The sequence below is a fragment of the Cohnella herbarum genome (assembly GCF_012849095.1).
GTDB classification, from domain to species: domain Bacteria; phylum Bacillota; class Bacilli; order Paenibacillales; family Paenibacillaceae; genus Cohnella; species Cohnella herbarum.
Genome location: NZ_CP051680.1, coordinates 8,021,029 through 8,078,699, shown reverse-complemented (window position 1 = coordinate 8,078,699; position 57,671 = coordinate 8,021,029). Strand labels below are relative to the sequence as shown.

The following is a 57,671-nucleotide window of genomic DNA, read 5'->3' as shown; positions in this document are numbered from 1 at the left end:
TGGCCTTCGAATCCCGTCATCAGGTCGCCGGAGCCGATGCCCGTAATCCCTTCGTCCGTGTGGACTTGCACGACGGTAGAGGCGAACTTCTTGCGCGGATTCGGATCCCACGCCGCTTTGAAAGGAGGATCCAACGGCAGTAAATAATGCTTGATTTCGATTGCGCTGATTTTCATCTCTTCACCTCGCTGTGAGCTTTACGATTCTCATTATGGGGTGCCGCAAGCGCCCTGCACAGACGGTCCATTGCGCAAAGATTAGGCAAAAAGGTGTAAAAAAATTGTGCATTCCACCCTCTTTACGAAAGCGCATACATCTGTATATGAAGTTGTTAAATTCGACTGGCCTATTACCGTGCAACGCACTCGGTGAGTGCACAGGAGGATACGTAAATGAATTACTCGAGATAATCGACTAGCTCTGGCGGGAACGTGGGACTTAGGAGGAATTGCTCGAAATAATCGACTAATTCTGGCGGGAACGTGGGAATGGGGAGGAATTACTCGAAATAATCGACTAATTCTGGCGGGAACCTGAGACTTAGGAGGAATTACTCGAAATAATCGACTAACTTTAATGGGATGGAATTACTCGAAGTAATCGACTAATTCTGGCGGGAACCTGAGACTTAGGAGGAATTACTCGAAATAATCGACTAATTCTGGCGGGAACGTGGGAATGGGGAGGAATATTCGAAATCATTCCGCCTCCAACGGTTGCAAGTCATACTTTGTCGTGAAATGGGTAGTGAATTGGTCTGCATAGTTGTAAATGGAAAAAATCCGCCAAAGGGAATTGGCGGATTACAGAAAAACAAATTTAAATTAAATCCGGATTTTCGGAGAAATGCTTCAAAAGCACGATCGGATCGGTCTTGGACGCGTTCGTGATCGTGATGCCTGATTTGGCGGCGGGCGCCGTCACGAAATACTCGTCGTGGGTAAGCTCTCCGTATCGGATCAACGCGGGCGTCTCGATGTCCCAGACTCCAAGCTTGCCGTGGCCTTGCAACATGTACAAACCGTAAGCGGCGCCGTCCCGTATCGTCACTGTCGCTCCCGGCAGCACCGTCAGGCGTTTCGCGGAGACGAGCTTGCTCTTGTAGCAGATCCACTCCTCCACGTAACCTTCCGCTTCCATTTCTTCGATCGGACGGACGGGCTTCGGAGACATGAAGAACCGTTGATAGAAATCCGGATCCGTATTCGTCTCCCAATCGAGAATATCCATCAAGTAATCGTAGTTGCCGACTTCTTCCGGCGGAGTATCTTTCCATAGCAACGATTCGGGCACCGCATGCTCGCCGTGCAACACCGACTGATACATCGCGTACACGTCCGAAGCGAATTGCGGTTCGTACGTGCACAAGCTGCCGGGCGCGTGAAGGATGCCGGGAGGAACGTCGAATCCGGTATCCAAAGTCAGCTTGTAAGCGCGCGATAGATTCGTGATCTGATTGTCGCCCTTAGTGAAGTTCATTAGCGTTTCCTTCACTTGTTCCTTGGTGACGCCCGGATTAAATCCGAAAAACGTATACGGGAATTCTCCGCCATGGTTGTTCAACTGCGACGGGTAGAAGTACATCTCGTGCTTGCCCTTCTGCCCGACGCGCGCCGCCGCTTCGTCGTCGTGATGCACGTGATGCGGCAACGGATTCAAGTTGTCGAACAGCTTCGAGTAGATCGGCCAGCCTTTGTATTTGCTCCAAATATCGTCTCCGATCGCCGCGCCCTTCAACTCGTTCACGACGTCCTTCAGCAACACTCGCTCTAAACCATCCGCGGAAACGACATAGCTCATTCCCTCGTCCTCCGGCGTCCCCGGTCCGTTCTCCGCGTGAGTCGTCGACGAGAACCAACGCTCGTCAATCCCTCCGCGAGCCAATCCTAGCACGAAATAATCTTGCGGATGCAGCTTGATCCGTTTGCCGGGGCGGCAGAACGATCTTGGAACCCATGCCGGAGCCAGTCTCAGTACGCCTTTGCCTTCTTCCAGCAGCTTCTCTATCAATGAATTCGAACTCATCGTAATCGCACCTCTCTTAGACCGGATAAGCCATCGTCGTCATTAGCGTGTTCTCCGCTTGCGTCGCATCCATACGGCTATACTGAACGACGATAGGAATGTCGCTTTCTACTTTCATCGCATAAGGAACGCCTTTCGGGATCTTCGAGCCTTGCTTCTCCAGCGTATCCGTGCGGACATGTTTCGTTCGCTGGCCCTCGACTACGAACTCTATATTTTCGATCGGATTCTCGTCTTCGAAATATACCGTCACGTTCACCGTTGCTCTGTTCGCCGTGCAATTGACGATGCAGATCGCTTCGTGGCTTTCCAGCAAGCCCGAGCTCCGCACGGGGGTAAACCCGTCGGGAATGATCCACGCCGTCGCGCCGATTTGTTTGCTCATACGCCCTATCTCCTCGCTTACCAAGAATCGACCTCGACGGTCGGATGGAATAAAATTTGTTTGTACAAAATGTTGTTCGGAGCTTTCAGGATGAACTCGATCAACGAGGCGATATCATGCGGCTTGATGAGCGCGTCCTTCTCGTGCAGCCAAGTCCAGCGATCCCACCAGCTTGTATCGATGCCGCCGGGGCATAAAGTCACGACATGAATGTTATCCTTCATTAAATATTTGGAGATGGCGTCGCCGAAGCCGTTCACGCCGAATTTCGTCGCGGTGTAGATGCCGTTGTTGTTATTTTTCGTGTTGAGCCCGCGCGTACCGGCAATGGACGAAATGTTGATAATATGGCCTTGTTGCTGCTTGATCATATAAGGAGCGACGTGTTTGGAGGCATAGATGACGCCTTTGAGATTAACGTCGATCGTCATATCGATGTCCTCTTTCGTAATCTCCTCGAACGAAGTATCTACTCCCGCTCCCGCGTTGTTGACGAGAACGTCGATAGACCCCCATGCCCGCTGAACCTCTTCCACCGCTTTGGCGATCCCGTCATAATCGGTGATGTTCAAAGCAAACGTCATGCATTCCGTGCCCATCCCGCTGATTTCTTCCCGCAAGTTCTTGAGCTCGTCTTCATTGCGGGCGATTGCGGCCACTTTCATGCCCAAGCTCGCGAAGTGGGTGCACACTACCCGTCCGAGCCCCCGGCTCGCGCCGGTGACGATCGCGGTTTTATTCCTTAACGTGTCTCTCATGTTGTCGTTTCCTCCCGAGTTTACAAAATGGTATAGCCGCCATCGATGACGAACACGCCTCCGGTCGCATAAGTCGAAGCATCGGACGCCAGAAATACGGCGATGCCCTGCAGTTCGTCGGGGGTTCCAGGCCGATGCATCGGGGTCAGCTTCATCCACTCTTGCACCATGGGGCCGTTCTCTTCGAAATAGGGAGCGGTCATTTCCGTCCTCATATAACCCGGCGCGATCGTATTCACTCTGATGTTGTATTTCGCCCATTCCGACGCCATGCTCTTCGTCAGCATGATGACGGCGGCTTTGGACGTGTTGTATGCCGCTTGATATTGGGGAACGTTGGACACGAGCCCCGACATGGACGAGATATTGACGATAACGCCGCTATTCTGGGCGATCATGACCTTGCCGACCTCTTGCGAGACAAGGAACACGCTGTTCAGGTTAACGTTCATGATTTTCTGCCAATCCTCGTAGCGCATCTCTTCTAAGGGAACGTGGATGCTGATACCCGCGTTATTGAATAGAACATCGATACGCCCGAAGCGGTCCATCGCCTTCGCGACCATCCGACGGACGTGACCCTGATCGGTCACATCCGCTTGGACGGCAATCGCCTCGACGCCTTCCCTCGTGAATTCCTCCGCGGTTCGGCGAGCTGCGTCCGAATCGATGTCGGCGATGACAAGGCGGGATCCCGCTTGGGCTAACCCCTGCGCCATCGCTTTGCCTAATCCGGCGCCGCCGCCGGTTACGAGAGATACCCGGCCGTCTAGACGGAACTTGTCGTTGATTCTCATGCGCCGTAATCCTTCCTTACTTCAAGTATTGATCTACGTTGTCTTTGGTCACGAGCTCGAACGGTACGAACACTTCTTTCTCGAACGTTTCTTTGTTGATGATTTTCAGAGCCGTCTCCAGCGCTCCGCCGCCTTGCGCCGCCGCGTTCTGGAATACCGTCGCGTCCAGTCGTCCGTCTTTCACCGCTTGCAGGGCATCCGCGATCGCGTCCACGCTGACGAGAACGATGTCTTTCTTAACGCCCGCGTCTTCCAGCGCCTTCAACGCGCCCATGCCCATCTCGTCGTTCTGAGCGAATACGCCTTGAATTTGACCGTCGTGCGCTTGAAGCCAGTTCTGCATCAAAGTCAGCGCCTTATCGCGGTTCCACTCGGCGGTCTGCTCCGCGATCAGCTTCATGTCGGGGTACGTTTTCAGAGATTCAACCGCGCCTTCCGTCCGATCGATTTCCGCCGATTGGCCTAGATGGCCGTGCATCATCACGATATTGCCTTTGGAACCGAGTCTCTCGGCGAGATAATCGATCGCCATTTTCGCGGACTCTTGGTCTCTGGATCCGACGAACGCGTCCGGCGCGGATTTCGTTACCGAGTTGACGTTAATGATCGGAATGCCCGCCTCTTTCGCCTTATCCACCGCCGGAGACGAAGCTTCGGCTTCGATCGGGTTAAAAATAATGGCATCTACCTTCTGCGCGATAAAAGTTTCCACTTGCTGAATTTGTTTGTTCGGATCTTTCTGTCCGTCATTGATGATAATCTTGACGCCCAATTCCTTTCCCTTCTCTTCGATTCCTTTAGCCAGCGTTGCCGTAAATTCGTTCGCCAAGTTCAGAATACTGACGCCGATGACGATTTTTTTGCCGTTGCCGCCTTCGTCAGCAGGGGAGCCGGACGCGTTACCGCCAGAATTGTCTTTATCGTTGCCGCAAGCCGCCAGCATGAATGCCAGCAATAATACCAACATCAAACTTAAACTCTTTTTCATTTTCATGACCTCCGATAAGTGGTTTGATTTAGGTTGAAACGATGAGACTCCGAGTCTGAAGCGACGACTCTGGATGCCTTACTCCGGCCAATGGACCGGCAAACTCCCGTCAACACCTCCCAAGCTTAATCAAGCGCCGATTCCTCAAGATTTCCGGTCGATCAGCAACGCTCCGACGATAATCAAACCTTTGATGATCTGTTGGTAATAGGAAGGAACGTTGAGCAAATCCAAGCCGTTGTTAATGACCCCTATAATGAGCGCGCCGATGATCGTGCCCGTGATTCTTCCCGAACCGCCCGACAAGCTCGTTCCGCCGATAACGACCGCCGCGATCGCGTCAAGCTCGTAACCGACGCCGATGTTCGGCTGGCCGGTCTCGATGCGAGCCGTTTGGATAATGCCGGCAACGCCTGCCAATGCCCCGCACAGAATGTACACGTATAGCTTGATTCGATGAACGCTGATGCCCGACGCCCTGGCCGCTTCTTCGTTGCCGCCAACCGCGTACACGTATCGGCCGAACACCGTCTTGTTCAAGACGAACAAGGAAATGAGGAAAATAACCAATACGATAAGAACCGGGATCTGAATGCCTAGGAATGTGCCGCCGATTGCGTTAAAAGACGGAGAAAGATTGGAAATCGGCCGGCCGTCGCTGACGACGAGCGCGCCTCCTCTCGCGATCGTCATCATGCCCAAGGTGACGATGAACGGGGCGAGTTTTCCTTTGGTTACCATAATTCCGTTCACGAACCCGATAAGCAGCCCACCCAGAATACCGAGCAGGATCGGGATGAACAAGCCGTCCCCCGAACTGGCGAATAAGGCGGCTAAACATCCGGTTAACGCGACGTAGGAGCCGAGACCGAGATCGATGCCCCCGATGAGAATGACGAAGGTTACGCCGATGGCTAGAATGGCATTAATGGAAACTTGGTTAAGCACGTTGAGCAGATTACGTTCGGTCATGAACACTGGAGACATGGAGGCGAATACGGCACATAAGAGCACCAATGCGAGCAATAACCCGTATTTTCTTAACAGATCGCCTGTGAAAGTTGCTTTAATCGTTTGGCCCATATGAACGACTCCCTTACTTTTGCTTCTCGGACGCGTTTACTTGCCGAAGGCGTGCGCCATGATTTTTTCTTCGCTTGCCTCTTCCCGCGTGAGTTCGCCCGTGATTTTCCCTTCGTGCAGAACGACGATTCTGTCGCTCAAGCCCATAATCTCCGGAAGCTCGGAAGAGACGACGATAATCGCTTTCCCTTGCTCCGCAAGCTGCGAGATCAGCTTATAAATTTCCGATTTCGCGCCGATGTCGATACCTCTCGTCGGTTCGTCGAGAATCAACAGCTCGGGATTGCCCAGCAGCACTTTGCCGATAACGATCTTCTGTTGGTTGCCACCGCTCAGATTGCCCGCTTTCTGATCGCGCGTCGGCGTCTTGATCGCAAGATCCTTAATGATGCCGTCGGCGATCGTCTTCTCTTTCGCGTCCGAGACAATCTGATAACGCGTGCACAGCCGAAAATTGGGAAGCATGATGTTCTCCTTCACCGATAACTGCAGCACTAGCCCGAGCGTCTTGCGATCCTCGCTGACAAGCCCGATCCCTTGCCGCATGCCGTCCTTCGGGTTACGGATCGTAGCGGCGGAATCGCGAATCCGAATCTCGCCGCTGTCGCTTCGGTCCAAACCGTAGATGCAGTTGACGACCTCCGTTCGACCCGAGCCCATCAAGCCTGCGATACCGAGAATTTCCCCTTTGCGGACCTCGAAGGAAATATTCTCGAATACGCCCCGTTTCGTCAGATTCCGAACGGCGAGGACGGCCGCACCGTACTCCGGCGTTCGCCGAGGGAACAAGTCGGTCAATCGCCGCCCGACCATCATCGCGATCATCTGGTCGATATTCGCGCCTTCGATCGGTTGCGTGCCTACGAATGTCCCGTCCCGCAAAACCGTAAATTCGTCGGCGATGCGGAAGATCTCGTCCATCTTATGGGAGATGTAAATAATCGCGACGCCCCTCATCTTCAGCCCTTCGATAATCTTGAAGAGGCGTTCGACCTCCCGGTCGGAGATCGCCGAAGTCGGCTCATCCATAATGATGACGTCCGACTTATAAGAGATCGCTTTGGCGATTTCGACCATCTGCCTCTCGGAGACGCTCAAATCCTTCATGAGCGTACCGGGATCGAGCTTAACCCCGATCAGATTCAAATAACTTTGCGTGTCTTCGCGAAGCTTCTTCCGGTCGACGACTCCCCACCTGTTTTTAGGTTCGTTGCCGAGGAACAAGTTCTCGGATACGGTCATGTTAGGCACGTAGGACAATTCTTGATGAATCATCGAGATGCCCGCGTCGATCGCGCTTTTGATATTGGAATGCGCCAGCCGTTCCCCTTTGAAAATGATCTCGCCGTCGTATTGCGTGTACATTCCGATCAATATTTTCATCAACGTGGACTTCCCGGCGCCGTTCTCCCCCATCAGAGCGTGAACGGTTCCTTTTTTAACCGCGAGGTTTACGTTTTTCAATGCATGAACGCCCGGAAAAGTTTTCGAGATATTGTTCATCTCCAACACGTTCAAGTCGGCACCCATGTTCGCATCACCCTGTCTGGAACGGATTCGGCATAGCCCGCTTGCTTGCCTAAACGAATCTTATATCCGGCGCCTCCCGATTACATTTCGATTTCTTCCGATTGTCGTTCTATTTTTGTCTGATGCGTTTTCCGTTCGGCTAACTCTATTTATCTTTTTGGACGTTGCTTTCGTTTTTGTCGGGATTCAAGGTTAGATACTGGCGCGCCCGTGAAAATGTGATACCCTATTCAAGTACGGCAACTATCGCGGAGGTGCGAGGAACATGCGGAAGGCATCTATTGTATGGACGATCATGAGCTTATTGCTGCTTCCCGCTTGCTTCGGCGGAACAAGGAACGATGCATCCACAGCCGGTCCGACGCCCGTAGCGAGCGTTCCCGCGGAGCAAGCGACGACTCGTCCGATCAGGCTAGGCTTTACGGTACTCGGCAGCTTCGAGTTTACGGATATGATTAAAGACAAATTAGAGGCGGAAGTCGCTTCGCGGGAAAATATCGTATTGTTCTCTTACGAGGGTCAAGCGAACGCGGAGCAGCAGCTTGCGGACGTCAAAGATATGATCGCCAAGGACGTCGACGTCATCATCCTGAATCCGGTTAACGCCGCGAAGTCCGACGTCGCGGTTAAGATGGCCGTGGACGCAGGTATCCCCGTCGTCGGAATCAACACGATTCCGGATACCGATCTTCTTACGACCTACGTAGGATCCAACGATATTCAAGCCGGGGAAATTCAAATGCAATTCATTGCGGAGAGCTTGGGCGGGGAAGGAAACATCGTCATTCTAAGGGGCTTGCCGGAGCAATCGTCCCAAATCCAGCGGGCCAGGGGGATTCTGAACGTCCTCGATAAATACCCGAATATCCGCGTACTCGAAGACGAAACGGCTAAATGGTCAAGGAACGACGCTTATGAACTCATGAAAAAGTGGCACGAACAATACGGTTCCAAGATCGACGCCGTCGTTTCCCATAACGACGGAATGGCGCTCGGCGCGCTGGATTACTTGAAGGAGGCCGGAATCCGGATACCTGTCATCGGCGTGGATGCGATACCCGACGCCTTGCAGGCGGTCAAAGACGGAGAGCTGACGGCAACCGTGTTCCAAGACGCTCTCGGGCAAGCCAAAATGGCCGTTAACCTGGCGATTAACATCGCGCAGAACGGCCAAGTGGCGAAAAGCTATTTTATCCCCTACCGGCTAGTGACCCAAGAAAACGTCGATTACTTCAGCGCCATCCGCTAATCCGGCTTTGGGCTTACTTTCCGGTCAGCCGCCTTTCGTCTTCTGGTATTCCCCCGGCGGCAGGCCCGTCATCTTCTTGAACAGCACCGTAAAATAAACGGGGTCCTTGATGCCGACCAGCTCGGCGACGACGGATGGGCGTAGTTCATGATCGACCAACAGTTTTTTCGCCTTCTCCGTGCGAATGTGATTCACGTATTTCTTGAACGTCCATCCGGTCTCGTTCTTGAACAACTCGCTGAAATAAGTACGGTTCAAGAAAAATTTCTTCGATATCGATTCCAGCGTAATGTCCTCGAAATAATACTGCTCGATATACTTCAGCGCCTGGGAAATCATCTGCCTCGATTCTCCCTGATTGCGTTTGGATGCGGCTTCTCCGATCTGCACCGCAAGAACGAGCATTTCCTTCCCAAGTCCGACCGAATCCGATACGCGCTCAAGCAGCCGGGAAAGTCCGGGCATTCTCTGCCTCATGGACTCGGGATCCACGAACAGCTTATCCAAGCTTTGTTCCAGCGCGTAATAAGCGACGGCCGCCGCTTGCCTCGGAGACTTCCATCTATCGAACAAGGCTTGAATGAGCCCCGTCAGCTCCTTGACGTTCCGATCCTCGATCGCCGTAACCAGCGAATCCAAGTCAAGTTCCGAAGCGACTTCCGTCACCCAGTCGTCATCCTCGTTATCTCCCATGTAATTTACTTGCGCCTTCGCTCCCGCAATGTCGGCTTGTTCCACCGCTTGCCGGTATACGAGTCCGACGGATCGTAGCGATTGAAACATTTGGGTCACGAGCAACTGAACTTGAATTTTACCGAATTGCCTCATATTGTCTAGCAGGCACTCCAAGAGAACTTTCAAGTCGGCGATCTCGCTTTGCGAATTTTCCGCCTCCGGCATGCCGATCAAGCAAACGTACTCCCCTTCCTTGTGCTCATGAGGGAAACAATGAATCGGCTTCGGCAACGTATCGCTAACGATATTCTCGAACACGAAGAAAACCAGCTCCGGCTCCTCCAAGAATCGGGATTTCGTCTTCGCGTAATCCAAGACGCGCACCAAGATCATCAAGTAACCGGGGTAATCAAGGGAAATTCCCAAATGACCTAATTTCTCCGCGGCCTGCAGAGCCGATTGCGGCTTCAACAGTCTGTTCATGAATTGATGTTTAAGCAAGGGAACCGCTTGGTTGAGCAGCATGCCGTTAGAGATGTTCCGGCTATTCTGTTCAAGCTCGTAACGAATCGATTGAATCGTCTTGCGAAGCGCCTTCTCCAGATCTTCCTTAATGACGGGCTTAAGCAAGTAATCTTCCGCTCCGTTCCGCAGAGATTGCAGAACGTATTCGAAATCGGAGTAGCCGCTTAGAATGATGACTCTAACTTTCGGAAATTGCTCGCTCAGGATCGGAAGAAAACGATACCCCCCCATTCCCGGCATTCTCATGTCCAATAGTACGATGTCGGGCATGTCCTTCTTCATCATCTCTAGCGCCTGCTCCGCGTTCTCCGCCTCTCCCGAGATTTCGATCGGGAGCTCGACGCCGCGCAGCTTCCCGATCAAGCTGCGCCTGACTCCGATTTCATCCTCTACTACCAATATCCTTACCGCGAAATGCTGTTGCATGTCTGAACCCTCCATCATTTTGCCGGTATAGCGGGAAAACGGATCGTAATAGCCGTCCCTTCTCCCTCAACGCTGCGAATGGCGAAATCCAACTGGTCTCCGAATAAAATTTTGAGCCTCATATATACGTTCTTTAATCCGACCTTCCTTCCGCCCGCAGGTTCATAGAAGGTCGTATCCGACTGATGCTTGAAACGCTCGAATTCCTCTAATGCTTCCGGATCGAATCCGGTGCCGTTGTCGACGATCCGAATGACGATCTCATCCTTCTCTTTCCTCACATCGAGACGCACGGTCGCTTGCCCCAGCTTCTTCTCGACTCCGTGTTTAACCGCGTTTTCTATGAGCGGCTGAAGCGTGATTTTTAATATTTTGAACGGGAGCGCCTCCCGGTCTATGTCCTGCTCGACTTGAAGCTTGTCCTCGAATCGGCTCTTCAAGATCAGGAAGAAGTTATTGCAGTTATCGATTTCCTCCGCAATGCGAACTTCTTCCGATTTCAAATCGATGTTGTAACGCAGCATTTTACTGAGCGATTGGGTAATGTCCGAGATTTGCGTCACCCGCTCGTAATCCGCGATGCCGCTAATGACCTCCAGCGTGTTGTACAGGAAATGAGGATTAATCTGCATCATAAGAGCCTTCAATTCGGCGTCTTTCTTATGCAGCTCCATCTCGTATTGCGTCTTCACCAGTTGTTTGATCCGGCCGAGCATGGACTCGAAGCTTTTGCTGAGCAGCCACGTTTCGAGATTCGATTCGCTGATCGGGATGTTCGTCGTCAATCGGCCTCGTTCTACCTGCTGCATCGCTTTGCTTAATTGCTTGATCGGCCGGGAAATGTAGAGCGACAGCACGAACGACAAGCCGAAAACAAGCAGGATCGATAGCAGCATAATCGAGATCGTAATATTGCGAATGGAATCGACTTGGCTATTGATGATCGATAGCGGAACGGAGCTAACCATATATGCGTCCTTGTTCGGCATCATGCTCGTCAATACCATATTATCTCGGTCGACCGTCTCTAAGTCTTCCTCCCCCGTGGAAGTCAGCGATGCCGTCGTCTTCGCGAGCCAAGCCGGACTCGCGATCTTTCCGATCTGGGCGCGGTCGGTATGGTACAGAATTTTACCTTCCTTCGAGATGAGCTGAATCGTGCTGCCGTCCCGCTTCTCGAACGGTTGGAACAAGGAAGCGAAGGATTCCAGCTCCTTATCGAAGCTGATGTAACCCATTCTTTTGCCGCTGAAAGGATTAATAACCGGTTTGGATGCGACTAGACTCATCAAGCCTTCGCGATTGATCGGATGGACGTCGAAGATTAGCTTGTCCTCCCGATTGTTCAGCATGGCGTTGCGCCAAATCAGATCGGCTTCGGAATTGTACGAATACACTTCGTAGGTTTCTTTGTTAAAAGCGCTGCTAATGAAATGCCCGTTATCCGAGAACACGCGAATGCTGAGAAAGTTTCCCGTCGCTTCGAACGTGCTGTGCAAATAATCGTTGATTTCCATGATGTTCTCCACGATGAACGTATCGAAGAAGTATACCTTTTCGTTCAATCGGATATTGTTGTTCACCATCTGCGAAGCGAACTTATTGGCATCGATCTCGATATTGTGGAAGTACAGCTCGTAGTTGCTGACGATTTCCTCCATCAATTGTTCGTTGCTGTTCTTGACCTCCTGCGCGATCGTCGCCGAGGATACCCGAAAGGTAATGTAACCGACGATGACGATCGGGATAAGCGTAATGATCATGAAGGTAAAGAACATCTGAAATTGAATGCTCTTCTTGTTAAGCGCGCGGTTTAACAGGCTGTGCACAATCTTAGGGATCACCGGGCATGCTCCTTCTGTATGGCTATGACGAATGTTAACCATTTCGTTGCCGCTCCGCTTAATCCTTTTAACTTTCTTCGGAACGCGATATGAATTATTACAATTCGTAAAATAAAGCAATCCCCGCTAGTTAATCCAGCGGGGATTGTTCTGTTCTCTGTTCGCCGTTTCTCCGCTAAGGAGCCAACAGCTTATTTTTCACAAGGAAATCCCGCGAAGTCTTCGTGATATCCTTCTGCAAAATATCGACCCGGTACATTAAGTCCAACATGTTGTCGTTCGTAATATACGGCGTCAAGCTTTCCAGCGTCTCGCGAATGTCGGGGTAACGTTGCATCGTTTGTTCCAAAATAACCGGAGCCGCATCGTAAGGAGGGAACACTTTCCGGTCATCCTCCAGAATAATAAGATCATTCTTCTTAATGCGCGGGTCCGAGCCCATACCTACCGCGACGTCTACGCGACCATCCTTGACCGTCTGGGACAATAAATCGGATTCGATCGCAACGACCTGATCGGTCGATAGCGAGAAATCGTAAATTTTTTTCAACCGCTCAAGCCCGTCTTCCCGTTGCAAATATTCGCTGTTCGTGGCGAACTTCATTTTGGTGTTACCGGTGCGAATATATTCGGCAAGATCGCTGATTCTGTAGATGTGGAGTTGCTCGGAAATATCCTTACGCATCAGAAGCGTCCAGCTGCTGTTGAATCGACTCTTCGAAAGCCATACGATCCCTTTCGCCGCATCGGTGCGGGAAACTTCGCGATAGGCTTGTTCCGGGTCGTATAGCGAAGACTTCTTGTGATAATAAATTCTCGCCGTCGTCGTGTATTCCCAGTACATATCGGCGACTCCCGCCTCCATGGCGGTTCGGACCGCCTGACTGTCGAGAAACACCATTTCGTTAACCTTATACCCTCTGTCCTTGAGAAGCAACGCGCTCATTTTCATCAGCAAATATTGTTCGGTAATCGATTTGGACCCGATCGTGACTTCCCCCCGGGAAGCCGGGGCAATCGGATCCTGCTCCCGCGAATCCTTCCCCGATTGGCAGGCGGAGAGGATAAACAATACGGTAATCACGAGCAGGAGCCGCCTCATCTCTCGATCCTCTTCATCTTGTAGATCAAGGCATTGCGGGATATTCCGAGCAGTTCGGCGGCTTTGCTCTGGTTTCCTCCGGTTTTTTCCAGCGCGCCCGTGATCATCCGACCTTCCACTTCTTCCAATACGTCGTACAGCTTTCCTTGAAGCTGCAGGTCATCGTTCGATTTCGCGTATTGACCGACCAACGACGAGGGGAGATCTTCCACGTCTAACGCTCCGTTCACTTTCAGCAGATGCATCCGTTCGATCAAATTCATCAGTTCGCTAATATTCCCTTGCCACGGCCAATCCACCATCAGTTGCATCAGTTCGTCGGAAACCGTGAGCGGCTTGCCGTACTTGGCATTCAGTCGATCCAGTTTCTGACCGACGAGCAGCGGAATATCCTCTTTCCGCTCCCTGAGCGGGGGAAGCTCCAACTCCACTAGATTCAGCAGGTAATACAGATCGTCGCGAAAACGGCTTTCCTTCACGAGCTGCTTCAACGGTTGCCCCGTCGACGTTACGAGCCGCACGTTCACCGTTATCCGCTGCTGCGTATCCGGGCAGATCATGCTTTTCTCTTCCATGAGACGGTACAAATGGGCCTGATTAAGCGGAGTCAAATTTCCGATCTCCTCCAGAAACAGCGTTCCCCCGTCGGCGGCGACCGCTTTGCCCGAGGCTCCGAACAGTTCCCGCTCCAACATCGCTTCCGGCATGGAGCTGCAATTGACGTAGAGAAACGGCTGCTCCTTCCTTCGGCTGCGATCGTGAATCCACTTGGCCAGCGTCGTCTTGCCCACGCCGCTTTCCCCGAAGAGCAGCACCGGGGCGTCCGTCATCGTGATTCGGTCCAGAATCCCTCTTACTTCCTGCATCTTCGGACTCTTAAAGACGACGTCGCCCGATAGCTCGTCGAACGAACGGTAAGCTTCCCTTACGATATCCGCCAACTGTTTCAAGTCGAACGGCTTATTCAAATAGTCGGAAGCTCCCCATTTGATCGCCAACACGGCATTCTCCACGTTGCCGTAAGCGGTCAGCATAAATACTTTCGTCTCGGGGGAAAGCTCCTTGATTTTCTTCAGCACCTCGAGCCCCGTCATGTCCGTAAGCATAAAGTCGAGGATCACGACCCGGATCGGCTGCTGTTGGATTTTACGAATCGCCGATTTGCCGTCATAGGCTTCGTAAGTGACATAACCTTCCCGCTTCAGCTTAAGCGCGATATTACGGCAAAGCTTGATCTCGTCGTCTACGATCAGTACGCCGGGCGTCGTCATTCGTTTACCTCCTCCATACGCAGGGAAAACCGGCATTTGACCGCCGTCCCTTTATTTCTAGCATTGTTCATTTCCAGGCTGCCGCCATGTTCCTTCATAATATCCTGCGCGATCGAGAGACCGAGACCGTTGCCCGTCTCTTTGGTCGAAAAGAAAGGATTAAACAGCCACTGCAGATGCTCCTCCGAGATCCCTTCGCCTTCGTCCGCGATCTCGACCCATACTTCATGCGGCAATACTCCGATTCGAATGTCGATCGTTCCTCCGTGCGGCATAGCCTCCATGCTATTGACGAGTAAATTCAGAAAGACCTGAATCAATTTGTTCGTCTTGCCGGGAATCGTCGGGACGTGCTCCGCGAAGTTTCGTTCCACCGTAATGCCGAGTTCATTAAACTTAATCCGCAGCAAATGGAGAACGCGATTGAGCAATTGATCCAGATGAACGGGAACCGTTGCTTCCTTCTTCGTCTTCGCCAAGGTGAGAAACTCGTTAACGATCGAAGTCATTCTGGCGATCTCGCTATCGATGTCTTGCACGAGAGTAGGTACCCATTCCGAGTCGGGATTCAGCTCGATCTCCTCCCTTAGCAACTCGGACGAGCTCGATAACACCGCGAGGGGATTTTTTAATTCGTGCGCGATTCCGGTCGTGATCTGCCCGATCAAAGCAAGCTGCTCGCTTTGTTTGACATGCGACTCCAGCATGCGAATTTGCGAAATATCCTGAACGACGGCAAGTACCCCCTCGGAGAAAGCGGCGGTCACTACTTTCAGTATACGGGAAACCCCATCTTCGTCCGCCCAAGTCACTTCCTTGTCTCCCGAGCTCGCGTCCATCGTCAAGAATCCATACTTCGGCAGCTCTTTCAACCTTTTTGCTTCCCATTCTTCTTCCGATAGACCGAACAGATCGACCCATTTCCGATTCACGCGGGTCACTTCGCCCGCCTCGTTCAATGTAATCAGCGCATACGGGATCCCTTCCACGATATCCTGAAGAAAACGATGGCTGCGAGCGACGCGGTCGTTCATGTCCTGAAGCGACCGGATCAACTCCCCGATCTCGTCCTTGCGCTTCATCATCGGTTCGGGAAGAGGCGAAGGCGCTTTCTGGCTCTGAATACGCTGCGCGAACTTGGTCAGCTTCAAGATCGGAACGAGAATTTGCCGGCCGCCGACCAGAATCAGACAGATAATAAGAGCAAAGAACCCTAAATAACTGTAAGTAAGCGCCTTCGAAAGCGTTTGCACGGACGTGAACGCGAATTTCTCCGGAACGCCGAGCGCCAACCCCCAATTTTCGCGCATCGTCTGATAAGTCATCACGCTTGGCGTTCCCCGGTAATCCTCCTGCACCGAGCCCGAATCGCCTTTCATCAACAATCGGACGATCGGCTCTTCCGAGAAATCCAAGTTCCAATCCTGATCGCGGGTAGACGCGATCACTTTGCCTTCGCTGTCGGTAATGAAGCTGAAGCCTTCGCGGGTTTCGCTCGTGCTACGTAGAATGTTGGATAGGAAGTTGCGGCTGAGTTCCGCTACTAATACGCCTAGAAACTTACGATCGTCGTAGAACACCGGAATCGCGACCGTTGCCGTCTTCTCGGTTCTCACGTTGGAAACGAGTCCGGATACGACATACGTGTAACTCCATTTGACGTGGTCGAATTTCGCGTAGTCATACGGAGTATCTTGTAAATTAGGCCGGAAAGGAGCCTCGAACTTCATATTGCGATCCGTATCCAGAAAATAAATCGACTGGATAATCGTGCTCTTCGAGATCGCCTGCTTCGCTCTCGCGTACATCGCCGGAAGGTTCAACTCGTGTTGATCCGATAAACCGGCAACGAGTTGCAGCTGGGAAACGACGTCGTTCATCTCGCTGTTCACCCGATTAACGATGAGCTCCGCCATAATTTCGTTATTTTCAATGATGTTCTTCTGCATGACCCGTTCCGAATACCGAATGATGCCTTGGTGGATAGCCACGGTCGGTAAAATAAGAATCAACACGAACACCAACAGGAACTTGCGCGTCATTTTCATAAATGAATTGTACACCCCGCGCCCGATAACCGACAATGGCAACTTCAGCCTGTTAGCTGTATCTTTTTTCAACACTGCTGTTTAATTTTTGCGCAATTTTCGTGACAAATTCGTTTTGTGTAATCTAATAGGACGAAAATAGCGGCGCAGACAAATCTCTGCACCGCCCTTTTGACGTTGGGAAATGATTATTTCGCTTAGCTTCGTCGTTTAACCGCGCACTTCCGCGACGGCATAGCGGTTTACGGGAATCGGCAAACCCAAATTTCCGCGCAGCGTGTCCGCCTCGTATTCCGTGCGATAGATTCCACGCTCCTGAAGGATCGGGACAACCTCCTCTACGAAATCGCGCAAGGCTTCAGGCGTTGAAGAATAGATGATAAATCCGTCGGCCGCCTCTTCTTCGTGCCATTGCTGGAGAAGATTCGCGATTTTCTCCGGCGTGCCGATGAATTCGCTGCGAGGGGTTGCCGTACGTATGGCTACTTGCCGAAGCGTCAAATTTTGCTCTTTCGCGGTTTGCTTGATTTTGTCCGTTCCGCTACGGAAGCTGTTGGAGCCTAAGTCGCCCAGTTCGGGGAACGGTTCGTCCAGAGGGTACTGTGAGAAATCATGATGTTCGAAAAAACGGCCTAAATATTCGAGCGCCTTGTCGATCGTAACCAGATTAGCGAATTCCAAATATTTGCGCTCCGCTTCCTCTTCCGTCTTCCCGACGATCGGACCGACTCCTGGAAGGATGGCGATATCGTCTCTCGAACGGCCGTTAGCAACCGCGCGATCCTTCACGTCCTTATAGAACCTCTTCGCCTCTTCGATATTCTCGTGCCCCGTAAAGACGGCATCCGCCCCTTTGGCCGCTAAGGCTTTGCCGCTTTCGGAAGAGCCGGCTTGGAATATAACCGGATGCCCCTGCTTGGAGCGCGCGATGTTGAGCGGGCCTTGTACCGAAAAATACTTCCCTTTATGGTTCAGCCTATGCAATTTCGAGGGATCGAAAAACACGCCGGATTCCTTGTCGCGGATGAATGCGTCATCCTCCCAAGAATCCCATAACCCGCGCGCGACATCCAGAAACTCTTCGGCGATTTTGTATCGCTCGTCGTGAGAAGGATGCTCCGGTTTGCCATAGTTCAGAGCGGAACCTTCGAGAGGGGAAGTGACGACGTTCCATCCCGCGCGCCCTCCGCTAATATGATCGAGCGAGCCGAATTGTCTAGAGACGGTAAAAGGCTCGCTATAAGAACTGGATAACGTACCGACGAGACCGATTTTTGTCGTGACCGCGGCAAGCGCCGACAAGATCGTCAACGGCTCGAATCGGTTAAGGAAATGAGGAATCGACTTCTCGTTGATATACAATCCGTCGGCGATGAAAACAAGATCGAATTTGCCCTCTTCCGCGATCTGGGCCTGCTTCGTATAAAATCTGAAATTAACGCTGGCGTCGACGGGCACCTCGGGATGCCTCCACGCGGAAACATTGCCGCCGACGCCATGAATGATGGCTCCGAGTTTCAATTGTTTTCTTTTTCCCATCCTAATTCCTCCCCATAATGGTTGCCGTTTCGGTATGTCCCCTATGCCAATCCTTATGCGATTCTCTACGCCAATCCCCTTGCCGGCCTCTCTCGACTAAGCTTGCAGCAGTTCGGATTCCTTCAATTGGAGCCGGTAGCTCTTAACGAGAACTTCCCCGTTATTGAATTCTTTATCGTAGGCTCTTTCGAAACCCAAGCGTTCGTATAATCGCACCGCCGAGTCCATGACGTCTGACGTATGAAGATGAATCGTTTCCGCTCCCCATTCCAGCGACAGCCTTGCGCTTGACCGGATCAATTCCGTCGCCACCCCGAGCCCTCGCGCTTTGGGCGAGACGCCCAACAATCGAAGGATCGGGTTATGGATTTCCAATTGCGGTGCTCCGTACGCCGTCTCGGCCGATTCGTACAGAAACACGCTGCCTACGATTTCCCCGTCCAATTCGGCAACCAGCCTGGCTTTGGTCGTCGACGAATCCACTGATTCCAGGATGTTCGCTTTGTATTGCTCCCAGCGTTCCTTCGAGAGCGTAAGCTCATATTGCTGATAAGAGGCCTGGAGCACGTCTTTAATCGCGTTTCGGTCGCGTTCCTCGGCATGGCGAACGACGACTTTCACTTCCGGCATACTTTCACCTGCTTTCTTGGATTCATTTGCGCGAGCCGACTTCCCCCTGCTTGATTCTCTCAATCTGCTTGAGATGGCCTTGAACGTGCGCGACGAAGGATTGCACGATGGCGGATACCGTTACGGTTTCCCCTTTGAAGTTCACCCCGGATTTATTCCAGTCCTCCGGAGTTAACCGGCGGAAGAGCAAGCTATTATAGATAAGCAGATTTCGGAAAAGATCCAGAACGTCCGACGCTTGACCTTCGTTCGCCTTCTGGCCCGACACCCAAGGATCCTGGCTGAATGCCGGTAACCGAACCTCCGAACCCGACAATACTTCGCGAATGCGGAACGACACGACGATATTATGATCGGCGAGATGGGTAAGCACTTCCGTTACGCTCCATTGCGCCTCCGCCGCTTTCCATTTCAGCTGTTCCTCGGATAATCCTTCGATCGCCTCTTGAAGCTGTTCGTATGTGTGCAAATAAGTATCGATATCCACGGGCGATTGGCTCATGAGTAATACCTCCTAAGGGCTAATTGGCGAGAACCGGGCGGCGGAGAACAATCCGACATCCCTGCCCCAATGGCCAAGCTCGATTTGATTCGCGAGAATTTCCCCGACGACGCTGGCGAACTTAAACCCGTGACCGGAAAATCCCCCCGCGAGAATGACGTTCGAGTGCTCGGGATGGGTATCGATAATAAAATGGTCGTCCGGCGTATGCTCGTATTTACATACCGCGCTCTTGAGGAGCTTGCCCGCGGCATCAGGCATATAAGCTTCCAATGCCTTGCGCAAGTCCCCCTCGTCTTCCGAATAAGCACCGAACGGAACGAGATCTTCTCCCGGTTGCCATTCCTCTCCGGTTTCGTGCCGGCCGATCTTCACTCCCGCACCCGCGATGTCCGGAAAACCGTAGTAACTTCCGAGGCTGCTCGCGAAAGTAAAACCGGGGAACGTTCCCGCTTCGAAGGACGACACGCTCGGCTCGAACCAGCCGACGACCTTGCGAACGGAGCGAATCGGTAACCGTACGAACGGCTCCAATGTCTTAAACCAAGCTCCGGCGCTGAGAATGACATGGTTCGCAATGAAATGTTCCGTATTCGTGAATACGGATACGAACGATCTCTCCGCCTGAATTCGCTTCACGAACGTATTCGGCAACAACGACGCGCCGGAGTGTAAAGCAAGCTTCTTATATGCGGCTACGCATTTCTCGCTATAGAGATACCCGGCGTTCGGTTCGAACATCGCGCGATAATGGTCGGGAATTCGAACGTCCGGCCAGCGGAAGCGGATCTGATCGGCGTCGAGGTCTTCGATCCGAACCCCATGATCTGCCGCATCCTGAAATCTGCCCGCGTAGGAATAGACGTCGGGGTCCGCGATATTCAGTACGCCCGCCCGCTCCAACAGCTTCTCGCCCGTTGCTTCCTCCAGCTCTCGCCATAGTTCATCCGCGCGAAGAGCCAGCTTCACGTAAGCGGGACCTCCGCTATACGCATGCCTGATCAAACGAGGTTCGCCATGATGGCTTCCGTTCGGATGCGGGGGATCGAAAGCATCGATGAGCAGCGTCTTTAACCCTCTTCGGGATAATTCGTATCCCGCGCTCATTCCCATCGAGCCGGCGCCGACTATGATGACATCGTATGTTTTTCGAATAGGGATACCTCCTAATTTAGGGACGGTCCTGTCAACCGCGTCAACGCGTCGATCGCTAATGCGGCGAAGAACGAAGCGCCGACCGGAAGAGCTCGCTCATCGATGTCGAATGCGGGATGATGCCACTCTTCCGGACCCGAAGTACCCAAGAAGAAGAAAATGCCCGGCGTCTGCTGCAAATAGAAGGAGAAGTCTTCTCCGGCTGGCGAAGGCAACGGCTCGACGACCGTTAGCCCAAGCGATTCGGCTGTCCGCGTCGCTTGTTCCGCCCACTTCGCATCGTTCACTACGGCCGGCGGACCGTCCAGCCATTTCACCTTCGCTTCGGCTCCGAGCGCCGCTCCGACTCCGGTCACGACTTGCTCGAACCGTTCGCGCACCTTGAATCGTACCCCTTGATCGAATGTCCGCAACGTCCCGTCGAATACGGCTTTGTCCGCGATCACGTTCCATGCCGTTCCGCTGTTCAGCCGCGTGACGCTAATGACCGCGCTGTCCAGCGCGCTCACGTTGCGGCTCACGATCGATTGCAAGGCGGTAATGATGTGCGCGGAAGCTATGATGGGATCTATGCCCGCTTCCGGGACGGCGGCATGGGTTCCGCGTCCGTCGACTTCGACGATGAAGCCGTCCGCGGCGGCCATGATCGGTCCGGCTTTAATGCCGATCGTCCCGACAGGCAGATCGGGCTTGTTATGCAAGCCGAATACCGCTTGCACCCCTTCCAACGCTCCGCTGGCGATTACCAGCGATGCGCCCTTGGCTTTCTCCTCGGCAGGTTGGAACAGAAATCTGACCGTTCCCTCCAACTCCTTCTCCCGCCTCTTCAAGAGCAGCGCTGCGCCCAACAAAGCCGCCGCGTGAAAATCATGCCCGCAAGCGTGCATCTTGCCGGGAACCCGCGAAGCGAACGGCAAGCCCGTTTCCTCCTGAATCGGCAGGGCATCGATATCCGCTCGAAGGGCAATAATCGGCCCTCCGCGCAATCCTCCGACTTCGGCGACCAGCCCAGTCTTAAGCGGATAATCCGCGATGCGAATGCCCGCTTCGAGTAGCCAAGACCGGATCGTCTCCGTCGTCTCGAATTCCTCGTAGGACAGCTCCGGATTGGCATGGAGATGTCGCCGGTAAGCGATTAATCGCTCCGCGAACGGCTCTGCCGTCAACTCCTTCATCGTGGTCTCTCCCTTCCATTCCAATTCTTAACCCTATTCTAAACCGTTTGTTCTTCGAATGCTTCCTTCAGCAACCGAAACGAGCGAACCCGTTTGTCGAAATCGGGGACGATTGTCGTAAAGATCAACTCATCCACATCGTACCTGTCGCGCAGCTCCGTCAACCGTTGGCGAACGATCGCTTTCGTCCCCTTCGTAATGTCCGCGTCGCGGACTTCGGCGGTGAACGTCTCTCCGGCTTGCTTCGCGAATTGTTCCGCCTGCTCCAGCGATCCGACGTTCACGGTTTTGCCGCTTGCCAGCGTCACCCGTACGTTCTTGAACTGACCGGCCAACTCCGCCGCTTCCTCTTCCGTATCCGCCGCGATGACGGACAAGCCCAAAATCGTTCTAGGTTCGGTTCCTTTCTCTCTGTTGAAATGTTTCCGATAAGTATCGAAAGCGGCTTGAGCCGCATCCGGATCGCTGTTGATGAAGAACGCGAACGCGTAAGGATATCCTCTCTCCGCCGCCAATCGCGCGCTGGATACGCTCGTTCCTAGCAAATAAATCTCTGCCGGCCGATCGGGCACGGGATTCGCTTGCAAACCCGGCAACGGATGATCCTCGCCTAGCGTACCTTGCAGAAAATGATCCAATTCGGCAAGCTTATGATCGAGCGACTCCGGTTCGGAAAGCCCTTGCTGCAACGCTTTCGTCGAACGGGGCAGTCCGCCCGGCGCGCGTCCGATGCCCAGATCTACCCGTCCGGGCGCCAATGCCGCAAGAACGTTAAAGTTCTCGGCTACCTTGTACGGACTGTAATGCTGAAGCATCACGCCTCCGGAACCGATGCGAATGGAGTTCGTACGCGCCAACAAATGAGAGATCAGCACCTCCGGAGACGAGCCTGCCATCTGCGGGGAGTCGTGATGCTCCGATACCCAGAAACGTTCGTATCCGAGAGACTCCGCCAGCTGCGCCAATTTGATCGTGTTGCCTAGCGCTTCTGCCGGGGATTGACCCGGAAATACGATGCTTTGATCCAATATACCGAATTTAAGCGTCATCTCAAATCACACCTCACTAAGAATTAAATCGAATAGGCGCTTTCCGGGGTAATTCTCGCCAGAAATTGTTTCGTCCTTTCCTCCTTAGGCGATTGAAAAATCACTTTAGGGGGCCCCTCCTCGACGATAACGCCCCCGTCCATGAACACGACATGGTTCGCGACTTCCTGGGCGAAACCCATTTCATGCGTAACGATAATCATCGTGATGCCTTCCTTGGCGATCTTGCGAATAACGGCAAGCACTTCTCCGACGAGCTCGGGATCGAGGGCCGAAGTCGGTTCGTCGAACAGAATGACCTCGGGGTTCAGCGCCAACGCGCGGGCAATGCCGACTCTCTGCTGCTGTCCTCCGGACAATTGGCTCGGGTAAGCATCCAGCTTGTTTCCGAGACCGACCTTCTCCAACAGCTCGACGCTTATCTTTCGAGCTTCCGCTTTCGGTAGCTTCTTCACGATGACGAGCCCTTCCATCACGTTCTCTATGGCCGTCTTATGCCGGAACAGATTGTATTGCTGAAACACCATCGCGGTTTTCCGGCGAAGGGTATGAATATCCTTCTTCACCGGTTTTCGGCAATTTACGGTGAACTCGTCTATCGAGATTTCCCCGTCGCTCGGCTTCTCCAAATAATTAATGCATCTCAGCAGCGTCGTTTTGCCGGAACCGCTCGGCCCAAGAATCGCTACGACCTCGCCTTTATCCACCGTAAGGTCGATCCCTTTCAATACCTCGTTGCGTCCGAACGACTTGGATATGCGTTTCAGCTTAATCATGCTACACCTCCGCGGTTGTATAAGCCGATACGCTTCTCGATTAGCGCCGTCAGCCTCTCGATCACGATCGTGAGTCCCCAGAATATCAATGCCGCCGCAACGTATGCCTCGAAAAACTTCCAGTTGGTCGATGCGACGATTTGGGCTTTCGCGTTCAGATCGACAACGGATACGGTGAACGCAAGCGTGGAACCGTGCAGCATGCCGATCGCTCCGTTGGACAGGTTCGGCAAGCTCGCGGCTAACGCTTGCGGCAACACGATGCGTCGCAACGCTTGAACCGTAGTCATTCCGACCGCATGCGCGGCTTCGATCTGCCCCTTGTCGACCGCGATCATTCCCGAGCGCACCACTTCCGACATGTATGCTCCCGCCGTAACCGAGAAGGAAATATACGCGAATCCGATCATCGGGATCGATACCGAGTTGAAGGACCATCCGAACGATTCCGCCAAACCGTCGATCAACATTTGTAATCCGAAGTAGATCAACAGCAGATGCGTGATCATCGGAGTTCCCCGGATTAGCGTCACGTAACCCGCCGCGATCGGATGAAGCACCGGGACTTTGTAAATTCTGATCAAAGCTACGATCGTGCCGATCACTAGACCGAAAACCATGGAAACGACCGTGATTTGTAACGTTACCGGAATGGCCGGCAAAATTTGAACGAACGCAGTCCAGATAAACGACGGATCCAGTGTCATACTCCCGAGCCTCCCTTATCCAATCGAATATTCGAAGCGAATCTTCGTTTCAGCCATTTCCTGCCCAGAGGTATTTTCTCGAATACTCCGTCCCGACTCTCATGACGCAGAAGTCTTCTTTCGATGGCTAGGAAGATTTGCTCCAATACTAGGCTCATTAAGAGGTAGATAAGCGCAAGCGCGATATACGACTCGATAAAATGCCTGTTCAATTGCCCCAGAGACTGAGCTTTCGAGGTTAACTCCATCACCCCGAGCGTGAAGGCGAGAGAAGTATCCTTCAGCGTTGCGATAATGACGTTGCCTAATATCGGGATGGCGACCGCTAGAGCCTGAGGAAATACGATTCTCGTAAAAGCTTGAAACCCGGTCATCCCGGCGGAATAGGCGGCTTCGATCTGTCCGCGGTCGACGGCCGTTACGGCCGCGCGTATTCCTTCCGATACGTACGCCGCGCTGTGTAAGCCGTAGGTTAAAATAACGAAGTACATGACGGAGATTCGGGATACGTCTATGTTGACGGCTTTCAGAATTTCCGGCAGCCCGTAGTAGAACAGGAATAGCTGAATAAGGATCGGCGTCCCTCTGAAGAAGGAGGCGTATACTTGCGATATCCGCTGCAATACCGGAATGCGATAAAGCCGGGGAAGGGCGACGAGAAACCCGACGCCAAGCCCCACGAGGATTGAACCGGCAACGATCAGCAATGAAATCTGAATGAACGGGAGTAACTTGACGAAGTATTCGAATACGTTGGTGATATCGAATTTCGCGCCCATATTACGATGTCACCCTTTCCATTGACGTATTGACGCTATTCCAACGAAGTGAAATCTTGGCCGAGCCATTGCTTGCTCAGTGCACTCAGAGTGCCGTCCGCTTTCACGTCGAGCAGAACCTTGTCGATCGCATCGGCAAGTACTTGCGCATCCGAATCGTTCTTGCGGAATAAGAAGAGAATATCGGCCGTACTAAGAGCCTTGCCGACGGTTTTCAGCTTTTTCTCCGGATCGATCAAGCTAAGCGAGAAGTCTGCCGCCACCGTTGCCGTTACGCGTCCCGAATCGATTTGCTGAACGGTATCGTTGGCGGCGCCGCTTTGGTACACGATTTTGATAGTTCCGGGGTTTTCCTTGTCGTAATTTTTAAGGATTTGATCGGCAGCGCTCGAAGCGTGCGTGATGATTTTCTTGCCTTTCAAATCCGCCAGCGTTTCGATCGGATCGTTGTTGGAGGCGGAGACGACGATTTTATTTTTCCAGTGTGCGTAAGGGACTTTATTGAACAAATACTTTTCCGTTCTTTCCGGGTTTTTCTCGATCTCATGGGCGACGAAATCGACCTTCTTCGTTTCGAGGCTCAAGAGCAAGCTAGGCATGGAATCGAGCAATTGGAACTCGAAATCGTATTCCGGCAACCGCTTGTCGATTTCTCTGACGAGCTCGATATCGTATCCCGTTAATTTGCCGTTCTCATCCAAGAAGCACACTTGCGGGAATAGACTCGACGTTCCGACGATAATTTTCTTCGCTTCGACCGGAGCTTCGGTGCTTGCCGCAGCAGACTCGCTTGCGGATTCGCTTGAGGACTCGCTTGGAGCTTCCTGAGCCGAGGAGCTCGACGTCGCGCTTGCGGATGGCGAGCTTGCGGCGTTATTGTTTTTGTCGCCGCAGCCCGCAAGAAGCGTAAATCCTACTGCCATTACAAGAGATAAGACGGCCCGTTTTTTCATTTCGATTTCCTCCAGTTATCGTTTTTTATTAAACTAATAATTCCTACAGGAAAAGTAAGATTTATAATTGCATTAACCTTATCATCCATCTTGCTTGATCGTCAATGCGAAGGATAATAGAGATTTTCTATAGGACGATACAAAAAAACGATAAGCTTTTCCGTGCAAAAAAAGGTAAGCAAAAGGCTGATCCACGTCTCGTTGACATAGACCAGCCTATCTTGAAGAGGATACGAATTAAGAGATTTGGATTTTCTCTTTCGCGCGAATTCCCAACCACGTGATTTCCTCGGATAGCTCTTCGGCGGAACGATCCAACCGCTCCTGCAGCTCCTCGGACAGCTCGAACCCGCCGTTTTCCAACCTTTGTACCCACGGATCGATCGCGTACACTCCGCCGATAATATTTCTGCCGCCGAGCACGGAGATAACCGGCTTAAGAGCATAATCCAAGCTTAACAAGTGGGCGATCGTCCCCCCGATGAAGAGCGGCAACGTGACTTTGCCTTTAAGGCCCGTTTGCGGGAGCAAGTCCAAGAACGCCTTCAGAACGCCCGTGAACGATGCTTTATAAACCGGACTAGCAATGACGACGCCAGTTGCGGACTCTACTAGAGCCAATGCGGCCAAAATCTGCTCGTCTTTGAAATTCGCATGAAGCAACGCCTCCGCGGGAAGCTCTGCAACCCGGATATGGCTTACTTTCACGCCTTTCTCGTTCCATCTGCTTTCTACTCTCTCGATTAGACCGTTCAACCTTGATCCCGGCGTCGGACTACCGGAAATAATAACGATATGACTCATGCGTAACTCCTCCTATTAGTCGTTTAATTGTTTGCCGATTTCAATGATCTCGTTAAGAAATTGCGTGTGTTCCCCTAGGCAGGATATCAGATTCGTTTGCAGGGAAATCCCTTCCGTTTCCGGAACGCGAAGGGGAAATAACTGCCCGGCCGCGACCTCTTGGCGTACGCTTAAGCCCGGAAGAAAAGAAATGCCTGCCTTCCGAATGACCAATTTCTTGGCCATCTCCGAATTGTCCGTCTGAATCTGGATGTTGGGCGACCGATCGAGGCTCTCGAACACTCTGTGGATTCTAAGCCAGTCCAACGCTCCGCATTCGAAAAATACGAACGGCTGCTCGGCGATCTTCTCTACCGTAAGGCTCTCCGCCCCAATGAACGGATGATCCTCGTAAGCATACAAGGAAATCGGATCTTCATAGAATTTAACCGATTGAAGATTCGGATGATTAACCTTGCGAACAAACCCGATATCGACTTCCTTGTTCAGTACCTTGTTTACGATATCATCGGTAATCCCCGTCACGAATTTATAGTGGGTATTCGGAAATTTAAGCTTCAAGCGAGGAAGCAATTCCGGGATGATATAATTCGATACCGATACCGTGCAACCAATCCTGAACTCCTCCGGCAACGACTTCTTCCGATTCACGTGCAGCTTGCCCTTCTGGTAGGTCAACAGCAGTTGCTGCGCGTAAGGCAGGAATCGTTTGCCTTCCTCGGTTATTTGGATTTGCTTGCCTAGCCGGTCGAACAGCCTGCAGTCGAGCTCGCGTTCAAGCGTTTGAATGCGGGCAGTCACCGACGGTTGGGATAAGTATAACGCTTCCGCCGCTTTATTGAAACTTCCGCAATGGATGACGTATACGAAGGCTTCGATGTTTTCTATATTAACAAAAAACACCCCCTCCGGACTACGTCCCGATGTCTCTAATATATCCAATAGGATAACTCGGAATTATGAGGTTGTAAAGTAAAAACTTTCACTCTAACTACTGCTCGGGATGGCTTCGGGCGGATTGAATACGTATCTGGACGATTCCGGACACAGGCCGGGATTCAGCGCGCCTAATCGCTCCGCGAACAACGGATCTCTCTTAGCCAGATCATCGTAGTAACCGGAGATTACGTGATTGCCCGGAACCGACCCGTTGTGAAAAGAAAGACCGACCCGTTGGCACACGTGATCATAGTAGAAAGTCTTATCTCTCCTCGGAAGCTTGAAGTTCTCCGGCGGCAGATGCGTGACGACGTCGAAGCGGTTCTGAACGCGAAAGCTGTCCGCTACTCGTTTATCGAATGACCGCGCGAATGTCGGATCGCCTACTCTAGGCGATCCGTACGTATAAGCGACCGGTTGACCGAACGGGGAATTATCGGCTGCGTCCAACGCGCACAGCGTTGCTAACGCGCCTCCGAGACTATGCCCCGTAATCGTTAGAATCTTATCCGGGGACATATCTTCTAACACGGACAATATCGATTTCCTCGCCGAACAGTATATATTCGTGAACCCGCGATGGGTTTGACCGGCATTATCCGCGAATTTGTACTTCACTTGGCTTGCCATCGCATCGGAAATCCAATCCGTCGTCGTGCTCGTACCGCGGAAAGCGATTATGACGTGACTCTCGGATTGAATAATGAAGCCGAATATTTCGGAAACGCCGGTCAGCGATCTCGCGCGAATTTCGGCGACTTGCTCATAGGAATACGGGACAACGAAATTGCCTTCCGGGTCATTAAATTGCGTGTAAGCCTGACTACATACAGCCGCAAGAAAGATGGCCGTCCGGTTATCGAATCCGCTAGTCGTCATGCAAAAGCCCTCCCGTTCGCTTCTCTTCCCATACTTTATTAAGAAGCGAACCGGTGGGTGCCTATTGGTTAACCGTCTGTTCGACATTGCCGCGGAAAAAGGGGTTACTCCTCTTCGGTTTCAGCCCCTTCGATGTGCTTGCGAATGAGACGCGAATTCTGCGAGCAAGGGCCGTCCGCGAGATGTGCGGTGACGAAATATCGGGAACAGCTTCATATTGTTGCGACCGCCCAACGAAATCGATACGAAACGTAAGCCGAGACATGGGTATAAGCTAATAACATAATCAAACATAAGAAATCCCCCCGCCTTAATAGCGTGGGGGAATTTCTTATGTTTGAAGGGCACCGGCGAACGTTATCTAAGTCCGGGCGTAACGTAATCGATCAGGTCATGGGTTGCTTTCGTGCCCCCAATCGCAACAGTAGAGCCGATCGTTGCAGCAACTATTCCGACGGCGATCGGCGCCCCTACGCCCCCGCTAGCCGCGACAATGGCCACGGCTAATGCGGCGCCGCCAATGAACCACAAAGAGGAAGCCAAACTTTTGGCGCCGGATTTGCCAGCCTGGGCCACTCCCATTAATCCGCCTTGCTCGGATGCGGTGGCCGCAGTGGCGGTCGCAATTTGGTGCACCTCATATGCGGTTGCCAAAGCTCCGACCGCATGTCCTAGAGCCGGACCATAGCGTTTGGCAACAGAAGTAACAGTGGTCGTCAGGGAGGACTTTCCGGGCGCAGTTCCTTTCGGAAGCTCGATCTCAGCCGCTCCTTTAAGAGTCTCTCCTGCCGGAAATTTGGGCTGTTCGCCGGGCGACGATTGGAGCCCCGATGCGGGCGGAGTCGAATTTTTCTTTTCCATAACGCCTTCTAAGTAGGCTACCTGCTTTTCAAATTGGGTGTCATTTACAGGTACGGGCTTACTAAATTTAAAACTAGCCTTCTCCCTTACCAAGGGATCTTCATATAAATGCGCTTCCTTGTTAGCAGTTATTTCGTATTGAATAACTTGGCCTTCATTATACCTTGTATATTCATAAGAAGAATTCGCTTGATTGTAAACAATGCGACCCCATCCTCCCTTTTCGCCGTAAATCCAGTGCTCTAATATGTTTCTACTCTGCATTTGTAAAATGTCGGCATTTGATGGATTGGCATTCAAATCGCCCAGAGATGTATGCGTATGACCTAATTGAACAAAATTTCCAAAGTTAATTGAATCCCCCCCTTCTAATAACAGCAGTCTGTTGGTTTTAAGATCCAGCGCTAATCCGATCTCTTTTTCCGTGTACTGCCCCAAAGTTTTCATATGTTGATATCCGGTTTTTAGATCCAAGACTTCTGCAATGATATTAGTGGGTTCCGCCGTAAGACCCGAAGGGTCGACATATAGAACCGGGTTGTTATGGAAAGCGACATACTGATTCATCCCGTCTTGAATACCGGCCGGATCGGGGTTAATCCAGCGGCATAGCTGAGGACTGTAATACCGGGCACCGTTGTAATACATCCCGTTCTCTTCGTCCCGCTCCTTGCCCGAATAGCGGTACCGCTTCGGCGTTTCCGTCTGCGACCGAACCGCCTGATACGAAGTGCTACCGTATGGATAATATTCCTCGTAAGAGATTATTTGCCCCTCTTGATCCAGATCCAGACTGGCGGAACCCAAATGGTTGCCGAACTGGAACCGAACAAGCTGCTGCGGAGCGCGATCGGTTCCTAGCGTTCTCGTCTCCACAAGCGCGATTCGCTTGCGATCATCCTGGATGTGCAGCGTCTCCCGCTCCAGATCGATCGTCCGGCCGTCCCCGCCGTATTCCCGGTAAATCTCGAAAATGCCGAGATAAACTCTTTCCTTCATTCGAGTCGAGGCTACGCCGGCTGCGGCATGCCGTTCGGTCACTTTACGAACGCGAATACCTGCGGCATCGTAGACGTACCACGTCGTCTCCGGCGTTCCCCCGCCGCCTACCGCTTGCCTTGCCGTCGCTTGAAGCTGGTCGCGAAAGTCCCATTGCATAGCGGAAAGATGCGACATCCGCGTCATATTGCCATGAACGTCGTATTCGTAATGCTCCTGATCGAGAAATTGGCCTGCGCTCAGCAATTTGTTGCTGTCGTCAGCGTACGCGCCGTGGCGGGTCCAACCCGGGCTGGCCGGATCATTGCCGCGATGCTGCATCGTCAGAAGATTGCCGGCGGCATCGTATGCGTAACGCTCGATGTACGTCCCCATCGCGTTGCCGTTGCCCGCTTGCGCCAGGCGGGAATGAAAATCGCCGAAAGCATCGGGCGCCGCAGGCGAATTCTGCTGGTCTTGCGTTTGTCCCAGATGCTCCCTCCCCGACGCCTCGATCAGTCGGCCTAGCGCGTCATACGTGTAATCCGCGCCCGGCTCCACCCTTTTGTTGCGGAAATACACCGTCTGTTGCGCATCGTCCTGAATATGGGTAACGTTACCCGCAGCGTCATAGGTGTATCGCAAATTTTGCAAGCCGCATCCCGGCCAGCCGGGCGGGGGAAGCTGCGGACAATCTTCCGGAAAGCGCGTCGTCTCTCTTCGGGTCGCCATATGAGACAAGCGGTACGTCCATCGATCGTATCCGTAAGTCGTGACCGTTCCGTTGCCGTATTCAATTTTCGTCCGCTGCCCTTTCGCATCGTAATCGATTCGGTCTACGAACGAAGTCCAGACCGGTTGGCCGTCCGCCGTTCGTTCGCCCCGCACGTTCGCTTTTACGGCTTCGAGTAAGCTCGCTTCGTTATAGCCGAGCCGAATGACGCTGGAATCCGGCGACGTCAACTCCGTCGGACGGTTAAGTGCATCGTAAACCGTATGGCTCGCATGAATGCGTTCTTCCAACGGGACGTCGCCGGACCAATTCAGCGTCGCCTTGTATTCTTGCGCAAGCTGGCGTCTGCTGCTGAGGGAGTTCCCCTTAAAGTCATACTCGTCGCTCGTGACGACGCCCGCCTGATCGTACGTTTGCACCGTCTTCCCGAGCAAATTACGCAACGCGGCATTGGGCCAAGACTCCCCGTATACGGTACGTCCGACCAACTTCTCGGAACTATCCCCCTCGCGCACGTAAGTTGCGATAGGCCTCTGCAGCGCATCGTAGACGTTACGGCTTTCGTATCCTCGGACGTTCCACGACCGGACCGGTTTACCGGCGATGTCGTATAGCGTCCAGCGCTCTCCGGACTCCATGTTGTCCTGATATAAGGCAGTGCCTAGCAAATCATAAGTGCAACGCATGACGATCCGATCCTCAGCGTCGATCGCTTCGCGTCTGTTTCCTTCAATGTCGTATACGTTGCGCGTCCGGTAATAAACTTCTATCGGCGGCTCCTCTGCCGGAGCGTCGCTTCTCTTGTACTTGTTGCAAGCGACCGCGAGATACGAGCGGCCAAGCGAATCGAAATAAACGGTCGACGGCGTATCGGCGTGCTCGGCCGCTTTGCGCGCGGCATCCTGCTCGTAAAGGCCCATGCCGCCGCCGATTCGCCGCTCGTACCATGACGGCATGTACAAGTCGTCCGTCAGCCGGCGGAAGAAACCTCCGACATCGGCATCAAGCCTAGGATCGGCGATCAGAACAGTGTCATTTGCATTCCACGTTCGCTGCCGCCAAGCATCGAACTGGACCTTCTCCCAAGTATGGTTTGGATGAAGAGTGGCGACAACGCGCCCGATCGGATCGTAGATCAGCACCGGACTGATGCCGATCCGCGCGTCGGATTCGAACCGATGCGTATCGGTAAAGAACGGTTCGTACTTCCGAACCGGGTTGCCCTTGTTGTTAAATATCGTCCAACTGCTGCCAGACCAACGCGCCGCAGCGCCATCCGTCATGACCGGCTGCCCGTCTGTAACGATGATTCGTCCGGTAGTAGCATCCCGCATCGGCACCGGTCCGGGCTCCGCCTGCACCTTCGCCTGAATTTCGCGTCCGAAGCCGTCTGAATACATAAAGCTTTGCCGGACGTCCGCGCGCCCTCCCGGCGCGAGATCGGCGTCGTGCGTTTCACGCGCCAACGTAGAGACGACGGCGGGCTGCGGCGTCGGTTCGTTTCTCGTCCGATAGTAAGCGAACGGATCGTAGATGAGGCGAGTCGTCGCCCGCGCCAACAAGACGTGCGGCTCCGCGAGCGGCTGGCTCATATAGCCGATGATTTGATTTTCGGTCAAGTCCGGTACGAACCCGTCGAGGGAATCGCCGCGCTTAAGCGCTTCACCGGTCTTGCCCATAATAGCGGTGGCTGCGGCCATACCGAGCGCGTCGAAGACGACCGCCGACCGGTTACCGTTTGGCTCGGACACGAGCGTAGGCTGAACGACGCGGTAATCGTTGTCTTGGACCGCGATTCGGTTGCCGAGCGCGTCGCATGTCTCGACGACGATCAGATCGTATTTGTCGTATGCGACGTGCGTTTCCGCTTTAGCCGAATCGGCATGAAACGGGCTTCGATAACGTCTCGGCAAATAGAAATGGGCTCTTGCGGCCGCCCGTTCCTCGGTTGGCGTATCTTGCCCGCCTGGAGAATAGAACATCGTCCCGGAAGGAATCCACCAATCTCCCCCGGCTTCGAAGCGGATGTACCGCCCTTCCTCGACGATCACCCGTTCCGTCAACCGTTCGCCGTATGTTTGCTCCAGCAGTCCGGGCGTTATAGCGAGCTTATAGCTCTCGTAAGGCAAAGCCAGCGCTTCCGCAAACCCGAACGCCAACGGCCCGCTCAGGTCGTCGCGGCGATAGCGCGTTCGTTCATGCCCGATGAGCCGTTTCTGCACTATGCCTGCGGTCGGGCTGCACTCATAAGCGATAGCCGAGGCTGCGACGCACGCTTCCTCCGCTTCGTAAAATTTCAGGCGATCCCGACCTTGGCCAAGCGACAATCCGCTCACTTCGTAATTTCGTGTTTGGAACGGAAGGGGCGTGCGATAATCATCGTCGTTTGATATCGGGTTCGTATAGTCGTTTTCCGTATAAACGAAATTGAGCTTGCTTTGCTTCTCCTGGTCTCGCAGTGAAAGCTCGGGGTCCGGAGCGCGACGCCCGTAAGCAATGGCAGCGGATTTCAAGACGTTGCCGTAAAGATCCGCGGCGAGCGTCAACGAATGAGATATTCGCGGCTCGCCCCCTTCGCGTTCGTCTTGACTGGCGATCGATTCGCGAACGTGGGCGAGAAACACGCCGTGGCGGTTGCCGCCCTTCGGCTGCAGCATGCGGATCGTGAAGTTCTGTTCGGATACCGCATACGGGCGAAATTGCTTTTCCGTCCCGTCGAGGGCGTATACTGCCTGGCGAAGCATGGAACCTCGGAGCGCGCGGTAGCCTTCCCGCCGCTCTTCCTCCGTCCACTCCGCCGGTATAGCGGTATCGTCCAGCATCTGCAAAGACTGGCCATCCGATTCGGCACCGGTATAGTACCATGTTCGCGTCAGTGCCGGAGGAACATGAGAATGCTCGTCGACGTTCGTCCCGGCAGGAAACGCGCCGTTCGCTCCTAACGAAGCGAGCGTCTCCGTATCCCACTGCTCTACAAGGCCGAAGCCGCGAAATTCGCGCTCCTGACCGTCGTAATATCCGTGATGATACGCATACCGGTTTACGAAACGGTTGCCGCTGATCCGATCGTACGTTTCGACGCGTTCGACGACGTGAACGGGAAACGGAAGCTTCGTATGCCAAGGATTGCCCGCGCTCTTGTCCGCCAAATAAAATTTCGTAGAAGGCGCATAATGAACTTTCGTTTCCGCCCCTAGGTTGTTGACGGAGCCGATCAGCAAATTCGGTTTCTGTCCGCCCATCAGGTCCATGTAACGAAGCGGACTGTGCGCGGAGCCGGCGAGCGGAGAAGACCACACCAAACAAGCCGTTCCGTTACCCAGCAGATCGACGGCCGTGAACGAAGCTGATCTGTCGACTTGCGGAAAGTTTGAAATCCGGCGAGGTTTGCTCCAGCGGTTACCGGACTGATTGAAATACAAGGCAGCGCCGTCCCGGCTCATGTAGACGATGTCGGTAACCCCGGATCCGTCGAGGTCGGCAAGCAGCAGCTGCCGTTCGTTATACTGATCGGGATGATCGAAGCTCGGGGCGTCGTCCATGACGACCTTGGCTCCGAAACGGCCAAAGCCCAAGTTAGGCCAATAACAAATTTCGCCGTTGCGGATTCGCACAAGATCCGCGAGACCATCGCCGGACATGTCCGCGACGTAAACCGATAACGTCCCATCGTCCAAAACCAGCTCGGGCCGTTCTCCTCGTCGGCGGGCTGGTCGACTTGGTGAGCGGAACCGAAGCCCTCTGCGCCGAGCGACGGATACCACGTGAAGACGTCATCGGCAGTAATCAACGCATCGGCCTGTCCGTCGCCGTTCAAATCGATAAACCGCAAATGGGGATCGTCCCATGCCACGTTCGGCATTTGGCTAAACGTTTGATAAGGCCCCCACTGCCCGTCCCCGTCATGCGCGGCATATCCCGAATAAGCGCCGGACAAGCTTACCCATTCGAGACGGCCGTCCCCGTCGAGATCAAACAGTTGCTCGTTTCTTCCGCCCAACGTGGCCATGGAAGGTTTGCCGGTGACCGTCTTCAACGTTCCGAACGTTCCGCTTCCCAAGTTAGGCTTGTAAAACCAGGCTCCACCCTGTTCCGTCAAGATGCCCGAAAGCCCTTCGCCCTCCAGATCGACCCACCGATACGCCGATCCGTCCAACCCGACGGGCAAGTTGGCTAACGTATCGAAATCCAACTCGCGGATTTCTTCCTGGATACCCGCTTTGCTGTACGTAAATTCCAGCGGCGGCAGAGACTTTTGCATATATACGCAGCTCCGGTCCCCGGCCTGCTCCAATTGCGGCTGCCGAACGTACCCCGACTGCGTGACGGTTTGGATAAACGAAGCCATTCGGCTGCTGCCCCGATGAGAGAGCTCGTTCTCGACGCGATAAGGTTCGGTATAATCAAAATCTCCATAAGTAAACTCGGTAGAACGAACGAGACAAGGCCGGCTTCCAAGCTCGGCGAAACGGTGGAACATGAGCAAACGGCGGCAACGCCGGTAAGTACGCACCTCGAATCCGGCCCGATAGGAGGAGAACGGGTCGATCCGTTTCGACCAAACGCGTCCTTCCTCGATTGCAGCCCGAACATATTTGTGCTTGTCGGACTCCGGCAAATGCGGCTGGGGATCGAACGCTTCGCAATGACCTTCGTCGTAATCGAACACCGCTTCGAACATCCACTCCGCACGGGTCAGATCGGGCTCGGTCAATCGCGATACGCGGTTGCCGTATTTGATTCGTTTCACGTAACGATTGGCGACCCGCTCCCGACTTCGTTCGCTTGCCATCGTCTCATCGACGTTCTGGCCGTTCTCCTCCGCGTATTCGTATACGATGGCGTTGCCTTTGTCGTCGAAGCTTTCGCAGATCAGCCACGAATATACGCGCCGGGCGGGGTCGCGCGGATCGGCGATTCGGCTCTGTTCCGTCTTGCCGTAAAAGGACGTAACGTTGTCCCGGGAAATGGAGCGCCAATGGATCATTCCCGTAGCTTGGTCGGTCCAACGTTCGATGCGCGCGAACGCCCCTTCGTTTCTCGGCCGATAACGATCGATCCGGTATGCCGTCGTTGCCGCATTGTTCTTGGAAGTCGTGCCGTTGCCGTCCGTCCCGGATACCGGAACAAGATCCTCGGCACCCGAAATCATATAGACGTCGGATTCCTCCGCGTCGCGGTATTGCGGCAATCCTTTGTCCGTCTTCCGGACGATGGCTGGAAGAGACAAGTTCCATCCGAACCCGAACGGCCCGTTGCCCGTACCGGAATCGTAGCTTAGGGCAAGCTTCGGGCCAAAATGATTACGGCTTGGACTTACGGCTAACGGTACGGTTAAGGACCCGGTGCCGGTCACCGGGTTGGCGGCAAATTTCTCGCCGATGCCTCGGATCGCCCCGCCCCCTTTGGGAAGCGAAATCGACGGAGCGGCTACTGTATTTTGGCTCTTATCCTTGTTTGAGTCTTCGTTTGTTTTCATTAATCGTCCTCCTTTGCTACAAGCCTGTATGCTGTTATGGCGATTTCATATCGGAGCGACTCTGTAACCCCCTGCTCAAATTGGTATAAAATTCCTTATATTATCGTAATATCCCTTTTATCCCTCTAACAAGGGAATATTTCCTGATCATGTCGGGAATTCCTCGGGAATTTTTCATTGTGCCGTCGGGAAAAGGATGGGTTCAGTCGTAGTCTCGTAATCGAAGCAGCAGCAAAAGAAGGAGCTTTCCCCTGAACAAAGCGGGATAACTCCTTCTTACTTGTTGTCTTTGATATTTCGTCGCATTTGGTGTTCGCTATGACTTCAGCCAACTCATACCCAGCCGAACGCCCGTGCCGCTTGCGCAACCGCAAAAGTGACGGCTAATGCTATCGCCAGTGGGATCGCGGCTGAAAGGAAGGCCCATTTCAAGCTCTTGGTCTCCTTGTAAATGTTGAAAAGCGTTGTTCCACACGGGTAATGCAGCAGCGAAAACAGCATCATATTAAGAGCTGTCAACCAAGTCCAGCCGTGCTGCAGGAGGACATCTTTAATATTGTCAAGTCCAGCCGCATCCACCAGTGCACCGGAAGACAAGTAGCCCATCAATAAAATAGGCAGCACGATCTCGTTGGCCGGCAGCCCCAAAATGAAGGCCATCAAAATAAATCCGTCCAGCCCGATTAGGTGAGCGAAGGGGTCAAAAAAGGCGGCCATATGATTCAATACGCTGTCGCCGCCAACAAAAATATTGCCCAATATCCAGGTGATGATTCCTGCCGGAGCAGCGATCAACACCGCGCGGGTGAGCACGTTTAACGATTTGTCCCGCGAAGAAAGCAGAATCGTTTTCCAGATTTGCGGGCGACGGTATGGCGGCAGCTCCAACGTATAGTGAGTCGGGACGCCGCGTAGCGCCGTTTTGGACAGCGTCCAGGACACAATCAGAGTGATCACAATACCGAATAACACCATACCCATAACGACAAGCGCAGTAGAGATAGTTTGCAGTCCGCCGGATGCACCGACTGCCATGAACAGGGTCGAGAGCAAAATTAACGTTGGCCAACGGCCGTTGCACGGCACGAAGTTATTCGTCAAAATCGCGAGCATTCGTTCCCGAGGCGATTCAATTATCCGCGTCGACAAAATCGCAGCGGCATTGCAACCGAAGCCCATGGACATCGTTAGCGCCTGCTTGCCATGACCGCCCGATTTTTTGAACAATCGATCCATATTGAAAGCAACCCGCGGCAAATACCCGAAGTTTTCCAGCAAAGCGAAAACAGGAAAGAAAATAGCCATCGGTGGAAGCATAACGCTGACGACCCAGGCGGTACCGCGAAAAAAACCGAGAACCAGCACTCCGTGCAGCCAAACGGGCGCGTGCATAGCTTGAAAGGCGTCGGTGAGATAACTTTCAACCATACCGAACAAGCTGGCGAGCCAGCCGGAAGGGTAGTTTGCCCCCGCGATCGTAATCCAGAACACCACGCCCAAAATCCCTAGCATGATCGGGAAGCCCCATACTTTAGAAGTAGCTATTTTGTCCAGACTGTAGGTCTCGGCCAGCTTGCGCTTATCCTCATAATGAACGGCAGCATTACAAATATCCCGCGTTGTGCGGTAAATGTCGCTAACGATCCCGTCGCGGATATTGTGACCGTCTGCAGCTTTTTGGGCTGCGCTAAGCAGTGTATTCAGCGGGTCCGGCGAATTAGTGGCAAGCGGTACGGCCATAGTCGACGACCTCCTGTCTAGGTTTGGCTCCAGTTGTCCCGTTTAATCTTGCCTTGATCGATTCCAGCAAGCCTTGATCTCCGTCCAGCAGCCGCAGCGCAAGCCATCTTGTGGGGAAACGGACGCCCAGTTGTTCGCGAATAAGCGGTTCAAGCTCGGTAATTTTACGCTCGATGCTGTCGCCGTATGCAATTTGCAGCGGCTTCGTTTCTGTGAAGCCGTGGGCTATTTGCTCCATTTGATTGAGCAAATCATCGATTCCGACCTTGCTGCGAGCGGAGATCGCTACCACAGGAACGCCAAGCTTCTGGCTCAACAGGGCAGTGTCGATTACAATGCCGAGCCGGTTAGCCTCATCGATCAGATTGATGCACACCACGACGCGGCTCGTTATTTCCAGCACCTGCAACGCGAGATTCAAATTTCGTTCCAGCGAGGTTGCATCCAATACAACGATGGAAACATCCGGCTGCTCAAAAACGATATAATCTCTGGCCACTTCCTCGTCGGCAGAATTCGAATACAACGAATACGTTCCGGGCAAGTCGATCATCCGAAAAATCGAGCCTTTGTGCACAAGCTCCCCCTCGGCCATATCCACCGTCTTGCCGGCCCAATTGCCCGTATGCTGACGCATCCCTGTCAGCGTATTGAACAACGTGCTTTTCCCGGTATTGGGATTGCCCGCCAAAGCGACCGTATATCGCTTCATTTCATTTGGCCTCCCTCATCAATCCCGTATATCATGGAACTTTCCTCCCTACGCAAAGCAATCGTAGTATGATTTACCCGGAATGCGACCGGATCGCCCAGCGGACTTGTCTGCAGCACTTCAACGATATTTCCGGGCACAAAGCCCAAATCGAGCAATCTTCTGCGCAACACGCCTTGAACTTCAATTCGGCTTAGCCGGATGACGCTTCCGGTCTTGGCTTGGGACAGCTGTTTTTCAGCTATAGACATCAGAGTTCCCTCACTTTCGCTAGAGACACAGTGTTTACCTTGGGCAACTTTCGAGGCAATAATGAGCCTCATCCGTATATATTCTATGCATTAGTATAGGTCAGGTTTCTTTCCTTAGCAACAAAATCTTTCCCTAGGGAAAGATTCAGGAGGACTGATTATGATCGCAAGAAAAACGAAGATGATGACTACGAGACCCGGTTCAAGCGAAAGCAATTGTTACATCTATTACGATATCCGATTCCGGCAACCATTTGCTATAATCAAATGGCAAGCAATAGCTTGCTTAAGGATAAAGTCAACTTTGTTGAGGTGAATCGCGTTGCAGCCTAATCCTGGCTCGGCTTTCATAAGCAACCTGCTGTTAAACTTACAAGTTCATCCGGTGGAAGCCCATTTCACACACTGCTTGCCGGAATGGAAAGAACTCGATTACATACCGGCTTACAACAAGTTTTACTGGATCCGCGAAGGCGAAGGCTGGTTAAAAATTAACGGCAAGGAATATTCTCCTCTTCCCGGTCAACTTTGCTTAATGCCCGCTCACGTCGAACAATCCTATTCCGTCGTCAACGATAACACTTATCGTAAATATTGGTGCCATTTTACCGCTTCGGTGGGGGAGTTGGATTTGTTCCAATGGCTGGACGTCCCTTATTGCGTCGATATCCGGAATAACGAGCAGCTAACGGGATTATTTCAAGAACTCGCGGAGCTGCATATGAGCGAGGCTTTCATCTCGCGCATTCGCGAGAAAGCCGTGCTGCTCGAGATCATTGCCGTCTTCCTTACGGAAGCGGAGGGCAACATCCGCGTCGTGACGGGACGGCTCGCGGATATGGAACGATTAAACCGGATCGAACAATTCGTCGGAGATCATCTGTCCGAGCCCGTTACGCTGGAGCAGATCGCCAAATCGATTCATCTTCATCCGAATTACGTCGTCCGTTATTTCAACAAGCATTTCGGCGTATCGCCGCTTAAATACTTGAATCGCAAAAGAATGCAAAAAGCGAAGGAGCTGCTCGGCTCGACTTCGCTTACGGTTAAAGAAGTCGCGGAACGGGTCGGGTATCCGGATACGACTCATTTCGCCAAAGCATTCCGCAAGGAAAGCAGCTGCAGCCCGACGGAATACCGCATTCAAGCACGGTATCGAACATAGTAGAGGGCATGGATTAAGCCGTCTTCGATGACGGCTCGCCGGCTTGTCGCAATACGCGCACTGATTTCCCTTTGCCCTGTAACCGTACGACGATCTTGTCCAGTGTTTTCGCAGCCGTATGATCCCATACGTGGGCAGCGGTAAGATCGAGGCATACGTTCTCCGAAGCGTCGTTAAAGTCGATTCGGTCGAGCAACGTATCGCTCGAGACGAAGAACAGTTGCCCCCGCACGCGATATATTTTTTCGTCCCCGTTCGTTTCTTCGTGAACGTGAAGCTGGGTTGCCGATCGATAGGCGTATACAAGAACGCTTAGAACGACGCCGGCGATGACGCCGATGGCCAGATCGTGCGTAACGAGTACGATCGCTACGGTCGTAAGCATGATTAGCGTATGCGCGAGCGGCTTACCGCGAATATCGCGGAAGTAACTCCAATCGAATATTTCGATGCACACCATCATCATGACGCCTACAAGCGCCGCGATCGGAATGCTGTTCAGCACGTCGTCCAGCACGAACACGAGCACGAACAGAACGATACCGGCGACTAACGTAGATAATCTTCCTCTTCCTCCGACCTTGACGTTGATCGCCGATTCCGCGATCAGCGCGCACCCCGCCATGCCTCCGAAGAAACCCGTAACCGTGTTCGCGATCCCCTGTCCCTTCATTTCCTTGTCCTTGCTCGTCTTCTCTTCCGTCAGCTCGTCGATGATCGTTTGGGTAAGAAGCGTTTCCGAGTAGCCCACGATTGCTAGCGAGAATGCGGTCGGCAACAAAATCCACAACGTCTCCAACGTAAACGGGATGCTCGGGATATGCAGGAACGGAATCGTCGGCTCTATGGTCGCCAAGTCTCCAACCGTATTCAGGTTCATATGCATGAAAACGACGATAAGGGTCATGAAGCCAACCGCTACGAGGGGAGAAGGTATCGCCTTAGTAAATTTAGGCAAAATATAGATGATTGCCAGCGTCGCGAGAACCATCGCATACATCAGCCACGATTGGCCTTCGAAATATCGAAGCTGCGAAATAAAAATGAGGATCGCCAGGGAATTAATGAATCCCGTTATGACCGAATGCGGCACGAAACTCATCCATCTGCCTAGCTTGAACAGCCCCATCGCGAGCTGAATAATTCCCGTGAGAATCGTTGCCGCGAATAGGTACTCCACCCCATGCTGGGCGACGAGCGCGGTCATCAATACCGCCATCGATCCGGCCGTGGACGAGACCATTGCCGGTCTGCCTCCGAATATCGAGATGAGAACAAGAATGCATATCGTCGAATAAATGCTTACCATCGGATTAACGCCCGCAATGAATGCGAAAGCAAGCGAATCCGGAATCAATGCCAGAACCGTCGTAATCCCGGCCAATACGTCCGCTCTTATGTTTGAAAACCAAGTCGTTTTTAATCGTTGCAACATGTTCGAAACTCCTTCTGCGATTGCTCAAGCGCACTTGTTGATGATACCTTGAATCGCCGGAGGCGTCTACCCTGCCAGGATGTCCCTTGTGTCCTTGAGTTCCTTGCGCCAATAGGAAAAAATAAAAACCGCTGCTCTTAGTCGGCTAAGAGAAACGGTTCATTCCTGTTTACGGTCCTATCGGGATTAGCGTTAGGATTAGGCTTTAGGCTTGGATCTCCGTTTCAGATGATTCTGATACGAAGCTTCCAGCAAACGGTTCATGCCTTCCTCGAACTCCGCGTCCGAAGGAGATTTATCGATCTTGGAATCGGGGAATCGGATATCTTTAATCTCCCAATTGTTCGTAACGAGGTTGATCTTGAATCCTTTGGACAGCAGAAATTTCCGGCGACTGTCCTTATACTCCGGCGCTTTAGGTTCCGCGACGATCGACTCAACCGGTTCCGGCGCTTCCTCGGGCTCGATTTTCGCGGGACGTTTGATTCCCCGGGCTTCGTCCGCCTTCAACTGTTCGGCTTCCTTCAGCGACATCGGTCTCTCGGGCTTATTGCCCTTCATCCAGTCGAGATCGTAGCGCATTCTCGAATTAATAATATAGTAGGATTTACCTTTGATATTTTCCTTGGGAATCTCGTCGTATAGTTCTTTGCGCTTCTTGAAGCCCTCGATCACGCGCTTGATCTGCTGCTTCTCGATATCGATAGGAACCACTTCGTTGCCCGGCATATACACGTCGCACATCACCTGTTTGAACAAAAACTCGCCCAACTCGGAATCGTAATAGTTGGTGAAGGTGACCGCCACGTCTTTTTTATTGATCGTAATCGTTTGGTTCAAGGTAAATCCTCCTCATGACTATAAAAAGCTCGCTGTCCCTTATTATATCCCATAACGAGCGAAAGAGCAGTAGCAACTGTATCATCATGCGAGCTTGGAGTCAATATTTCTTTTTTCTGAGAAAGCGCTTGCCAAAACCATGAACTCCTTTGTAGAATCAACAAGGAAATTGTCGTACAAGATCAATGACTTTGTGGAGGAAAAAGAAGCTATGAGACGTGAAATCGGGGTACACGAGAGACCCCCCCTTGGACTTAGCCTTACGCTAAGCCTGCAGCATTTGTTCGCCATGTTCGGCTCGACGGTGCTCGTACCGAACCTGCTTCACGTCGATCCTGCCGTTTGCTTGCTCATGAACGGGATCGGCACGCTGCTCTATCTCTGGATTTGCAAAGGAAAAATACCCGCCTACCTCGGCTCCAGCTTCGCCTTCATCGCTCCGGCCGGCGCGGTAATCGGCACGTATGCCTCCGACGGAGACGGCTATGCCGCCGCGCTCGGAGGCTTCATTATCGCGGGATTGATCTTCACCTTGCTTGCGATTATCATCCAATACGCCGGCACCGGCTGGATTAACGTCGTCTTCCCTCCCGCGGCCATGGGCGCAATCGTTGCCGTTATCGGCCTCGAGCTCATTCCGGTTGCGGCGCGAATGGCAGGTTGGATTAACCCGGGTGACGTCGCCGACTGGAAAATGGATACGAATACGGTCATTCTGTCGATCTCGACGATGCTCGTTACGATATTGGGCAACGTGCTATTCCGCGGATTTATGCGGATCATTCCGATTCTGATCGGAATCATTTTCGGTTACGTGCTCGCTTATCTGATGGGAATGATCAAATTCGGGTTCCTGGATCAAGTGGATTGGTTCGACACTCCGACGTTTACGACTCCCGCATTCGAATGGACGGCTATCTTGGTCATCGTTCCGGCAGCGCTCGTCGTTATCGTTGAGCATATCGGGCATCTCATCGTCACAGGCAATATCGTGGATAAAGATTTGTCCAAGGATCCCGGTCTTCATCGTTCCTTGCTCGGCAACGGCATCTCGACGATGATCTCCGGTTTCGTCGGTTCCACGCCGAATACGACCTACGGCGAGAATATCGGCGTGCTCGCGATCACACGCGTGTACTCGACGTTCGTCATCGGCGGCGCCGCCGTATTCGCGATCTTGCTGTCGTTCCTCGGCAAATTCTCGTCTCTCGTCTCCCATATTCCGGTTCCGGTCATGGGCGGTATCTCGTTACTGCTATTCGGCGTCATCGCGGCTTCCGGCTTGCGGATGCTCGTAGAATCTAAAGTCGATTACGGCAAGCCGACGAACCTGTTCCTGACCACGATCGTACTCGTTACGGGCCTGAGCGGAGTCAAAATCTCGTCGGGCAATTTCGAGATGTCGGGTATGGCTCTCGCCACCGTCGTCGCGATCGTATTCAGTCTGTTGTTCAAGCTGTTCGAGATCACGCGGCTGTCCAACGACAAGGAAGACGCTGAACCTAAGAAATAAACATGCTGCTCAAACGTAAAGAAACTCCCGCAAGCGAACGACTTCGTTCGCTTGCGGGAGTTTTCTTTATGCTGCGGCAGTTCTGTTCTATAGGAATCGCATCAAAAAATTAAGGTTTTCATAGACGCGATATGTTAATCTAGGTTCATCGCTACTACTCTATTATATTCAGAAGGTGTACCTTGACGACATTTTTACAAATGAACACCATATTCTTAAGCATGATCATGGAAGCGATCCCGTTCGTTCTCATCGGCGTGTTAATCTCTGGGCTCATCCAATCCTTTATCACCGAACGTTGGATTGCCCGGATTATGCCCCGAAATCGTTTCCTTGCTTCCTTATTCGGCTGCAGCGTCGGAATTCTGTTTCCGTCATGCGAATGCGGGATCGTGCCTATCACTCGCCGACTGTTGGGCAAAGGCGTTCCGCTTAACGCGGGAATCGCCTTCATGCTTACGGGACCGATCATTAATCCGATCGTCCTATTCTCTACATATATCGCGTTCGGCAACGATTGGAGAGTCGTGGCCATCCGCGCAGGCATGGCTTTCGCGGTGGCATTGGCCGTTTCGATGACCATTGCGCTATTATTTCCGGTGATGCCGCTTAAGAATTACGGGCAACAAGTCGCCGCCACATCGGAGCAACCGTTAGTCAAATCCGTCAAGCAGCCGATCTTCCCGCGAATCGGCCACGTGCTCTCTCATGCCGTAGACGAATTTTTCTCCGTTGGCAAATATTTGGTGCTCGGAGCTTTCATCGCGGCATGCATGCAAACGTTCATCCCGACATCGTCTTTGCTTCAGTTAGGCAACAATCCGCTGACGGCTTCCCTGGTCATGATGGGACTTGCCTTTACGATGTCGCTCTGCTCCGAAGCGGATGCTTTCATCGCTTCTTCTTTCCGAAGCACCTTCTCGATGGGCGCTTTGTCCGCATTTCTCGTCTTCGGTCCGATGATCGATATCAAAAATACCTTAATGCTGCTAGGAACGTTCCGGGGTAAGTTCGTTCTCGCGCTCATTGCGCTAGTCTCCGTATTTACGCTGACCGGATCCTTGATCGTAGGGAGGATTATTTGATGATTCGCTTTTATATTCTGTTCGGCTTCGCGTTCATGTTCTCGCTCATACACTACCAAGATCAGCTCAACAAATACATAAATACGAAGTACGCTTACCTCTCCATCACCGCGATCGTTATTCTATCGTTGCTCTGCATTGTCGAGGTAGCGAGAATGTATCGGCTGGAGCAAGCGGAGAAAAGAAGAACGGAAGCCGCCGAGCGGAAGCTTGAACAGGAACGGCATGATCTCGAATCCGGACATACGCACGATCATGATCACAATCATGATCACAATGAAGAGCATCCCGATCATGGACACACCCACGAGCACGAGCATGCGCATGACAGCCCTTTCGGCCACACCCACGAATCGCCTTCTCGATGGAAACGGACGATCGGATATTTGATCCTGAGTTTCCCGATATTCACGGGGATCTTCCTGCCGGTACAGACGCTCGACTCGAGCTTCGTGAAAGCCAAAGGCTTCTCCTTTCCTTCGGCGGAAGGCACGATGTCGGACAAAAATCCGGGCCAGCATCAATTCCTTAAACCGGATTCCAGCGTCTTCTATGGCAAAGAAGGGTATGAAACGATTAAGAATAAAGAACTTGCTGATTTCCTAAACCTTCGCGAGATCGAGTTGAACGATCAAACGTACATGAAAGGAATGGAAGTCATCTATAATTTCCCCGGCAACTTCATGGGGAGAAAGATATCGTTCAACGGTTTCGCTTACAAAGGCGAGCAAGTGGACGGGGATCATTACTTCGTTTTCCGATTCGGCTTCATCCACTGCGCGGCTGATTCTGGCGTGTTCGGGATGCTGGTCGATTTTCCGAAAGGGACGGATCTGGAAAACGACGATTGGGTACACGTGACCGGCACACTGACATCTGAGCTCTATCAACCGTTCAAACAGAAGATTCCCGTGCTAAAGGTTACTTCCTGGAAGCCGATACCTGCACCCGAAGACCCTTACGTTTATCGAATCTACTAACTATCGAAGGAGAAACAGGCATGAAGCTGGACAATATTACCGTGCTGGACTTCGAGACCAGCGGACTGGACCCGGCCCGCGACCGCGTCATCGAAATAGCGGCTATCCGTTGCTATGGTGGAGAAATCGTTAGCCAATTTCAGACGCTGGTCCGGTTCGAAGGCGCGCTGCCGCCGAAAATTACGGAGATTACCGGGATTACGTCCGCGGATTTGGTACATGGGATGGACGAGGAAACGGCCTTTCGCATCCTCAACCGAATTATCGGAGATAGTATTCTCGTCGCCCATAACGCCATGTTCGACTTGAGCTTCCTCCATCACGCGTTGCATCGCTTCGCGAAACGGTCGTTCAACAATTCATTTCTGGACACGCTCACGATATCCCGGGCACGTCATACATATCCGCATAACCTGAAAGAAATGTGCGATCGCTACGGCATCGTCTTGGAAGGCGCGCATCGTTCCCTTAACGATGTCATCGCCTGCTGGAAGCTGCTTGAGAGAATGAACGCGGAGCAAAGCGTGGAAAACGATCTGAACGTGCTCGGTTACATGAAGAAATTCGGCATGCCCAAGTGGCGTCCCGAGCAGGCGAGTCTCGTACCGATCGAGATCAAGTACGCATAGCAGCGAGGGCAATGGAGCATGGATACATAAATAGGCGGGAATCCGCGAAAAGAACCAATTCGGCTCTCCGGGCGGATTTAGAGACCCGCACACCCAATCCCGCTCTTATTGTCACGTTTTGCGACAATGAAAGCGGGATTGGGTGGGTTTGCCTCGCCATCGTCGCTTTTTCCGACTATGAGAGCAGGGTGGGGTTGGTTGCCTCCCATAGTCGCTTTTTCCGACTATGAGAGCAGGTTTGGGTAGTTTTGCCTTGCCATAGTCGCTTTTTCCGACTATGAGAGCAGGGTTGGGTAGTTTTGCCTCGCCATAGTCGCTTTTTCCAACTATGAGAGCAGGGTTGGGTAGTTTTGCCTCGCCATAGTCGCTTTTTCCGACTATGAGAGCAGGTTTGGTTAATCGATGGAGGCATCATAGTATCATATTCTGGCACTATAAGCCCAATCGACGAACCAAGAGGTACTTTGATAGGGGATCCGTACTTTTAGCGGCCCAAGCCCAAGCGAAATACACCGATAGACTGCCCCCGTTATCAATCCGAATGATGTCTAATGAGATCCAAAAACGCTTGTCCATACTTCTCGTATTTAGCCGCTCCGACGCCTTTAACCGAACGCATCGCTCTCTCGTTTGCAGGCATCGCCTCGCACATCTCCCGAAGGGTCGCATCGTGGAAAATAACGAAAGGCGGCAGCCCTTCCCCATCGGCGATCCGCTTACGAAGCTGGCGCAAGGCGTTGAACAACTCCGCGTTCGCCACCGGCGCCGAAGAGCCGCCGCTGCGGGAAGAACCGGATCTTCCGCTTGTCCGCGATACCGGAGGCGCTTCCGGTTCTGCCTTGTGATACACGCGAGACTCTCCTCGCATGACTTCTAGGACAGGCTCCATTAACTGAACGACCGGATAAGCGGTATCCGACATTCGCAAATATCCGTCGGCCACAAGCGCGTGAATGAGCTGCACGAGCGGTTTCTCTGCCATATGCTTTAATCTGCCGTAAGATCTTAGGCGATCGAAGTTGAACTGCCTGATCTTCGCGTCGTTAGCTCCCCGAAGCACCTTGGCCGTTAGCGTAACGCCGAAGCGTTGCTTCATCTCCGAGATGCAGGCGAAAATCATCTTCGCATCCTCGGTCACGTCTTTCTGTTCACGCGTATCGGTGCAATTGGCGCAAGTCCCGCATGGTTCCCCGTTCTCCTCGCCGAAATATCGGACGATCGTCAGCTGTAGGCAATCTCCCGTATGCGAATATTGCACCATATCGTTCAACAAACGATAATCGTTCCGTTTTCTCTCATCGCTTGCCTCGCTTTGATCGATAAAAAACTTTTGAGTCACGACGTCCTGAGGCGAAAATAACAACACGCACTCTCCCGGATCGCCGTCGCGTCCGGCGCGCCCCGCTTCCTGATAATAGGCTTCCAAGTTTTTCGGCATATTGTTATGGATAACGAAGCGAACGTTCGACTTGTCGATCCCCATGCCGAAAGCGTTCGTCGCCACGATAATTTGCACATCGTCCCGCTGAAAAGCATCCTGAGTACGCGCGCGGTCCTCTTCGCTTAGTCCGGCATGATATTTGCCGACCGGTACGCCTAGCGAATGAACGAACGAGTAGACGCTCTCCACCTCTCGACGGGTCGAGGCATAAATAATCCCGGCTTGGTCCGAATGCTCCTTCACGTATCTAGCGACATAATCCCGCTTGTCCGCATTGCGGACGACCGACATCGCCAGATTGCTCCGGGCGTAACCCGTCGTCACCCTTGCCGGTTCGCGCAGTTTAAGCCGCTCCACGATATCTTCCTTGACGACGTCCGTCGCGGTCGCCGTGAACGCCGCCATTACCGGGCGCGGCTCGATATCCCGCAGCAACCGCACGATCGTCATATAGCTCGGACGGAAATCATGTCCCCACTGGGATACGCAGTGCGCCTCGTCCACCGCGATCAGCGGCACTTCCAACCCTCGGATAAGCTCCCGGAAATACTCGGATTCCAACCTTTCCGGCGCTACGTACAGCAGCTTGTAATGACCGGCCGCCACGTCCCGCATTCTCTCGTTCGTCTCTTTCACGGAGAGCGAGCTATTGATATAAGTAGCTTCGATGCCCGCCGTGTTCAAAGAATCGACTTGATCCTTCATGAGGGAAATCAACGGGGAAATGACCAACGTCACCCCCGGAAGCAAGATCGCCGGTATCTGATAACAGATCGACTTTCCCGCTCCCGTCGGCATAATGCCGAGCACGTCTTTGCCGTCCAATATGGCTTCGATCAACGTCGACTGTCCCGCGCGAAAGCGGTCATACCCGTAGTACGTTCGTAATGCATCAATTGCCGCTGGATTCATTTTCGGCCTCCCTGTCTCGGAAGCCAAGGTGAAGCTTCTCCGGTATGATAAACGTGCAGAACATGAAGCGCGCGGGTACAAACCGTATAAAGCAGCTTCCGATCCTTATCCTTGCCGTAAAGATCGTCCGAAGCATCCCATACGAGGACGGCGTCGAACTCGATGCCTTTGGCCAAATAGGACGGCAACACCGACACGCCTCTAGGAAGCTCCGCGGAACCGCCCGTGACGAGCGCAATCGAAACGTCGTTCGGCAGAAGCTCCTTCAGAACTGCCGACGCGTTGCCGGTTTCGTGCGCCGTCTTCGTGATGACGCCGATCGTTCCATAGCCTTTCCCCAGCAAATCTTCGATGTCCGCCGCGATCTTTTCCCCTAACTGTCCGCCGTCTTTACAGGCAACAACCTTCGGCGGTTCTCCCTTTCGGTTAAAAGGAGTAATGCCCTTGGCGTCTTCGGCTGTCAGAATGGCTTTGGTAAAATCCACGATCTGTTCCGTGGATCGATAGCTGGTCGTCAATCTTAGCACGGATGTAACTTCCGGCGACATCAACCGAATCCATCCGCCGAACCCGCCGCTATCCTGCGACTGAAGGTAGATCGCTTGGTTAAAGTCCCCAAGCACGGTCATTCGAGCGCGCGGGTAACGCCTACGAAGATAGGCCGCTTGGAAAGGGGAATAATCCTGCGCTTCGTCCACGAACACGTGAAGAATATCGCCTTCCACTCTCCGAAAACCTTCCAAAGCTTCCGAAACGTACATGAGCGGAGTCGCGTCTTCATGATCGACGAGCTTGCGCCCGAACGTCTCCTCCGCGCGTTGCAGCATCCATTCCCAACCGAGCGGCAGCTTGCCGTCGGGGGCGCACGCCGCAAACAGCGAACGGCTCTCGAACAGTTCCCGATATGTCGCGACGGCATCCAGGAAGCGATAGTTCCGAACCGCTTTCACCAGCGGAGCAACGGCATTCTCCGCGACGCGCCTTCGAATAATGGCGCTCATATGGTCCTCGTCTTCGAAAGCCTCGTCATGAAACCCGCCGCTCCGGCGAACCTCGACGTAAGCGCGCTGTATATCCTCGGAGCTGGCCGATTCGGCCGCCTCCTCCACCCAAGCCTCATCCATCTGGGAATCCACCCAGGATTGGAGCCGTTCAAGCAACCACCGCCGAACGCCCGCCGCGCGGGTGCCGAATCCGTCGGAAGCTTGAATGCCGTAAAATCGCTCGGACATCTCTTCCGCCGACGCGATCGTCATGCTGCGAAATCTTAGAGGATGGAAACGGACGCCCTCTTGCTCCAACCGTTTCAAATAATTTTCTACCGTGACGAAAAAATGCTCCGAACCCTTATATCTTACCGATCGCTCCCTGCTCTCACCGGCCGGGCTTCCATCGTCCGCCGCCAACGCTTCCGTCTGCGAGAACAGATCTTCCACCTCGAACCTGCGACCTAACCGGGCTTCGATCAATTCCCTGAACGTCATCTGCCGCATATTCGCTTCACCCAAGTCCGGCAATACGCGAGAGATGTACCCCTTGAATACCGGATTCGGGGAAAATAAAATGATCTGATCCGGAGCAAGCGACTCCCGGTACCGATACAGCAAATACGCGATTCTCTGCAAAGCCGCGGACGTCTTTCCGCTGCCTGCGGCACCCTGAACGACAAGCAATTTGTGCTTCTCGTCCCTAATAATCCCGTTTTGCTCCTTCTGAATGGTGGCAACGATGCTCTTCATCGACGTATCCGAGCCTTCCGACAGTACGGCCTGCAAAATTTCGTCTCCGACCGTCTCGGACGTGTCGAACATGAACTTCATCTGACCGCCGCGAATGACGAACTGTCGCTTGAGCAGCAATTCTCCGATCATTTCCCCATCCGGAACCCGGTAAGTAGCGGGACCTGGCTCATGATCGTAAAATAAACTGGACACGGGCGCACGCCAATCGTAAACGTAGAAAGTCTCCCCGTCTTCCCCTACGAGAGACGCGCGCCCGATATAGATGACTTCGGCATCGTAACCCTTCTCAGCAAAATCGATTCGCGCGAAATACGGCGAATCGAACTGCTTCGTCAACCGTTCGACGGCTTCCGAAGCTACCCTATGGCTACGTTCCCGTTCCGCTAGCAGTTCGGCTTGCTGAACGATACTGCTCCAAGTCTCGCCGACTTCGGTCGAATCGGAGAAGTTCATTCTTACGTCGTCCCAGAACTCTTGGCGTATTCCGACAACGTCTTCGCGCCGGTCTCCGAGCAGCGCCAGCTCCTTGCGCATCCGCCTGCTCACCTGCTCCAGCACGACCAACAACCGCTTCTCTTCCTCGTCGCGAGGCGAATTCGGCTCGTTTACCACATTCCTCAACTCCCAAGTAAAACCTTCGTATTCTATGTTGTATCACGCTCATCAACCGAGTGCAACCTTACATCGGAAAAATCGCTTACCGATTCGTTACATAGAAATGAGGATGTCCCGCAAGTTAAGTCGGGAGGTTTTCCCCCGCCCATCCGTTTGAAAATGAGGCGAATGACCGGAATCGAAAAATGGCGACGCGGGGATAAACTCCCCAACGTCGCCATTTCTGTCTAGCGCCGACCATTATGCCGTTCCGAACGTAACTCCCCAAAATTTCAGCCTTTGCCGATATGCGATGCTCATCCGATCGCATTTCAGATGCAGCTCCGCCTGCAGATCAAGCGGCAACAGTTCGGGTTTCTGATTTTCCACCATCACCCGATCCTGCTCGATCAAAGTATTCTGAAAGGCAATAAAAGCATCGTCGGGAGCTTCTATATCGTAATTCCTCGCCTTAAGCATGTATGCCCTGCTTCCCTGTTCCGTAATCGGCTGCACCATCAAGAACAGATGAAATCTCTCGCCGTTATCCGGATTGCTCTTGATCAGAGCAGCCGTGAACGGCCCGTATACTTCATAGATATAATGACTATCCATGCTCGTGCCCCGACCGTCCGCATCCGGCTGGAATACGACGATCTCGTCGGTGCGAAGATGACCTTGATCGTCCTCGTTAACCCTGTAGTCCGGAATTTCCGGAAACCGGCTGTCTCCGAGCAGCCCTTCATGAACGAACATCAGATGCGAGACGTCCAGGAAGTTTTCCACGATGCGCGGACCTGCCGCGGCAAGCTCGTATGGCCCCATAAGGACGACTTTGTTATCTTGTTGACGTAAATTCCGGAAAAAGAAAGGCTCGCTTCCCTTAGGAGTCCCCAAGCTTACCCAAACGAGTCCGTACCGTTCGATGCACGCGTAAGCGTTAGCTTTGGCCTTGTCGGGAATTGCTCGTTCCGCCGGCAGGGAAGGAATCCTCACGCAATTCCCGCATCCGTCATACCTCCACCCGTGATAGGCGCATATCAGTTCATCGTTCTCCACTCGGCCCAAGGAAAGCGGAACTCCCCGATGAATGCATAGATCCTTGAAAGCATGCACGCCCGCGCTCGTTCTGAAGAAAACGATTTGTTTCCCGAGCAGCGTAGCCGGAACCGGTTTGTCTAGCAGTTCAGTAGAAAGTAAGGCCGGATACCATTCGTCCAGCAATTCGGGAGACAAATCGTCTATCATCGCGATCTTCCTTTCGTTATTGCGGAATCGTACCGGTAACGCCCTTCACGAACCAGTTCGTCGAGAGAACCTCTTCATCCGCGAGCGGTTTGCCCGCTTCTCCGTGGACTTTGCCGGCTTGATCGGTAATCGGTCCAGTGAACACTTCGAACGTTCCGTCGACGATTTCCTTCTTCTTCGCTTCGACCAGATCGCGAACGTCCTGCGGAACGTTCTTGCCGAACGGAGCGATATCGGTAATTCCCGTGTTCATATGGCCCCAGTATGCTTCGCTTTTCCATGTCCCGTCCATATACTTCTTAACCGTATCGATGTAATAAGGACCCCAATCCCAAACCGGGTTCGTTAAATACGTCTCCGGCGCGTATTTGCTCATGTCCGAATCGTTTCCGATTCCCCATACGTTCTTCTCTCCTGCGGCTTGGATGCTAGCGGGCGAATCCTGGTAAGCGGCTAACACGTCAACGCCTTTATCCAGCAAGCTTACGGCCGCTTGGCGTTCTACCGCCGGATCATACCAAGTGTTGCTCCAAACGACGGACACCTCGATATCAGGGTTTACGCTTTGCGCGCCCAATGTAAATGCATTTATCGTGTAGATCACTTCCGGAATCGGGAATGCCGCGACGTAACCGATTTTTTTGTTCTTCGTCATTTTCCCCGCGGTCATGCCGACAAGGTATCCGCTCTGATACTCGCGCCCCATGTAGGTGCCTAAATTATCGGCGGTCTTGTACCCGGTATTATGGAGGAAAATTTTATTCGGGTGCTTCGCGGCAACGGCGACCATCGAATCCATATAGCCGAAGCTGGTCCCGATAATAATGTCGTTCTCTTGAGCCAGATTCTCGAAAACCCGCTCCGCATCCGGCCCTTCGGGAACGTTCTCCACGACCGTCGATTGAATTCCGAACTCTTTTTCCATCTCCAAGCGGCCGAGATCGTGCTGATAGGTCCAACCCCCGTCTCCGGGTACTCCGATATAGACGAACGCGACCTTCGGCAACGGTTTCTCCGAAGCCGAAGCCGATGGAGAGGCTGCTGGCGAAGCCGAGGCGCTGCTTGCCGCCGGTTCGCTCGACGCAGCTTCGCTCGAGCTGGCTGAAGGTGAAGCCTCCTCCTTATTGGAACAAGCGACCGCAAGCACCATGAATACAGATAGAACGAGTAACCAACCCTTTTTTAACATATGCATTTCTCCTCTCTATCCTTGTGATTTCTCTACGTCGCTCTACCCAACCGATATCATGGGCTGATTTCGACTATTATTCTTATATGGAATATATATTTACGTCATATATACGTCAATTTAACTTACATAATTTTGTGAAAAAAACAAAAATGATGTTCATTATTCCAATTCCGTTACAGAAATCGGCTCAACTAAAAAAAGACCAAGGATGAAAATCCCCGGTCTTATCGAATCCATGACTGCGCAAAATCACCACGATTAACGGCTCTTCACCAATAGTTCGATCGCTTCCTTCACGATCTTCTTCGTATCTCCGCCCGCCGCTTGTTCCTCCAGAATGCACTGCTCTAAATTTTCGGCGACGATGGTGGCGATCGCTTTATCCGCCGCGCTGCGCACGGCCGACAGTTGGGTAATGACATCCTTGCAGTTTTTCCTCTCCTCCATCAAGCGAAGAACTCCGCGAACCTGCCCCTCCAGCCGTCTCAGTCTCACTTTGAGATCATCGTTGTATTCGTATGCCATAGCTTTATGCCTCCTCGACTCAGTTCGATATACCTGTACGGGTATATTATAGTCCAAAAAATAAAGCCGTTCCACTTCCCGATCAAGCTCGATTAAATGAACAAGTTCACTCTGGCATTCGTCGCATCCCCGAGATAGGCCGCAACTCCGGCATATTCCATCCCATCGATTAACTCCTTTTCTTGCAATCCTAGCAAGTCCATCGTCATCGTGCAAGCCACAAGCTTAACTCCTTGCTCTTGAGCCAACTCGATCAGCTGAGGCAGGGTTAGCGCGTTGTGCTTCTTAATGACGTGTTTGATCATTTTCGGCCCCATGCCTAGCATATTCATTTTGGACAACCCTAGTTTGTTCGCGCCGCGCGGCATCATCCAGCCGAACGCTTTCTCCAGCAAGCCTTTATTCGTCTTGACGACTTCATCCTTGCGCATCGTATTCAAACCCCAGAACGTGAAAAATATCGTAACGTCATGGTCGTATGCGGCGGCGCCATTGGCAATAATAAAAGCCGCAATGGCTTTATCCAAATCTCCGCTGAACAGTACGATCGTTGTTTTTTCTTTTTCCATTCTTTACGAGCCTCCCTTGTTTATAAAATAAGATCCGACCAAATTTTCACTACCGTCGCCGCGATTAATGCAATCAGAATCCATTGAAGCGCTTTGGTGTTGATTTTCTTGCTGATCATCGCGCCAAGGGGAGCCGCGATCAGGCTTGCGATCACCATCGCGATCGAGGGATAGAGCAGCATGTGTCCGCCCATCGCTTTGCCTACCGTCGAGCCGATCGACGAAATAAAAGTAATCGCCAGCGACGAGGCGATCGCCACCCTAGTCGGAATCTTCAGAATGACGAGCATCACCGGAACCGTAATGAACGCGCCCGCAGCGCCTACGATGCCGGAGACGACGCCGATTATCGCGGCAAGCGCGAACGCCAGCGTTTTATTAAACGTAAGCTTAGCGCACTCTCCTCCTTCATCCCCGCGTTTCGGGAGGAACATCATGACAGCCGCAATGAACGCCAAGACCGCGTAAGTCACGTTAATCGCCGAATCCTCCAGAAACTTTGAGCCGTATCCGCCCGCGAAACTCCCGATGACGATAGCGATCCCCATGTACAGCACGAGCGAACGATTAATGAGACCGCCTTTACGAAAAGCGAACATTCCCGCGAAAGTCGCGAAAAAAACTTGAACCGCGCTGATCGCCGATACCTCCTGAGCGGAATATGCCGCATAACCAAGCGCTGGCGGGATATAGAGCAGCATAGGGTACTTAATGATGGAACCGCCGATGCCCACCATTCCCGATATCATCGAGCCAACAAACCCGATCGCGAATAACAGCAACAATAATCCGATATTCAAATCCAATGCGGTTGCACCTCCATACAGGTGAGGGGCTCTGGTTGCTCCTTATCCTTTTCTAATGATAAATCTGTGTACGCCGTTCATTTCCTCGTGGGATACCCATTCGTTCTTAGACTGCTTGACCCAAGCCTGAAAATCGTTCAACGCCCCCTTGTCCGTAGAAAGCAGTTCCATGAGTTGACCGGGTTGCATATTATCCAAAGCTTTCTTCCCCTTCACGATCGGCATCGGGCAAGCTAGCCCTTTCGTATCAACTTGAACATCGATTTTCATTGCGTATGTCCTCCTTATTTATCGTGGATTGCGCAGCGATTCGGTCCGATTTCCATCTCGCGCTTCTCTTCGTCGTCCGGTTGAATGATACCCATGTTCGTTTTTCGGATTTCTTGATAAGCGTTAGGTTGCGCAGGCAAATTCGTCGTTACGGCTTGGCGAAAAGTATCTTGGTTATCTATGTTTAGACCGGGATTATTAGCGAAAAGATCTCCTAGTCTAGCCGATACGCTGCCGTCCTTCCCAAGCTCATTAATCTTGCCGAAATGAGCGGGTAAGACGATCAGATCCTCGGACAATATCGAGTATTTATCGTAAAGCGTGCTTCGCAAGTCTTCCGCCCAATCGCCGGCGCTACCCGCCAAGTCCGGCCGTCCGATGGATTCGACGAATAGGATGTCGCCGCTTAGCAAATACTGATCGTCAACGATAATCGAGGTGCTGCCGATCGTATGCCCCGGGGAGTATATCGGCTGAATCTTGATCCTGGCGTTCCCGATCTTAATTTCCTTGCCTTCTTCCAAAGCTTCATAGGCAAAGGTCACTTCCTCTGCATCTTTTGGCGGAAGCCAATAAATCGCTCCATTGTTCTCCGCCAGCATTCGCCCTCCGGAAATATGATCCGCATGAAGATGCGTGTCCAGCGCATGTCGGATTCGAACGCCGCGTTGTTGCGCGAAATCCTCGAACACCTTCGTCATTCGAAGCGGATCGACGACTACCGCCTCGCCTTCCGACAGGATCATGTACGATAAACAGCCTTTGCCCATTCTTACGAATTGGTACAGCTCTCCGCCGTTATGAAGCCCTCCGATCTTTACCGGTTCGAGGTGTTCGCTCCATGCTTTCATTCCGCCTTGGAGGTAATGAATATCCGTACGGCCTGCTTCGACGAGCTGTTCGGCCACGAATTGCGAAGAGCCTTCTTTGGCGCAGACGACAAGGACTTTCCGATTCGCGGGGAGCAGCGGCAGTACCTTATCGACCCCGTCAAGGAGATCGAAATAGGGCACGTTCATGTCCTCAATGCTGCCGCCTTCGATTTTCCAGTCCTCATAATCCGCGGTATTGCGAACGTCTAGAATAAACAAAGGCTGCCGGTCGATGATTGCTCGCGTGACTTTTTGAGCCGTCATATTGATCGGTTGTTCGGTCGTTTTCGTCATGGTGTAATTCCCTCCTCAAGTATGTTTAGCGACCTGTTTGCTCCATAGGTCCTGTCCATTCCGACATGCCCGGTTCAACGTTCGTTACGCGATATCCCTTCTCGTTCAGGAGCTGGCATGCATAACCGCTCCTTCTTCCCGTTCGGCATATCACGTAAATATCGTCGCTCATGCTTATTTCGTCCAAGCGCTTATCCAATTCTCCTAAAGGA

Annotated in this window: 49 protein-coding genes (2 of these 49 only partly in view); 6 read left to right on the top strand and 43 right to left on the bottom strand. The window is 52.8% G+C overall.

Features of this window, described 5'->3' with window-relative positions; genetic code table 11:
* The 8 genes from HH215_RS33940 to HH215_RS33905 all read right to left on the bottom strand — a co-directional run.
* A protein-coding gene (locus tag HH215_RS33940) for a mandelate racemase/muconate lactonizing enzyme family protein (protein ID WP_169283942.1) crosses the window boundary here: on the bottom strand, window positions 1-176 show its start. 961 nt of this gene lie to the left of the window's left edge; the window shows 176 of its 1,137 coding nt (coding positions 1-176); its start codon is at window positions 174-176; its stop codon lies beyond the left edge, outside the window.
* Between the two features lie 643 nt (window positions 177-819).
* Window positions 820-2,025 carry a cupin domain-containing protein gene (locus tag HH215_RS33935; protein ID WP_169283941.1) on the bottom strand — a complete coding sequence of 402 codons (1,206 nt, stop codon included), beginning with the start codon at window positions 2,023-2,025 and terminating at the stop codon, window positions 820-822.
* 16 nt (window positions 2,026-2,041) lie between these two features.
* Window positions 2,042-2,410, bottom strand: coding sequence for a sensory rhodopsin transducer (locus HH215_RS33930; protein ID WP_169283940.1), 369 nt, complete (start codon window positions 2,408-2,410; stop codon window positions 2,042-2,044).
* A gap of 17 nt (window positions 2,411-2,427) precedes the next feature.
* The gene (locus HH215_RS33925) at window positions 2,428-3,168 is read right to left on the bottom strand and encodes an SDR family oxidoreductase (RefSeq protein WP_169283939.1); all 741 of its coding nucleotides are present in this window, start codon (window positions 3,166-3,168) and stop codon (window positions 2,428-2,430) included.
* Between the two features lie 20 nt (window positions 3,169-3,188).
* Window positions 3,189-3,965, bottom strand: a complete 777-nt coding sequence (locus tag HH215_RS33920) for an SDR family NAD(P)-dependent oxidoreductase (protein WP_169283938.1) — start codon at window positions 3,963-3,965, stop codon at window positions 3,189-3,191.
* A 16-nt stretch (window positions 3,966-3,981) separates the two neighbouring features.
* On the bottom strand, window positions 3,982-4,953 hold the full coding sequence (locus HH215_RS33915; protein WP_169283937.1) for a substrate-binding domain-containing protein: 972 nt from the start codon (window positions 4,951-4,953) through the stop codon (window positions 3,982-3,984).
* 144 nt (window positions 4,954-5,097) lie between these two features.
* The gene (locus HH215_RS33910; RefSeq protein ID WP_169283936.1) at window positions 5,098-6,036 is read right to left on the bottom strand and encodes an ABC transporter permease; all 939 of its coding nucleotides are present in this window, start codon (window positions 6,034-6,036) and stop codon (window positions 5,098-5,100) included.
* Window positions 6,037-6,072: 36 nt separating this feature from the next.
* Window positions 6,073-7,566: a sugar ABC transporter ATP-binding protein gene (locus HH215_RS33905; protein ID WP_169283935.1), complete on the bottom strand. Its 1,494-nt coding sequence runs from the start codon at window positions 7,564-7,566 to the stop codon at window positions 6,073-6,075.
* 265 nt (window positions 7,567-7,831) lie between these two features.
* On the opposite strand from HH215_RS33905, the gene HH215_RS33900 reads away from it, so the two are divergent.
* The gene (locus HH215_RS33900) at window positions 7,832-8,815 is read left to right on the top strand and encodes a substrate-binding domain-containing protein (RefSeq protein WP_169283934.1); all 984 of its coding nucleotides are present in this window, start codon (window positions 7,832-7,834) and stop codon (window positions 8,813-8,815) included.
* A gap of 24 nt (window positions 8,816-8,839) precedes the next feature.
* Here the strand turns inward: HH215_RS33900 and HH215_RS33895 are convergent, their stop codons facing one another.
* From HH215_RS33895 to HH215_RS33785, 23 genes are all read right to left on the bottom strand, one after another.
* A complete protein-coding gene (locus tag HH215_RS33895) occupies window positions 8,840-10,441 on the bottom strand; it encodes a response regulator (RefSeq protein WP_169283933.1) in 1,602 nt (533 codons plus the stop codon).
* A 14-nt stretch (window positions 10,442-10,455) separates the two neighbouring features.
* Window positions 10,456-12,285 carry a sensor histidine kinase gene (locus HH215_RS33890; protein ID WP_169283932.1) on the bottom strand — a complete coding sequence of 610 codons (1,830 nt, stop codon included), beginning with the start codon at window positions 12,283-12,285 and terminating at the stop codon, window positions 10,456-10,458.
* 175 nt (window positions 12,286-12,460) lie between these two features.
* The gene (locus HH215_RS33885) at window positions 12,461-13,387 is read right to left on the bottom strand and encodes an ABC transporter substrate-binding protein (protein ID WP_169283931.1); all 927 of its coding nucleotides are present in this window, start codon (window positions 13,385-13,387) and stop codon (window positions 12,461-12,463) included.
* Complete coding sequence (locus tag HH215_RS33880; protein ID WP_169283930.1) at window positions 13,384-14,658, bottom strand: sigma-54-dependent transcriptional regulator; 1,275 nt, start codon at window positions 14,656-14,658, stop codon at window positions 13,384-13,386. The genes HH215_RS33885 and HH215_RS33880 overlap by 4 nt, the downstream gene beginning before the upstream one ends.
* The gene (locus HH215_RS33875; RefSeq protein WP_169283929.1) at window positions 14,655-16,706 is read right to left on the bottom strand and encodes a PAS domain-containing sensor histidine kinase; all 2,052 of its coding nucleotides are present in this window, start codon (window positions 16,704-16,706) and stop codon (window positions 14,655-14,657) included. Before HH215_RS33875 ends, HH215_RS33880 begins: the two co-directional genes overlap by 4 nt.
* A 210-nt stretch (window positions 16,707-16,916) precedes the next feature.
* Window positions 16,917-18,245 (bottom strand): LLM class flavin-dependent oxidoreductase, encoded by a 1,329-nt coding sequence (locus HH215_RS33870; protein ID WP_169283928.1) that lies wholly within the window; start codon window positions 18,243-18,245, stop codon window positions 16,917-16,919.
* A gap of 96 nt (window positions 18,246-18,341) precedes the next feature.
* Window positions 18,342-18,875: a GNAT family N-acetyltransferase gene (locus tag HH215_RS33865; RefSeq protein ID WP_169283927.1), complete on the bottom strand. Its 534-nt coding sequence runs from the start codon at window positions 18,873-18,875 to the stop codon at window positions 18,342-18,344.
* 22 nt (window positions 18,876-18,897) lie between these two features.
* Window positions 18,898-19,377, bottom strand: coding sequence for a DinB family protein (locus tag HH215_RS33860; protein WP_169283926.1), 480 nt, complete (start codon window positions 19,375-19,377; stop codon window positions 18,898-18,900).
* Window positions 19,378-19,389: 12 nt separating this feature from the next.
* Complete coding sequence (gene solA, locus HH215_RS33855) at window positions 19,390-20,532, bottom strand: N-methyl-L-tryptophan oxidase (RefSeq protein ID WP_256376747.1); 1,143 nt, start codon at window positions 20,530-20,532, stop codon at window positions 19,390-19,392.
* Between the two features lie 11 nt (window positions 20,533-20,543).
* Window positions 20,544-21,707, bottom strand: a complete 1,164-nt coding sequence (locus HH215_RS33850) for an amidohydrolase (protein WP_169283924.1) — start codon at window positions 21,705-21,707, stop codon at window positions 20,544-20,546.
* Window positions 21,708-21,745: 38 nt separating this feature from the next.
* The gene (locus tag HH215_RS33845) at window positions 21,746-22,756 is read right to left on the bottom strand and encodes an LLM class flavin-dependent oxidoreductase (RefSeq protein ID WP_169283923.1); all 1,011 of its coding nucleotides are present in this window, start codon (window positions 22,754-22,756) and stop codon (window positions 21,746-21,748) included.
* 23 nt (window positions 22,757-22,779) lie between these two features.
* Window positions 22,780-23,532 carry an amino acid ABC transporter ATP-binding protein gene (locus HH215_RS33840; RefSeq protein WP_169283922.1) on the bottom strand — a complete coding sequence of 251 codons (753 nt, stop codon included), beginning with the start codon at window positions 23,530-23,532 and terminating at the stop codon, window positions 22,780-22,782.
* On the bottom strand, window positions 23,529-24,239 hold the full coding sequence (locus HH215_RS33835; RefSeq protein ID WP_169283921.1) for an amino acid ABC transporter permease: 711 nt from the start codon (window positions 24,237-24,239) through the stop codon (window positions 23,529-23,531). Before HH215_RS33835 ends, HH215_RS33840 begins: the two co-directional genes overlap by 4 nt.
* Entirely contained in the window at window positions 24,236-25,018 is a 783-nt protein-coding gene (locus HH215_RS33830; RefSeq protein ID WP_169283920.1) for an amino acid ABC transporter permease, read from the bottom strand. Before HH215_RS33830 ends, HH215_RS33835 begins: the two co-directional genes overlap by 4 nt.
* 35 nt (window positions 25,019-25,053) lie before the next feature.
* Complete coding sequence (locus HH215_RS33825; protein WP_169283919.1) at window positions 25,054-25,971, bottom strand: transporter substrate-binding domain-containing protein; 918 nt, start codon at window positions 25,969-25,971, stop codon at window positions 25,054-25,056.
* 237 nt (window positions 25,972-26,208) lie between these two features.
* Window positions 26,209-26,775, bottom strand: a complete 567-nt coding sequence (gene ssuE, locus HH215_RS33820; RefSeq protein ID WP_169283918.1) for an NADPH-dependent FMN reductase — start codon at window positions 26,773-26,775, stop codon at window positions 26,209-26,211.
* Window positions 26,776-26,790: 15 nt separating this feature from the next.
* A complete protein-coding gene (locus HH215_RS33815; protein WP_169283917.1) occupies window positions 26,791-27,678 on the bottom strand; it encodes a LysR family transcriptional regulator in 888 nt (295 codons plus the stop codon).
* A gap of 84 nt (window positions 27,679-27,762) precedes the next feature.
* A complete protein-coding gene (locus HH215_RS33810; RefSeq protein WP_169283916.1) occupies window positions 27,763-28,593 on the bottom strand; it encodes a lipase family protein in 831 nt (276 codons plus the stop codon).
* A 357-nt stretch (window positions 28,594-28,950) separates the two neighbouring features.
* On the bottom strand, window positions 28,951-34,707 hold the full coding sequence (locus tag HH215_RS33805; RefSeq protein WP_169283915.1) for a toxin TcdB middle/N-terminal domain-containing protein: 5,757 nt from the start codon (window positions 34,705-34,707) through the stop codon (window positions 28,951-28,953).
* Window positions 34,605-36,644: a SpvB/TcaC N-terminal domain-containing protein gene (locus tag HH215_RS33800; RefSeq protein WP_169283914.1), complete on the bottom strand. Its 2,040-nt coding sequence runs from the start codon at window positions 36,642-36,644 to the stop codon at window positions 34,605-34,607. Before HH215_RS33800 ends, HH215_RS33805 begins: the two co-directional genes overlap by 103 nt.
* A 333-nt stretch (window positions 36,645-36,977) precedes the next feature.
* On the bottom strand, window positions 36,978-38,384 hold the full coding sequence (locus HH215_RS33795; protein WP_169283913.1) for a nucleoside recognition domain-containing protein: 1,407 nt from the start codon (window positions 38,382-38,384) through the stop codon (window positions 36,978-36,980).
* The gene (locus HH215_RS33790) at window positions 38,362-39,096 is read right to left on the bottom strand and encodes a FeoB small GTPase domain-containing protein (protein WP_169283912.1); all 735 of its coding nucleotides are present in this window, start codon (window positions 39,094-39,096) and stop codon (window positions 38,362-38,364) included. The genes HH215_RS33795 and HH215_RS33790 overlap by 23 nt, the downstream gene beginning before the upstream one ends.
* Window positions 39,093-39,347 carry a FeoA family protein gene (locus HH215_RS33785; RefSeq protein ID WP_169283911.1) on the bottom strand — a complete coding sequence of 85 codons (255 nt, stop codon included), beginning with the start codon at window positions 39,345-39,347 and terminating at the stop codon, window positions 39,093-39,095. Before HH215_RS33785 ends, HH215_RS33790 begins: the two co-directional genes overlap by 4 nt.
* A gap of 322 nt (window positions 39,348-39,669) precedes the next feature.
* Here HH215_RS33785 and HH215_RS33780 point away from each other — a divergent pair, with 322 nt between their 5' ends.
* Window positions 39,670-40,512: an AraC family transcriptional regulator gene (locus tag HH215_RS33780; protein ID WP_169283910.1), complete on the top strand. Its 843-nt coding sequence runs from the start codon at window positions 39,670-39,672 to the stop codon at window positions 40,510-40,512.
* Between the two features lie 13 nt (window positions 40,513-40,525).
* On the opposite strand, the gene HH215_RS33775 is transcribed toward HH215_RS33780, so the two are convergent.
* Window positions 40,526-41,947, bottom strand: a complete 1,422-nt coding sequence (locus HH215_RS33775) for a SulP family inorganic anion transporter (RefSeq protein ID WP_169283909.1) — start codon at window positions 41,945-41,947, stop codon at window positions 40,526-40,528.
* 198 nt (window positions 41,948-42,145) lie between these two features.
* The gene (locus HH215_RS33770; protein ID WP_169283908.1) at window positions 42,146-42,787 is read right to left on the bottom strand and encodes a hypothetical protein; all 642 of its coding nucleotides are present in this window, start codon (window positions 42,785-42,787) and stop codon (window positions 42,146-42,148) included.
* 211 nt (window positions 42,788-42,998) lie between these two features.
* On the opposite strand from HH215_RS33770, the gene uraA reads away from it, so the two are divergent.
* From uraA to HH215_RS33750, 4 genes are all read left to right on the top strand, one after another.
* Complete coding sequence (uraA, locus tag HH215_RS33765) at window positions 42,999-44,300, top strand: uracil permease (protein ID WP_169283907.1); 1,302 nt, start codon at window positions 42,999-43,001, stop codon at window positions 44,298-44,300.
* Between the two features lie 200 nt (window positions 44,301-44,500).
* The gene (locus tag HH215_RS33760) at window positions 44,501-45,385 is read left to right on the top strand and encodes a permease (protein WP_169284701.1); all 885 of its coding nucleotides are present in this window, start codon (window positions 44,501-44,503) and stop codon (window positions 45,383-45,385) included.
* Window positions 45,385-46,365, top strand: a complete 981-nt coding sequence (locus HH215_RS33755) for a TIGR03943 family putative permease subunit (RefSeq protein ID WP_169283906.1) — start codon at window positions 45,385-45,387, stop codon at window positions 46,363-46,365. The genes HH215_RS33760 and HH215_RS33755 overlap by 1 nt, the downstream gene beginning before the upstream one ends.
* 20 nt (window positions 46,366-46,385) lie before the next feature.
* Window positions 46,386-46,994, top strand: coding sequence for a 3'-5' exonuclease (locus tag HH215_RS33750; protein WP_169283905.1), 609 nt, complete (start codon window positions 46,386-46,388; stop codon window positions 46,992-46,994).
* A 532-nt stretch (window positions 46,995-47,526) separates the two neighbouring features.
* Here the strand turns inward: HH215_RS33750 and recQ are convergent.
* The 10 genes from recQ to HH215_RS33700 all read right to left on the bottom strand — a co-directional run.
* Window positions 47,527-49,347 (bottom strand): DNA helicase RecQ, encoded by a 1,821-nt coding sequence (gene recQ / locus HH215_RS33745; protein WP_169283904.1) that lies wholly within the window; start codon window positions 49,345-49,347, stop codon window positions 47,527-47,529.
* The gene (gene helD, locus HH215_RS33740; protein ID WP_169283903.1) at window positions 49,344-51,701 is read right to left on the bottom strand and encodes an RNA polymerase recycling motor HelD; all 2,358 of its coding nucleotides are present in this window, start codon (window positions 51,699-51,701) and stop codon (window positions 49,344-49,346) included. Before helD ends, recQ begins: the two co-directional genes overlap by 4 nt.
* Before the next feature lie 243 nt (window positions 51,702-51,944).
* Complete coding sequence (locus HH215_RS33735; RefSeq protein WP_169283902.1) at window positions 51,945-52,931, bottom strand: aromatic ring-hydroxylating dioxygenase subunit alpha; 987 nt, start codon at window positions 52,929-52,931, stop codon at window positions 51,945-51,947.
* A 16-nt stretch (window positions 52,932-52,947) separates the two neighbouring features.
* Complete coding sequence (locus HH215_RS33730) at window positions 52,948-54,120, bottom strand: BMP family ABC transporter substrate-binding protein (RefSeq protein WP_169283901.1); 1,173 nt, start codon at window positions 54,118-54,120, stop codon at window positions 52,948-52,950.
* 261 nt (window positions 54,121-54,381) lie between these two features.
* Window positions 54,382-54,648 (bottom strand): metal-sensitive transcriptional regulator, encoded by a 267-nt coding sequence (locus HH215_RS33725; protein WP_169283900.1) that lies wholly within the window; start codon window positions 54,646-54,648, stop codon window positions 54,382-54,384.
* A 92-nt stretch (window positions 54,649-54,740) separates the two neighbouring features.
* On the bottom strand, window positions 54,741-55,217 hold the full coding sequence (locus HH215_RS33720; protein WP_169283899.1) for a DsrE/DsrF/DrsH-like family protein: 477 nt from the start codon (window positions 55,215-55,217) through the stop codon (window positions 54,741-54,743).
* Between the two features lie 20 nt (window positions 55,218-55,237).
* Window positions 55,238-56,023 (bottom strand): sulfite exporter TauE/SafE family protein, encoded by a 786-nt coding sequence (locus HH215_RS33715; RefSeq protein ID WP_169283898.1) that lies wholly within the window; start codon window positions 56,021-56,023, stop codon window positions 55,238-55,240.
* A gap of 42 nt (window positions 56,024-56,065) precedes the next feature.
* Window positions 56,066-56,293, bottom strand: a complete 228-nt coding sequence (locus HH215_RS33710; RefSeq protein ID WP_169283897.1) for a sulfurtransferase TusA family protein — start codon at window positions 56,291-56,293, stop codon at window positions 56,066-56,068.
* Between the two features lie 14 nt (window positions 56,294-56,307).
* Window positions 56,308-57,459, bottom strand: coding sequence for an MBL fold metallo-hydrolase (locus HH215_RS33705; RefSeq protein ID WP_169283896.1), 1,152 nt, complete (start codon window positions 57,457-57,459; stop codon window positions 56,308-56,310).
* 25 nt (window positions 57,460-57,484) lie between these two features.
* Window positions 57,485-57,671 carry the 3' end of a sulfurtransferase TusA family protein gene (locus HH215_RS33700; RefSeq protein ID WP_169283895.1) on the bottom strand. 392 nt of this gene lie beyond the right edge of the window, so 187 of the gene's 579 nt are visible here — the last part of the coding sequence; the start codon falls outside the window, past its right edge; the stop codon is at window positions 57,485-57,487.

Bases quoted from the DNA above. Each gene is read 5' to 3' on its own strand.
- HH215_RS33875 (WP_169283929.1), bottom strand. From the start codon at position 16,706: ATGAAAATGACGCGCAAGTTCCTGTTGGTGTTCGTGTTGATTCTTATT.
- HH215_RS33885 (WP_169283931.1), bottom strand. From the start codon at position 13,387: ATGAGGCGGCTCCTGCTCGTGATTACCGTATTGTTTATCCTCTCCGCC.
- HH215_RS33775 (WP_169283909.1), bottom strand. From the start codon at position 41,947: ATGTTGCAACGATTAAAAACGACTTGGTTTTCAAACATAAGAGCGGAC.
- HH215_RS33735 (WP_169283902.1), bottom strand. From the start codon at position 52,931: ATGATAGACGATTTGTCTCCCGAATTGCTGGACGAATGGTATCCGGCC.
- HH215_RS33800 (WP_169283914.1), bottom strand. From the start codon at position 36,644: ATGAAAACAAACGAAGACTCAAACAAGGATAAGAGCCAAAATACAGTA.
- HH215_RS33790 (WP_169283912.1), bottom strand. From the start codon at position 39,096: ATGAAGCGATATACGGTCGCTTTGGCGGGCAATCCCAATACCGGGAAA.
- HH215_RS33900 (WP_169283934.1), top strand. From the start codon at position 7,832: ATGCGGAAGGCATCTATTGTATGGACGATCATGAGCTTATTGCTGCTT.
- HH215_RS33845 (WP_169283923.1), bottom strand. From the start codon at position 22,756: ATGACGCTTAAATTCGGTATATTGGATCAAAGCATCGTATTTCCGGGT.
- HH215_RS33805 (WP_169283915.1), bottom strand. From the start codon at position 34,707: ATGGACGACGCCCCGAGCTTCGATCATCCCGATCAGTATAACGAACGG.
- HH215_RS33930 (WP_169283940.1), bottom strand. From the start codon at position 2,410: ATGAGCAAACAAATCGGCGCGACGGCGTGGATCATTCCCGACGGGTTT.
- HH215_RS33725 (WP_169283900.1), bottom strand. From the start codon at position 54,648: ATGGCATACGAATACAACGATGATCTCAAAGTGAGACTGAGACGGCTG.
- HH215_RS33920 (WP_169283938.1), bottom strand. From the start codon at position 3,965: ATGAGAATCAACGACAAGTTCCGTCTAGACGGCCGGGTATCTCTCGTA.
- HH215_RS33880 (WP_169283930.1), bottom strand. From the start codon at position 14,658: ATGACGACGCCCGGCGTACTGATCGTAGACGACGAGATCAAGCTTTGC.
- HH215_RS33915 (WP_169283937.1), bottom strand. From the start codon at position 4,953: ATGAAAAAGAGTTTAAGTTTGATGTTGGTATTATTGCTGGCATTCATG.
- HH215_RS33835 (WP_169283921.1), bottom strand. From the start codon at position 24,239: ATGACACTGGATCCGTCGTTTATCTGGACTGCGTTCGTTCAAATTTTG.
- HH215_RS33755 (WP_169283906.1), top strand. From the start codon at position 45,385: ATGATTCGCTTTTATATTCTGTTCGGCTTCGCGTTCATGTTCTCGCTC.
- HH215_RS33710 (WP_169283897.1), bottom strand. From the start codon at position 56,293: ATGAAAATCGATGTTCAAGTTGATACGAAAGGGCTAGCTTGCCCGATG.
- HH215_RS33705 (WP_169283896.1), bottom strand. From the start codon at position 57,459: ATGACGAAAACGACCGAACAACCGATCAATATGACGGCTCAAAAAGTC.
- HH215_RS33785 (WP_169283911.1), bottom strand. From the start codon at position 39,347: ATGTCTATAGCTGAAAAACAGCTGTCCCAAGCCAAGACCGGAAGCGTC.
- HH215_RS33905 (WP_169283935.1), bottom strand. From the start codon at position 7,566: ATGGGTGCCGACTTGAACGTGTTGGAGATGAACAATATCTCGAAAACT.
- HH215_RS33865 (WP_169283927.1), bottom strand. From the start codon at position 18,875: ATGCCGGAAGTGAAAGTCGTCGTTCGCCATGCCGAGGAACGCGACCGA.
- HH215_RS33910 (WP_169283936.1), bottom strand. From the start codon at position 6,036: ATGGGCCAAACGATTAAAGCAACTTTCACAGGCGATCTGTTAAGAAAA.
- HH215_RS33860 (WP_169283926.1), bottom strand. From the start codon at position 19,377: ATGAGCCAATCGCCCGTGGATATCGATACTTATTTGCACACATACGAA.
- HH215_RS33720 (WP_169283899.1), bottom strand. From the start codon at position 55,217: ATGGAAAAAGAAAAAACAACGATCGTACTGTTCAGCGGAGATTTGGAT.
- HH215_RS33760 (WP_169284701.1), top strand. From the start codon at position 44,501: ATGAACACCATATTCTTAAGCATGATCATGGAAGCGATCCCGTTCGTT.
- HH215_RS33825 (WP_169283919.1), bottom strand. From the start codon at position 25,971: ATGAAAAAACGGGCCGTCTTATCTCTTGTAATGGCAGTAGGATTTACG.
- HH215_RS33750 (WP_169283905.1), top strand. From the start codon at position 46,386: ATGAAGCTGGACAATATTACCGTGCTGGACTTCGAGACCAGCGGACTG.
- HH215_RS33830 (WP_169283920.1), bottom strand. From the start codon at position 25,018: ATGGGCGCGAAATTCGATATCACCAACGTATTCGAATACTTCGTCAAG.
- HH215_RS33840 (WP_169283922.1), bottom strand. From the start codon at position 23,532: ATGATTAAGCTGAAACGCATATCCAAGTCGTTCGGACGCAACGAGGTA.
- HH215_RS33850 (WP_169283924.1), bottom strand. From the start codon at position 21,707: ATGAAGGAGTTGACGGCAGAGCCGTTCGCGGAGCGATTAATCGCTTAC.
- HH215_RS33795 (WP_169283913.1), bottom strand. From the start codon at position 38,384: ATGGCCGTACCGCTTGCCACTAATTCGCCGGACCCGCTGAATACACTG.
- HH215_RS33935 (WP_169283941.1), bottom strand. From the start codon at position 2,025: ATGAGTTCGAATTCATTGATAGAGAAGCTGCTGGAAGAAGGCAAAGGC.
- uraA (WP_169283907.1), top strand. From the start codon at position 42,999: ATGAGACGTGAAATCGGGGTACACGAGAGACCCCCCCTTGGACTTAGC.
- HH215_RS33870 (WP_169283928.1), bottom strand. From the start codon at position 18,245: ATGGGAAAAAGAAAACAATTGAAACTCGGAGCCATCATTCATGGCGTC.
- HH215_RS33810 (WP_169283916.1), bottom strand. From the start codon at position 28,593: ATGACGACTAGCGGATTCGATAACCGGACGGCCATCTTTCTTGCGGCT.
- HH215_RS33895 (WP_169283933.1), bottom strand. From the start codon at position 10,441: ATGCAACAGCATTTCGCGGTAAGGATATTGGTAGTAGAGGATGAAATC.
- ssuE (WP_169283918.1), bottom strand. From the start codon at position 26,775: ATGAGTCATATCGTTATTATTTCCGGTAGTCCGACGCCGGGATCAAGG.
- HH215_RS33925 (WP_169283939.1), bottom strand. From the start codon at position 3,168: ATGAGAGACACGTTAAGGAATAAAACCGCGATCGTCACCGGCGCGAGC.
- recQ (WP_169283904.1), bottom strand. From the start codon at position 49,347: ATGAATCCAGCGGCAATTGATGCATTACGAACGTACTACGGGTATGAC.
- HH215_RS33730 (WP_169283901.1), bottom strand. From the start codon at position 54,120: ATGTTAAAAAAGGGTTGGTTACTCGTTCTATCTGTATTCATGGTGCTT.